47 protein-coding genes and 1 pseudogene (1 of these 48 only partly in view) are annotated in these 53,411 nt (G+C 43.4%); 27 read left to right on the forward strand and 21 right to left on the reverse strand.

Annotated features, from left to right (window positions below; translation table 11 throughout):
* Both GPLA_RS10515 and GPLA_RS10520 read right to left on the reverse strand, forming a co-directional pair.
* A protein-coding gene (locus GPLA_RS10515; protein WP_007104894.1) for an alpha/beta hydrolase crosses the window boundary here: on the reverse strand, positions 1–116 show its beginning. Its footprint begins 982 nt before the window's first position; 116 of the gene's 1,098 nt are visible here — the first part of the coding sequence; its start codon is at positions 114–116; its stop codon lies off the left edge, out of view.
* Between the two features lie 255 nt (positions 117–371).
* Entirely contained in the window at positions 372–2,690 is a 2,319-nt protein-coding gene (locus GPLA_RS10520) for a peptidase U32 family protein (protein WP_007104895.1), read from the reverse strand.
* 258 nt (positions 2,691–2,948) lie between these two features.
* Here GPLA_RS10520 and GPLA_RS10525 point away from each other — a divergent pair, with 258 nt between their 5' ends.
* Together GPLA_RS10525 and GPLA_RS10530 are read left to right on the forward strand one after the other, a co-directional pair.
* Entirely contained in the window at positions 2,949–3,644 is a 696-nt protein-coding gene (locus GPLA_RS10525; RefSeq protein ID WP_051997665.1) for a glutathione S-transferase, read from the forward strand.
* 404 nt (positions 3,645–4,048) lie between these two features.
* Positions 4,049–4,255 carry a cold-shock protein gene (locus GPLA_RS10530; RefSeq protein ID WP_007104897.1) on the forward strand — a complete coding sequence of 69 codons (207 nt, stop codon included), beginning with the start codon at positions 4,049–4,051 and terminating at the stop codon, positions 4,253–4,255.
* 263 nt (positions 4,256–4,518) lie between these two features.
* Here the strand turns inward: GPLA_RS10530 and GPLA_RS10535 are convergent, their stop codons facing one another.
* Complete coding sequence (locus GPLA_RS10535) at positions 4,519–5,409, reverse strand: pseudouridine synthase (RefSeq protein WP_007104898.1); 891 nt, start codon at positions 5,407–5,409, stop codon at positions 4,519–4,521.
* A gap of 164 nt (positions 5,410–5,573) precedes the next feature.
* Positions 5,574–6,479, reverse strand: a complete 906-nt coding sequence (locus GPLA_RS10540) for a LysR family transcriptional regulator (RefSeq protein WP_007104899.1) — start codon at positions 6,477–6,479, stop codon at positions 5,574–5,576.
* A gap of 101 nt (positions 6,480–6,580) precedes the next feature.
* Here GPLA_RS10540 and GPLA_RS10545 point away from each other — a divergent pair, with 101 nt between their 5' ends.
* The 3 genes from GPLA_RS10545 (at position 6,581) to GPLA_RS10555 (ending at position 10,936) form a co-directional block, all read left to right on the forward strand.
* Positions 6,581–7,441 (forward strand): pirin family protein, encoded by an 861-nt coding sequence (locus tag GPLA_RS10545; protein WP_007104900.1) that lies wholly within the window; start codon positions 6,581–6,583, stop codon positions 7,439–7,441.
* A 474-nt stretch (positions 7,442–7,915) separates the two neighbouring features.
* Entirely contained in the window at positions 7,916–10,039 is a 2,124-nt protein-coding gene (locus GPLA_RS10550; protein WP_007104901.1) for a response regulator, read from the forward strand.
* Positions 10,040–10,438: 399 nt separating this feature from the next.
* Positions 10,439–10,936, forward strand: a complete 498-nt coding sequence (locus GPLA_RS10555) for a DUF6491 family protein (protein WP_007104904.1) — start codon at positions 10,439–10,441, stop codon at positions 10,934–10,936.
* 97 nt (positions 10,937–11,033) lie between these two features.
* On the opposite strand, the gene GPLA_RS10560 is transcribed toward GPLA_RS10555, so the two are convergent.
* The 3 genes from GPLA_RS10560 to GPLA_RS10570 form a co-directional block, all read right to left on the reverse strand.
* Positions 11,034–11,279, reverse strand: coding sequence for a DUF6868 family protein (locus GPLA_RS10560; protein ID WP_007104905.1), 246 nt, complete (start codon positions 11,277–11,279; stop codon positions 11,034–11,036).
* A 45-nt stretch (positions 11,280–11,324) separates the two neighbouring features.
* Entirely contained in the window at positions 11,325–11,687 is a 363-nt protein-coding gene (locus GPLA_RS10565) for a SpoIIAA family protein (RefSeq protein ID WP_007104906.1), read from the reverse strand.
* 129 nt (positions 11,688–11,816) lie between these two features.
* The gene (locus GPLA_RS10570; protein ID WP_007104907.1) at positions 11,817–12,236 is read right to left on the reverse strand and encodes a hypothetical protein; all 420 of its coding nucleotides are present in this window, start codon (positions 12,234–12,236) and stop codon (positions 11,817–11,819) included.
* A gap of 668 nt (positions 12,237–12,904) precedes the next feature.
* On the opposite strand from GPLA_RS10570, the gene GPLA_RS10575 reads away from it, so the two are divergent.
* The 3 genes from GPLA_RS10575 to GPLA_RS10585 all read left to right on the forward strand — a co-directional run bounded on the left by GPLA_RS10575 (position 12,905) and on the right by GPLA_RS10585 (position 15,764).
* Positions 12,905–13,555, forward strand: a complete 651-nt coding sequence (locus tag GPLA_RS10575; protein WP_007104908.1) for a hypothetical protein — start codon at positions 12,905–12,907, stop codon at positions 13,553–13,555.
* 251 nt (positions 13,556–13,806) lie between these two features.
* A complete protein-coding gene (locus GPLA_RS10580; RefSeq protein WP_007104909.1) occupies positions 13,807–14,661 on the forward strand; it encodes an HprK-related kinase A in 855 nt (284 codons plus the stop codon).
* Positions 14,661–15,764 carry a nucleotidyltransferase family protein gene (locus GPLA_RS10585; RefSeq protein ID WP_007104910.1) on the forward strand — a complete coding sequence of 368 codons (1,104 nt, stop codon included), beginning with the start codon at positions 14,661–14,663 and terminating at the stop codon, positions 15,762–15,764. The genes GPLA_RS10580 and GPLA_RS10585 overlap by 1 nt, the downstream gene beginning before the upstream one ends.
* Before the next feature lie 103 nt (positions 15,765–15,867).
* Here the strand turns inward: GPLA_RS10585 and rluB are convergent, their stop codons facing one another.
* From rluB to GPLA_RS10610, 5 genes are read right to left on the reverse strand one after another with little or no spacing between them, the layout of a single operon-like run.
* On the reverse strand, positions 15,868–16,737 hold the full coding sequence (gene rluB / locus GPLA_RS10590; RefSeq protein WP_007104911.1) for a 23S rRNA pseudouridine(2605) synthase RluB: 870 nt from the start codon (positions 16,735–16,737) through the stop codon (positions 15,868–15,870).
* Positions 16,737–17,477, reverse strand: a complete 741-nt coding sequence (gene scpB, locus GPLA_RS10595; protein WP_007104912.1) for an SMC-Scp complex subunit ScpB — start codon at positions 17,475–17,477, stop codon at positions 16,737–16,739. Before scpB ends, rluB begins: the two co-directional genes overlap by 1 nt.
* Complete coding sequence (locus GPLA_RS10600; RefSeq protein ID WP_007104913.1) at positions 17,478–18,338, reverse strand: segregation and condensation protein A; 861 nt, start codon at positions 18,336–18,338, stop codon at positions 17,478–17,480.
* 18 nt (positions 18,339–18,356) lie between these two features.
* A complete protein-coding gene (locus tag GPLA_RS10605; protein WP_007104914.1) occupies positions 18,357–18,977 on the reverse strand; it encodes an L-threonylcarbamoyladenylate synthase in 621 nt (206 codons plus the stop codon).
* A 32-nt stretch (positions 18,978–19,009) separates the two neighbouring features.
* Positions 19,010–19,876 (reverse strand): PHP domain-containing protein, encoded by an 867-nt coding sequence (locus GPLA_RS10610; protein ID WP_007104915.1) that lies wholly within the window; start codon positions 19,874–19,876, stop codon positions 19,010–19,012.
* A 410-nt stretch (positions 19,877–20,286) separates the two neighbouring features.
* Between GPLA_RS10610 and GPLA_RS10615 the strand changes: the two genes are divergently transcribed.
* The 11 genes from GPLA_RS10615 to GPLA_RS10665 all read left to right on the forward strand — a co-directional run bounded on the left by GPLA_RS10615 (position 20,287) and on the right by GPLA_RS10665 (position 30,445).
* Positions 20,287–21,885 (forward strand): anthranilate synthase component 1, encoded by a 1,599-nt coding sequence (locus tag GPLA_RS10615; RefSeq protein ID WP_007104916.1) that lies wholly within the window; start codon positions 20,287–20,289, stop codon positions 21,883–21,885.
* Positions 21,885–22,511 (forward strand): aminodeoxychorismate/anthranilate synthase component II, encoded by a 627-nt coding sequence (locus GPLA_RS10620; RefSeq protein ID WP_007104917.1) that lies wholly within the window; start codon positions 21,885–21,887, stop codon positions 22,509–22,511. Before GPLA_RS10615 ends, GPLA_RS10620 begins: the two co-directional genes overlap by 1 nt.
* Positions 22,512–22,519: 8 nt before the next feature.
* Positions 22,520–23,542: an anthranilate phosphoribosyltransferase gene (gene trpD, locus GPLA_RS10625; protein WP_007104918.1), complete on the forward strand. Its 1,023-nt coding sequence runs from the start codon at positions 22,520–22,522 to the stop codon at positions 23,540–23,542.
* Between the two features lie 11 nt (positions 23,543–23,553).
* Positions 23,554–24,948, forward strand: a complete 1,395-nt coding sequence (gene trpCF / locus GPLA_RS10630; RefSeq protein ID WP_007104919.1) for a bifunctional indole-3-glycerol-phosphate synthase TrpC/phosphoribosylanthranilate isomerase TrpF — start codon at positions 23,554–23,556, stop codon at positions 24,946–24,948.
* 55 nt (positions 24,949–25,003) lie between these two features.
* The gene (trpB, locus tag GPLA_RS10635; RefSeq protein ID WP_007104920.1) at positions 25,004–26,191 is read left to right on the forward strand and encodes a tryptophan synthase subunit beta; all 1,188 of its coding nucleotides are present in this window, start codon (positions 25,004–25,006) and stop codon (positions 26,189–26,191) included.
* On the forward strand, positions 26,184–27,002 hold the full coding sequence (trpA, locus tag GPLA_RS10640) for a tryptophan synthase subunit alpha (RefSeq protein ID WP_007104921.1): 819 nt from the start codon (positions 26,184–26,186) through the stop codon (positions 27,000–27,002). The genes trpB and trpA overlap by 8 nt, the downstream gene beginning before the upstream one ends.
* A gap of 11 nt (positions 27,003–27,013) precedes the next feature.
* A complete protein-coding gene (locus GPLA_RS10645) occupies positions 27,014–27,313 on the forward strand; it encodes a YciI family protein (RefSeq protein WP_007104922.1) in 300 nt (99 codons plus the stop codon).
* A 162-nt stretch (positions 27,314–27,475) separates the two neighbouring features.
* Positions 27,476–27,889 carry an alternative ribosome rescue aminoacyl-tRNA hydrolase ArfB gene (arfB, locus tag GPLA_RS10650; protein ID WP_007104923.1) on the forward strand — a complete coding sequence of 138 codons (414 nt, stop codon included), beginning with the start codon at positions 27,476–27,478 and terminating at the stop codon, positions 27,887–27,889.
* 265 nt (positions 27,890–28,154) lie between these two features.
* Complete coding sequence (locus GPLA_RS10655) at positions 28,155–28,430, forward strand: PepSY domain-containing protein (RefSeq protein WP_040514404.1); 276 nt, start codon at positions 28,155–28,157, stop codon at positions 28,428–28,430.
* Complete coding sequence (locus GPLA_RS10660) at positions 28,430–29,110, forward strand: response regulator transcription factor (RefSeq protein ID WP_007104925.1); 681 nt, start codon at positions 28,430–28,432, stop codon at positions 29,108–29,110. The genes GPLA_RS10655 and GPLA_RS10660 overlap by 1 nt, the downstream gene beginning before the upstream one ends.
* Before the next feature lie 3 nt (positions 29,111–29,113).
* Positions 29,114–30,445 (forward strand): ATP-binding protein, encoded by a 1,332-nt coding sequence (locus tag GPLA_RS10665; protein ID WP_007104926.1) that lies wholly within the window; start codon positions 29,114–29,116, stop codon positions 30,443–30,445.
* 292 nt (positions 30,446–30,737) lie between these two features.
* On the opposite strand, the gene GPLA_RS22950 is transcribed toward GPLA_RS10665, so the two are convergent.
* The 4 genes from GPLA_RS22950 to GPLA_RS10685 all read right to left on the reverse strand — a co-directional run bounded on the left by GPLA_RS22950 (position 30,738) and on the right by GPLA_RS10685 (position 37,341).
* Positions 30,738–31,766 (reverse strand): MBL fold metallo-hydrolase, encoded by a 1,029-nt coding sequence (locus GPLA_RS22950; protein ID WP_007104927.1) that lies wholly within the window; start codon positions 31,764–31,766, stop codon positions 30,738–30,740.
* 149 nt (positions 31,767–31,915) lie between these two features.
* Entirely contained in the window at positions 31,916–33,604 is a 1,689-nt protein-coding gene (locus GPLA_RS10675) for an arylsulfatase (RefSeq protein ID WP_007104928.1), read from the reverse strand.
* Between the two features lie 3 nt (positions 33,605–33,607).
* Complete coding sequence (locus tag GPLA_RS10680; protein ID WP_007104929.1) at positions 33,608–34,834, reverse strand: alkyl/aryl-sulfatase; 1,227 nt, start codon at positions 34,832–34,834, stop codon at positions 33,608–33,610.
* Positions 34,835–34,929: 95 nt separating this feature from the next.
* Positions 34,930–37,341, reverse strand: a complete 2,412-nt coding sequence (locus GPLA_RS10685; RefSeq protein WP_007104930.1) for a TonB-dependent receptor — start codon at positions 37,339–37,341, stop codon at positions 34,930–34,932.
* Positions 37,342–37,673: 332 nt separating this feature from the next.
* Here GPLA_RS10685 and GPLA_RS10690 point away from each other — a divergent pair, with 332 nt between their 5' ends.
* Positions 37,674–37,892 (forward strand): transposase, encoded by a 219-nt coding sequence (locus GPLA_RS10690; RefSeq protein ID WP_007104931.1) that lies wholly within the window; start codon positions 37,674–37,676, stop codon positions 37,890–37,892.
* Between the two features lie 147 nt (positions 37,893–38,039).
* Here the strand turns inward: GPLA_RS10690 and GPLA_RS10695 are convergent, their stop codons facing one another.
* A complete protein-coding gene (locus GPLA_RS10695; protein WP_040514407.1) occupies positions 38,040–38,396 on the reverse strand; it encodes an antibiotic biosynthesis monooxygenase family protein in 357 nt (118 codons plus the stop codon).
* 50 nt (positions 38,397–38,446) lie between these two features.
* Positions 38,447–39,199, reverse strand: a complete 753-nt coding sequence (locus tag GPLA_RS10700) for an outer membrane protein (protein WP_007104933.1) — start codon at positions 39,197–39,199, stop codon at positions 38,447–38,449.
* 171 nt (positions 39,200–39,370) lie between these two features.
* Between GPLA_RS10700 and GPLA_RS10705 the strand changes: the two genes are divergently transcribed.
* On the forward strand, positions 39,371–40,234 hold the full coding sequence (locus GPLA_RS10705) for a LysR family transcriptional regulator (protein ID WP_007104934.1): 864 nt from the start codon (positions 39,371–39,373) through the stop codon (positions 40,232–40,234).
* Positions 40,235–40,359: 125 nt separating this feature from the next.
* On the opposite strand, the gene GPLA_RS10710 is transcribed toward GPLA_RS10705, so the two are convergent.
* Positions 40,360–41,457, reverse strand: a complete 1,098-nt coding sequence (locus GPLA_RS10710; RefSeq protein ID WP_007104935.1) for a mechanosensitive ion channel family protein — start codon at positions 41,455–41,457, stop codon at positions 40,360–40,362.
* 278 nt (positions 41,458–41,735) lie between these two features.
* On the opposite strand from GPLA_RS10710, the gene GPLA_RS10715 reads away from it, so the two are divergent.
* The 3 genes from GPLA_RS10715 to GPLA_RS10725 all read left to right on the forward strand — a co-directional run bounded on the left by GPLA_RS10715 (position 41,736) and on the right by GPLA_RS10725 (position 45,551).
* Entirely contained in the window at positions 41,736–43,664 is a 1,929-nt protein-coding gene (locus tag GPLA_RS10715; RefSeq protein WP_007104936.1) for a glutathionylspermidine synthase family protein, read from the forward strand.
* 276 nt (positions 43,665–43,940) lie between these two features.
* Positions 43,941–44,843, forward strand: a complete 903-nt coding sequence (locus tag GPLA_RS10720; RefSeq protein WP_007104938.1) for a sulfotransferase domain-containing protein — start codon at positions 43,941–43,943, stop codon at positions 44,841–44,843.
* A 123-nt stretch (positions 44,844–44,966) separates the two neighbouring features.
* Entirely contained in the window at positions 44,967–45,551 is a 585-nt protein-coding gene (locus GPLA_RS10725; RefSeq protein WP_007104939.1) for a class I SAM-dependent DNA methyltransferase, read from the forward strand.
* Between the two features lie 335 nt (positions 45,552–45,886).
* Here GPLA_RS10725 and GPLA_RS10730 read toward each other — a convergent pair.
* Positions 45,887–46,072: pseudogene (locus GPLA_RS10730) on the reverse strand (IS4 family transposase); the annotation flags it as partial.
* 415 nt (positions 46,073–46,487) lie between these two features.
* Entirely contained in the window at positions 46,488–46,712 is a 225-nt protein-coding gene (locus tag GPLA_RS10735; protein WP_007104941.1) for a hypothetical protein, read from the reverse strand.
* 420 nt (positions 46,713–47,132) lie between these two features.
* On the opposite strand from GPLA_RS10735, the gene GPLA_RS10745 reads away from it, so the two are divergent.
* The 3 genes from GPLA_RS10745 to GPLA_RS10755 are packed head-to-tail and all read left to right on the forward strand — an operon-like array spanning position 47,133 to position 52,973.
* Entirely contained in the window at positions 47,133–48,443 is a 1,311-nt protein-coding gene (locus GPLA_RS10745) for a TolC family protein (protein WP_007104942.1), read from the forward strand.
* A complete protein-coding gene (locus GPLA_RS10750) occupies positions 48,436–49,794 on the forward strand; it encodes an efflux RND transporter periplasmic adaptor subunit (protein WP_007104943.1) in 1,359 nt (452 codons plus the stop codon). The genes GPLA_RS10745 and GPLA_RS10750 overlap by 8 nt, the downstream gene beginning before the upstream one ends.
* Positions 49,795–49,796: 2 nt before the next feature.
* Complete coding sequence (locus GPLA_RS10755) at positions 49,797–52,973, forward strand: efflux RND transporter permease subunit (protein ID WP_007104944.1); 3,177 nt, start codon at positions 49,797–49,799, stop codon at positions 52,971–52,973.
* Positions 52,974–53,411 lie beyond the last annotated feature (438 nt).

A 53,411-nucleotide genomic window follows, 5' to 3' on the forward strand; every position in this document is an offset into this window, starting at 1 on the left:
TCTTCTTTATTGACCTCAACGACTCTGAGTTCGTTAGGTCCTTTGGGATTAGGTGTGTCGCCAAACACGTTAATTGTACTGCCATTTGAAACAACTCTATTGGTCACTAAATACATAAACAACTCCTTCTGCTTTACGCACACAAGCTGTGTGTTTTTTAAGCATATTAAGTTTTTCTGATTAAGCGAGGGATAACGATCAGAAAATTTAGCGAACAGCCTTATTGCTATTACCCTGTTGCAAACGAAAAACACAATGCGTTAAATTATTGCTGGATACGACGGCAAGGCGATAAACATGTTTTTATTAAGGGGAAATTGTCAGCAAGGGCGCTGGGGAGCGCCCTATCGTTAACGTGTGACAGGAAGATGTCAAAGGCCGTTATGGTACTGAATGTTGGTAGACGCAGGAACCATAGTATTCAGAGTATGCTTAACCACTGAGCCCAATTCATTTTCAGCGCTCGCATTGCTGCTCAGTAGTTGTTCAAATTGAGCAATGAGTTGGACTTTGTCTGGGCTTTCTTTATCCCCGGCACCAATATTGGTTAAATCAATCATGAAGTCATCAAACAAGTCTGCCAGATCATCGATAATCTCAGTGTTTAAGAATTGATCTTGATTATAGATACTTGGGTAGCCTGCTTTTTGTTTATCGATTGCGAATGAATCCCCTTTTAAATTAGTAATACTAGTGGATTTATCACACGAGAGCATACAGCCGTTGTCTATACGGGGCTTGTCACAGCCAACGCTTTGCTGGAAGAAACACTGTCTGCTCGCCATTAATAAAATAGGGTGATAAATGCTATACAGCATTTTAAAATTTTTCGGCCGAGCAATGCTTCTTATCTGCTGTTTGTTGATCTCATTGGAGATAAAAGCCCCACTGCAATTGAGCCCTTCTTGCATCGCAAGCAACGCATAGGTATTGGTGGTATTCAAAAACGGGCCAGCAATCCATTTTATACCTAATTCATAGGCGCGATGGGCAATTCCACTGTTGTTAGTGACAATCAGTTCAGGCTTAACTTGTTGTAAAATATTAAGTGCCACGTCGAAATCTTTACCAATTAATACCGACGGAAACCAGGGGATCAAGCGCGGGTTATCTTGCAAAAAAGTCACATATTTAGTACAACCGCGCTTATAAGCATCTGGTAACTTAAAGTAGATATCAGCATCGGTTACTTGGGCTAATTCAACATCAGCTTGCTCACAAATTAACAACGATAAGTTTGCGCGCATTTGCTTGTTTATTGGCGGTAATTTGGCATGTGATTCTAATTTGGGTAAAAGTACTTCAGGCAACACTTGCTGAATGTTGCTTAACAAGCAAAGCACTTCATTTTTTAGCACGGTCAGGACTTTAAATGAAATACTGACGTTATCAGCTAAGCACTCTGTGTCCAGCGACGTTAAATTAAATCCAGCGTTATGTAAGCTTTTGAAACGCTTATCGATATCGGCCTGTGCTAACGGAGCTTTGCTTGTTTGTGTGAGCATCTCATCTGATTGAACAACAAATGTATTCTCACCCGCGCCGGTAACAGACATTAATGACTCGGCTTCTACGGTCGAAACCGTGATTGTTAAAGGCTGCCCTGCTGAGCCGGAAAAAACTAATTTAAGTGACGGTTTAGCAATACTTAAATGTGTGATTTTTTCAAAGACTGACGTCGAAATTTGCTCTTTTTGTTGATGTAAGTTCTGTTCAACGCGATGAATCTGCACAACTGAAATAGCATTACTGGCTTCAATGGCGTGATTTTTAGAATTATCTCGCGGGTTTTCGATAAACATGGACTGATTTAAGTCACCGCGCAAAAAGGCGTTTGAAAAATCGCGATTGAACACTTTATATAAGCGTTCACCGTCTTGGGTTAACTCGCCTGTTGCAACAAAGCCGTCGATTTGCTTTCGAAAACTGTCAACCACAGTATGAACATAACTTGCACCTTTAATTCGCCCTTCAATCTTAAAGGAGTGCACACCCGCTTCTATCAGTGCTGGCAGGTCAAAAAAGGCCGAATTATCTTTTATGTTTAATGGGAAATTATTACCTGAAGGCGTGGTTTCGTACTCTTCACGACACGCTTGACTACAACGACCACGATTACCTGAGTTACCTACACTGGCAGAGGTTGAATAACATAAACCTGAAAATGCCACACACAGCGAGCCATGCACAAATACTTCCGTTAATACCTCATGTTTATGACCCGCACTAGCCATGACGGCTATTTCAGACAAGCTTAACTCTCGGGATAAATTAACCCGAGAAACGCCCAGTTGTTTGAGGAAAGGGATCTGCCCCACGTTGTGAGTGGTTAACTGAGTTGACGCGTGAATATCGAGTGTAGGAAAGTACTTTTTCAGAATGTACAACAAGCCAATATCTTGCACAATCACGCCATCTAGTGGCGTATTACTCAGTTTACTAAGTAGCTTGGCGAGTGATTTGAATTCGCGCTCTAATATTACAATATTCAGCGTTAAAAATATTTGGCATTGGTACTGATGCGCTAAACGAATGACGCCAACAAGCTCCTCATAGGAGATGTTTGACGCGCGGTTACGGGCATTGAAGGTATCTAAACCACAATATACCGCGTCAGCGCCTGCTATAATTGCCGCTTTAATTGCGTCAACATCACCGCCAGGTGCCAATAATTCAATTTTAGGATTCATTTATTCAACTTATTGCTAATGACATAATCTGTTAACGAGGGAGATTATTTGAGCGGGGGATTTTACCCGTATAATCGCTGAGTGAATACCGATAAAATAACTAACGACCAGATGATAGCCTCAAGTATGTCCTATTGTGTATTCACAGCACTTAATGGGACTTATAATCGAGGTATTATCGGCATTATGTGCCCGCACTCTGGTAACGATCAGCCATGTAATAAACCTAACCCGCAAATACAGCTCGAGGCAAACGTCATGACATTACCGGTTTTATACTCGCTACGAAATTGCCCTTACGCTATGAGAGCGCGACTCGCCATCTATAAATCCAAACAGCCGGTGGCATTAAGGGACATAGTACTCAAAAACAAACCCCCAGAGATGCTGGCGGCATCACCTAAGGCGACGGTGCCGGTCTTAGTATTAACTTCAGCAAACGTGCTTGATGAAAGTTTACACATCATGCTCTGGGCTCTAGGTGAAAGTGATCCCCATGGGTTACTTCGTCCTGAAATAGTGAGTTATACGGAACAATCGAACGGTAATAATGCAACGGGTACTTTAGCTGACGCTCTGGAATTAATTCATCAATTCGATCACGAATTTAAAACGTGCTTGGAGGCGTATAAGTGTGCCAAGCGTTATCATGAAAATAACCTGCAAGATTGTCGACAAGCCTGCGAGGTGCATATTCAAGACTTGGAACAGCGCCTTTGCAAGCATAAATATGTAATAGATGACACTGAGAGTATCGCGGATATTGCGCTTTTGCCGTTTATTAGGCAATTCGCCAAAATTGAGCGCCAGTGGTATTTGCAATCGCCTTATCCTCACATAAAGTTCTGGCTTGATAGCTATTTACAAAGCCCTATGTTTACCAAAGTGATGGCAAAATATCCTTTATGGTCACCGGACCAGCCAATTATCGAATTTGGTGACCATAAGATGTGATAGGTCTTCACCTTGGTCCCCTTTACCTTATATTCCGCCTATAGGACGTTTAACCATGCAATACATACACAACGTATTGGCTGTTCTTCGCGCGGTTAACCTTGATTTTTAGTATCCATAGGCTCTTTATTTAATTTAACTTTGCCAAGGAATATTCAAAATAGTCCCGAGCCCCAACATATTTAGGCATAAGAACACGTCCTTAAATCAGCGTTTAGCTTTAAAAAAGCCTTCCGACTGCCGAGTTTTAGTCTTTTGTACAACTAAATGATAGATAATGAGGTTAGTTGTATTGTTATTGCTCGAATGTGTGTAAGATACATCGCATAAGTTTTTGGGTATCCGGATTGGTGAGTTCGGGTATTAAATAAACAAAATTTCACCTAATAAAATGAGTAAATATAATGAGTAAAGGTACAGTTAAGTGGTTCAACGCAGATAAAGGTTTCGGCTTTATTACTCCTGAAGATGGCGGAAAGGATCTTTTCGTTCACCATTCAGAAATTCAAGCTGGCGGACAGTTTGCATCTTTAAATGACGGCCAAGCGGTTGAATTTGAAGTTGGCCAAGGCCAAAAAGGTCCTTGCGCAAATAAAGTTGTTGCAATCTAATCTGATTTTCAAACTGCTGTAATGGCAATTTGAATCAATAGCGTCTGTGAACTTGGTTTACACCGCTAACTAGATTAAATAGAAGGTGCTGGTTTGGTTATACCATTTACGTCATGTAAAGGTGTAGTTACCACAGCACCTTTTTTGTTACCTAAAATAAAGTCACTAAGTCCTTTGTGCCCCTTTTAATTTTTTCGATTATCCCTTGTATCAATAACTTCTTCACTAAAGTAAAGATATACAAATTTCCCTTGCGATAAACGTTAATCTAGTCTGAGCTCGGTATTGCTTGAGAAACGTCTTGCTTGCTCGGTGATGGGATCGGTAAACGCCAATTGCTGAGCCAATAACTGCAGAGGTTTAGTGAAATCATCTGGCTGACTTGGCTGCAAATTTGGATAATAACTATCGTTTAATAATGGCCAACCAAGGCTTTGCATATGCAGTCGCAGTTGATGTGTCTTACCCGTAACCGGATTGAGTTCGAATAACGCTTTATCACCAGCGCGCTTCACGCAACGAATACGAGAATGACTATTCGCCGCTCCTTCCACTATTCTCATCAAAAATCGGGGTTCGCTTTTCTCCAAACGATTTTTGATTTCCCATTGCTGATTTTCCGCCGGTTCCTTGTCATTCGTGCTGGCGATGGCTTGATAGGTTTTATCAATTTGATGCGCTTCAAATAGACGATGGTATTGCTGACGTGTTTTGGGGTTAACTGAAAATAACACTAAGCCAGCAGTGGCTTTATCAATACGGTGCACGGCTTGTAAGTGTTGATTGCCGCATTTATGCCGTAAACGGTTTTGCAGGCACTCTTCAACGTATCCACCGCCGGGCATGACAGGTAAAAAATGCGGCTTGTAAGCCACTAAAATCAGTTCATCCTGAAAAATTATATTTTCAGCAAAAGGAATAACAGGCTCGCGCTCTACCTCCCGGTAATAATAAACCCGTTGCTGGGCAGTAAATGCCGTTTGTGCATGAATTAACCCTCCATCGTGCCAATGCACTTTGCCATCGGCCATACGTTGTTGCCAAACTTGGGCTGAGATAGCGGGAAATTTGAGGATAAGAAACTCTAAAACCGTCGAAACACCGGGATTGTGCTGGGGCAAGCTGAGTTTGGACGGGGTGCGGGCAATGGCCATAATTACACTCTTTGTTGACCCCATAAGGATCGTTTGGGTCTACATTGACGCCGGGAGTATATAACGTTTTACCGAAGCCCGTGGGGGTAGAATATCATCAATATCATTTAGCATGCTTATGACCTTCGCCACAGAGCAAGCATAACGGGCAAAAGAGCAATTCGCTATTGCGCATCAAAACCGGCATAACCCTCGACCAAAAAATCGATAAGCGCCCTCACCCCAGGTAATAATCCTCTTCTAGACGGAAAGACTAAATGAATAATGTCTGGCGAAGCGTGCCAATCATCAAGAAGTTTCATTAAACTGCCATTTTCTATTTGCTCTGTCACCATCAAGGTCGGTAACTGCACCACCCCTACCCCAGCCAATGCAGAGTTACGTAATGCCACCATGTCGGTTGTCACTAAGCGTGGTTGGTAAGACACCTTAACAAGCTGCTGTTGCGGTGAGGACCAAGTCCACATAAAGTTATCTTGAGGTTGGCCGACGCCTAGGCTAGGCCAGTTGGCCAGTTCAGTTAAACTGGTGGGCGTTCCTTGCTTTGCAATTAACTCAGGGCTGGCAACAAGACACACACTTTGCTCAGATAACACCCGTAAAATAAGTTCACTATTTTCAATGGGCGGTGGGCGAACTCTAATGGCGACATCTATCCCTTCAGCAATCAGGTCTACCTTGCGGTTCGACGCTTCTAATTGAATATTTATCTGCGGAAATAGCGACATGAACTGAGCTAACATTGTACCAATGTGGGCGTGCAATAAGGCTGTTGGACAAGTTAAGCGGATGCTCCCTCGCGGTTCTGATTGCAATGAGTCAATTGCTTCTTGAGCAGATTCAGCTTCCACTAACATGGCTTTACAGTGCTCAAAATAAGTATGCCCCACTTCTGTTAAATGAAAGCTGCGCGTTGAGCGGTAAATCAACTTGGTATCGAGTCGTACTTCTAGCGCAGCTATGCGGCGACTCAATTTAGATTTTGCGAGCCCAAGCGCTCGACTGGCGGCTGAGAATCCGCCGTACTCTACCGCCTTTACAAAATAATACAGATCATTCAGGTTTTGCACAGCTATTGTTCCATATATGCAACAGTGATATTCATTTTAGCAGTCTAGCGGATGACTGTACTAGGAGTATGCTAAATAAAACACATTAAGCGGAGTTAATCATGAAATCAATTACAGCGCTAATTAACGCCCCATCGGCCCACTGGGTAGGCAATGGCTTTCCCGTTAAGTCACTGTTCTCCTATGACAATCAAGCAGCTCAAATGAGTCCATTTCTACTGCTTGATTATGCAGGTCCGATGCATTTCCCTGGTGATGGGGTTAAACGAGGCGTGGGAGTACACCCTCATCGCGGGTTCGAGACAGTGACAATTGTTTATAAAGGAGAAGTTGAGCACAAAGATTCCACTGGAAAAGGCGGCGTAATTGGACCAGGGGATGTTCAGTGGATGACCGCAGGAGCTGGAATTTTGCACGAGGAATTTCATTCTCAAAGGTTTAGTCAATCTGGTGGCGAGTTACAAATGGTTCAGTTATGGGTGAATCTTCCCAAGGTAGCCAAAATGGCTCCACCGGGTTACCAAGGGATCGTTAAAGACGCGATCCCAAACGTATCATTGCCCAAAAATGCCGGCAGTATTCGCATCATTGCGGGAGAATTCGATGAACACCTTGGACCAGCGACAACCCATAGTCCAATGAACGTTTGGGATATGCGTTTAAATGCTGGCAGTGAATCCAACTTTACCCTATCACAAGGCTGGGGCGCTGCCGTAGTCGTGCTGGAAGGGGCGGTATCGGTCAATGGTTCTGAGCCTGCTACAGAAACCAATATGGTCGTGCTTAGTCGGCAACAAACAGGCATCACATTGCGCACTGAACAGTCGAGCTTGGTGCTATTGCTTAGCGGCGACCCCATCAATGAACCTGTTGTTGGTCATGGGCCATTTGTAATGAATACCAAGGCGGAAATTGTACAAGCATTCAATGACCTAAAAGAAGGCCAGTTTGGTCGTCTGTAAATTAAGGTGACGCATGAGCGCCACTTTATAACGCGAGCAACATAAACAGCGTCGCTGACAATGTCCATCAAAGACATTATGAGAGCTTTCGCAACATAAATTATGCTTGTTTTGCTGCTGTGGCTAACTAAGCTAATGCCATCAATAGTCTACAAAACACACATTCTGCCCCGACGCACCTACCGTATAAGTCTTGTGGCGAAAATCCAGAAACGAACAAAATCACTATTTAAATGTTTAAAATCTGTTAGTTGCTGATATCAGGTGTCGGGTTTAGACTGGTGTCATAGCGTTTGACGACTTAATGCTCAATTAAGCTTGAGACGGGTTTCATATTCTTACTAAGAACCACTGTTCAGATACGTATAATAACGCTCGCCCACATTATTCCCCTTTCGATAATTGCGGCGCTATGGAGTATTTATTTTGTTTTCGAAGGTATTGAATAAAAGTCTCTCGATTCGAGCTCGTTACATGCTAGCGCTTGCTTTGATCGCGGCGACGGTTTCCGGATCAGCGTTAATCCTCAAATATACTATCAAGATGCAAGTCAATGATGCATACGTGATTAACGTCGCGGGTCAGCAGCGCATGTTATCTCAGCGTATTGCCCTATTTGTTGCCAGGCTGGCTGTTTGTACCTCAGATAACAATTCCGAAGCGCAACTACAAAGATCGCTTCGCGACGCGATGACACAATTTGACACAAACCGGATTTACCTAAAAAGTTTGCCGAACCTCCCCCAAAATGTAAGTAAACTTTATTTTGGCGATATTGCCCTTGATGTTAGGGGTGAAAGTTATATCGCCGCAGCGGCGCAATTTATCGGTAGTGATGATATTTGTTCTCAGGCCCAGAGCCGCTTTAATAAATCAAATAGCGATGATTTATTAATAGGGCTTGACCAAGTAGTTCAAGGGTTTGAGCAAGCGGCTCGGGAGCGTGTACAGCGGGTCGAAAACATCGAAATGTTCTTATGGCTTTTTACCTTAGCGCTTCTAGTCTTAGAAGCACTTTTTATTTTCCGTCCCATGAATATAAAAATAAAACAGACATTATCGTCTTTAAGCACTGCGGTAAAAAAAGCTAAAAACGCCGAACAACAAGCCATTGAAGCGAGTAAAGCGAAATCTGAATTTCTTGCTAGCATGAGTCATGAACTGCGCACGCCAATGAACGGTTTATTCGGCATGATGGAATTGGCAATCGATAATCCGCATAAAAGCGGTGAATATCTAAAAAAAGCTAAAAGCGCTGGCAAGCAATTATTGGTGCTAATAAATGATGTGTTAGATTTATCAAAAATAGAGGCAGGTAAATTACGTATTGAGCATACCTCATTAGATTTACTGCAACTGCTGGATGATGTTACCTCTGTGCAATCAGCTAATTGTCGCTTAAAAAACCTAGTATTCAATTATCAGAAAAGTACCACTTTACCTTCACACATATTTGGCGATCCCACACGCATTGCGCAAATCATGCATAATTTACTGAGCAACGCGATTAAGTTTACCCATGAAGGCTCGGTAAACTTAGAAGTAGCAGTGTACGTAAAAGACAAGCATTTCTGGCTAACCATAACCGTACGAGACACGGGAATTGGGATCCCTGTAGACAAAATTGATGCCATTTTTAACAAGTTTGAACAGGCGGATCAAAGCACAACCCGTCTGCACGGAGGCACAGGGCTTGGTTTGTCTATCGCTAAACAGTTGACAAATTTGATGCGCGGTACTTTAACGGTTCAAAGTACAATTAAGGAAGGCAGCTGTTTTGAGCTGACGCTGCCCATTGAGCTCGACCACAAACAAGTGGAAGATATTCATCCTCAGGTCGCGCTTCATTGTGCGATTGTTGATGACTTGCAAACCAGTAGAGAGTATTTACAGCATGTTGTGAAATCTCAAGGTTACGAGTCCACGGTTTTTAGTCATGCTGCCGATTTTTTAGCCAGTGATATTAACCAATTCAATGCTTTGTTACTCGATCTATCAATGCCTGATATCAACGGTATCGATGTACTTAAGGCGTTACGCACGCTAAATCCTAAAAAAACGCCATATATTATTTTGGTCTCAGCTGTGATCGAACACCTTGATTGCGAAGATGAGATACGCGACATGATATGGCGAACCCATGCAAAACCTGTTCTTCGTCAAGAGCTTGAGAGTGATTTAAGAGAATTACACAATATTCACTTACGCCGGCAACCCTCCACAATTGAGTCCGTAGGAAGTCATAAGATCCTGATTGTTGAGGACAACGAAATCAACGCTGAAGTGGTAAAAGTCATGCTGGAGAGTGCTGGATATCAGGTCGCTATTGCGACTGATGGCGAAAAAGCGCTAAAAGCCTGCATTTTTGAACAATACGATCTGATCTTGATGGATATGCATATGCCAGTCATGGACGGCATCACAGCAACAATCAAACTCAGAACAGAAATGCATTTCACTCAGCCGATCGTTGCCTTATCTGCCAACGCTTTTGTAGAAGACCGGGAGCATTGCCTTGCGGCTGGTATGAATGACTTTCTGGCTAAACCGGTAGATAAGCTTGCTTTACTTGCCACCATTAAACGACGCTTAATTTAACTAAATCCCATGGGCGGACACCCCGCCCATACTACTTTTGCGTTATGCGTTAAAAAGAATAATGCGCAAAACCACCCAAATCAGCTGAATAATATCCGCCTTCAGTTCGATGAGGCGACAAAGGCTGTATTTACTGAGAAAAGTGCGCTAGCAGATTAACAATATCTATAGTATCGAACGCAGACCAATTATTTGGTCTAACCATCATTTAAAATTAATAAATACATATTCAGAAAATAGCGCAACCGCCTAAGCGTAGTCACAACAACTAAAACTCGTTTTGATGATTTGGGTAGTAATAAATGTAACAACTTGTAATTTAAGTATATTTTAGGAAACCAATTGGCGGTTGAAGGTTCGAAACTGAGCAAATTAATTTTCGACATTCCTGGAGCTACCATGAAAAATATTTTATTGCTGGTGTTGGTGTTACTGACCCTGGGTGGATGCGCCACGCAACGACTCTCTGATCCTGAAAAATCAGCGGTTATCGAAAAATTTATCACAACTGAAAACTTAGAAGCACGAAATACCATCAGCGCATTTGACATGGACAGTTGGACCTCATTAAGCGACCAATATCTGATTTTACGCACGTCGCCCTTTCGTTCTTATTTGGTGAAATTAACCATGCGTTGTAACGATTTAAACTTTTCCCCTAGCTTGCTCGTGTATTCGCGTATCCCCAACACCTTGAGCGCTGGTTTTGACAGTGTTTTCACACCGGACAATCATATGTTCAGATGTAATATCAGTCGTATTTACCCCCTGAGTAAAACACAAAATAAGGCCTTGATTGCGGTGGTTAATCCAAAAGCCCAAGACAAGCCAATAGAGAAATCTAGCGATGACAATGAAGACAGTATCAGCAAGGATGCTACTGGAGAAGACGGGTGAGTACGGCAGGTAAATAAAAGATAGCGCTCACACATTATTGACAAAAAATGGTGTGTGAGCCTACACAAAGAAATAACCTAGATGGGATTGTCCACTTCTACGTTAGTACTTTCAGCACAATATAAGGCACAACATTAAACATAAAAATAAGCACCTTATAATGTGCCAAATAATTTATATACAGCACCTTTAATGCGGCGGGTTCAACGCCAAACAACCTGCCATGTATCGCACTTATTCTATCCTTCATCCATACGAGGGCTAAAGAAGCAATGCTCAACAAGCCTATGTTAATCAGTGACATCCAACCGAAAATCTCACTTAATTGGATAACATTGTTCATAGATTTACTCCATTTAATTAAATCGTCATGTCACTGGAAAATATGTTATTTAACCCAACTCCACGCGTCTTGAAGCTCTTGTGGGGTAAAATATTTTTCGTCAATCCCTACAAGCTTAGCGAAAGGGCTGTCAACTGCCACTAGCCATTTAAGGACCCGACTAGATGACACGAAAGCCAGTTTGTTCATATTACTCAGGTGATGCAGTGTCCACGATAAGTCCTCATAGGCCACTTCTACGCCAACATCAATGTCGCCAACGAGTGAGATCAAAACATTGATCTGTTGGTGCTTAGCAATCAATTTATTAAAGGTATCTATCCATTTTTGCTCTTCGGCTTTATCAATTTTACCGCTGACTTGAATACCGATTACCCGGCCTTCACTTTGTGGCAGGAGCGTTATCATTAGTTGGTTCTCACTTCGCTGTTGGTTATAAAATAAACATGCGGCCTAATTCAGGTTTACCAAGGCGCACAGCAAACTAGTCACCTGTGCAGATAGTGAGCAATATCATTGCGCCCCGCGTATGAAACCTTAAAGCACGTCCCATTGTTGCTTGAGGCCAATGAAGTGGACCAGTGCAATCATCAAACACAATACTGAGCTATAATACCAAAACTCTGTGCTGCGTCCCATTGGCCATGCCATAAAGAAAAAACCGCCAACGCCACGCACTGCGTATACGCAGGTAATAGAAACTAATACCGCTCGTAACATAGGCAGCTGGCCAATCAACCCAGCTGCTGAAAAGGCATAGACAGACCAAGTCATCAACACACAGAAAATGCCCAACGTTATCAAGGTGGGTTGGTAGCTACCGCGCTCTGCCATCAGTGCCATTTGTTCACCTGCACCAAAAACGCGATACCAAGGTGCTCCGAAATAGATACAACCTAAATGCATTAAAGCAGCCAAAGCACTCAGTCCCCCTGCTACGCTCAGATAATGGTTCATCACTGTCTCTACTTTCTAGTGTATTGGGAGCCATCGGCGCTTTTAGATTACGCTCTGATCGGCGAATAACATCGTAATTGCAGTGTTAATTCGTCAACACCTTGCTTAACCCTACAATGACAATAAAAATAATCAATCAGTATTAGCCAGAGATGCTCCTACCCTAGCGTATTTCAAAAACACAAGGCATACCTATAAACATAGATTTAGCTGCTGATAACTTGATTGAGGATGAATATTAGCTAACAAAATGGAAACAAAAAAAATGAAGATACAACAAGAGGTAAGACTAAAGTACAGGGCACCTGGCCATCAGCAGCCGGTACAATGTTTTTCGGGTGATTGGCTACATTCTATTCAGAAGCAATGAATGAAATAGCATCGCTGTTTTGACATAAATTTCAATAAATGGTGCTATGATTAATTCTTGAGCTTGTATAAAGGTTCTCCACCATAAATCGTCAATTTAATAGGTACATATCACTATGATATGACTGATGAAAGCGCTTAATATAGAATGAAATATAAACGGGCAATAAATGAGTGTCAGTTTACTTTACACGTGATAAAGTTTCTTTATACTTAGTCTATAAAATCAACAACTTAAATATAGGCTCAAATATTGCTTGTAGCACTTATATTTGTTCAAATTCAAGGTAGATAACTCGATGAATGCACCAGACAATGAAAAAGTAACTGAGTTACAAAATTCAAATAGCCCGAGTAGACGTAAATTTTTACTTAAAACCTCTGCTGGCGTCGTAATTACTACCCTTCCAGTCCAATCTGTTTGGGGCGCATGTAATGCTTCCGGTTTATCTGGTGGTTCTCGTAGTGCAGATTCTGTTTGTGTGATGCCAATCGTAACCGGTGGCCGCTCGCCTGGTAGTTGGCGGAAATTTGCAAAATCTGGGGAGCCCGATAAAGTAGGCCTAAATAAAGTTAAATCGATGTTTAGCATGAGTAAAAATGATGACTTAACAGCTGCTTATTGTAGCGTTCGCAGTCATATTAAAAATATGCCTGATGTGGTTTTATCCGATGGTAGCGGTACAATTCCACGAAACTCACTGAACATTTATGAGGCGTTGCAAAGTCAAGGAGGTATATGGAACTTAGCGGCTTATTACCTCAACGCATATTTTGGTTTTTATGGTGATATCAGTCCTTTTACAAGCGCAGAAGAACTTGTACAGCATGTTTGGGGCGTAATGTATATCAATAATGACGGTCAACTACCGAGCAATTATGATGACCTCACTGCAAGCTTTACAGATGGTTTCGTCGCCGAATCAAACCTTCCTCATGGTAGCTGTTAGTCATTCAATCAACATTAAATTAGCGGCGGACATGCTATGCCATGTCCCTGCTGATTACAGTGGATTAGTTTTTTTTCTACAAAGGATTTTTCTACTTCTTGTGTTCAGTTTGATTTATCGTCTTTGATAGATTGCCGGGCCGCTGATGGCAAATTCATAATTGACCAATTTGACCTAGCGAGTGCCGGTGATCCATCGCTTAATGAATTGAGAAAGCAATTACTCGAACATTGTTTCGTAACTGAGAGTGCGTGAATACGATATTAGACCTCGGCATCTACCGCTTTGCTATTGAACATTGCCCTTCTTTTATCTCCCCTAGTTTGGCCGCGTTATACGACAATAGTCTTGGTTTATTCCCAGAAAAGCCGATTGATTATCATCTAACCATTAAAAATACATCTTTGATACGCAGATTTATTAAGCCTCAGGTATGTATCTACATAGATAATCAGCGACCTTTTCATCCAGTTAAAAAGAGCCTATTGCTCCCATCACTGGAGTGGGCGTTAAACTGGTGTATCGCATCCTTTGATTTCAATCATCTACTAATTCATTCATCCGTTATTGTTAAAAATGGTAAGGCGATAATATGTCCAGCCCAACCAGGTTCTGGCAAAAGCACCTTAGCTACTTATTTCGGTCTACGCGGCTGGCGAGTATATTCGGATGAAATGGCAATCATTAATTTGCATAGCCATTTAGTCCGACCGATGCACAGACCTTCGTCGTTAAAAAACAAGTCAATCGATGTCATTAAACACTTAGTACCAGAGGCAGTAATATCACCAGTAGCAAAGGGTACACACAAAGGAGATATTGCTCACGTTAAATTAATGTCTCGCTTGCAGTATGATGAACTCGTCGACGCGGAAGTGGTAGCCGTTGTTTTTCCCAAATATCGAAGCAATCAAAAGCTCAACATAAATACGTTATCACAGACAGCCGGTTTCTCGCGTCTTGTGCATCACGCGTTTAATTATAATGTATTAGGAATTGAAGGTTTTCAGACGCTAAAATCGGTTGTCGATAATAGTCAATTTTTTGATATCAGTTACTCATCATATGACGGCTTAAGTGACTTTCTCGACGGATTAATAGATTAATGAAAGACACGTTAACCCAATCGTTATTTGTCGATATTTTTTCCACCCCTCACTTACTTGAACAATTTAATTTGAAACAGTGGGAGCAACTGCTCAGGATATTAAGGGGAGCCGATATGCTTGGCTCGTTCTATTATTTTTTAGATAAAAATGCCCAACTCAGTAACGTGCCAGATTTTGCCATTGCCCACTTGCGCTCAGCCAAACGTTATTCCGATAGGCAAGTTCAGCAAATTAGCGCGGAAACTGATATATTGCAGCAAACGTTGCAGACAGTAGATTGTCGTCCCATATTTTTAAAAGGTGCAGCCTACGTACTCAATAAATCGAGTAATCACTTGGGACGAGTGATGACTGACATTGATATATTGGTGCCGAAAGCGGATTTAGAAAGCGTCGAAAATGCCTTAAAACTTGATGGTTGGATCGAGAAAGTACTCGATGATTACGACCAACAATATTATCGTAAATGGGCACACGAGCTAGCCCCTTTCACGCACCCAGAGCGAGGGGCAACATTAGATGTGCATCACACTATTATTCCGCCAATTTCAGGTATTACCGTTCCAGAATCTTTTTTATTTAATGAGAATATCGTCTTAGAAGATGGCAAAGAAACGCTCAGCGAATCAATGGTAATCCTGCACTGCCTTGTTCATTTGTTTTACAACGAAGATTATGAGAAAAGCTTTAGAGACATTCTAGACATCCATTTATTGTTACTCGATTATGAGCGCAATGAAGATATATCTCAAATTTGTGTTTTGGCCCGAAATTTAGGATTCAATAAAGAGTTTTATTATGCTTGTTCTATAACGGACCAATTATTCAGAACACAACGCGTCGCTGCAGTTAATAGTTGCATTACGCCATTCATTGATACACGTTTAACAAATTTTTTTATTCGCAACATTATATTAGCTGCGCTAATACCAAGTCATGATTTACTCGACAAGCGCTGGAACAAATTGGCACGGTATATCATGTTTTTACGTGGCCATTTTTTAAAAATGCCATTAGGGGTGTTAGTACCGCATTTCTGGGTTAAATCACGTAGAGCATTGGTTATGCTAGTGATGGGTCCCCATCATTATGAAAAATAATAGCAGCAAACCTATATGTTTGGCACAGATGTTTATTAAAAGTATATTTACTAAAAAAGAGATACAGAACTTAAATTATCTATATCTCTTTTTTGAGTAGTAATTACTTTTTCTTCGGTCTTGCCTTCGCACGACCTTGATTTACCTTGTGCTTTTGCACTGAGCGACGCATGCGGCTTAAGCGCACATGATCAAGCTTTGTTTGTTTGTCTTCGATCAGAGATTCTTGTTCTAGATCTAATTGTACGCTTTTACGCAAGGTATTGAGATCCGTCAGTGGTAGTTCGATCCAACCTCCTTGCGGTAAACGATTTTGCAAATCTAAGGTACCGTAGCGAACACGGATCAAACGGCTAACTTGCAAGCCTTGAGATTCCCACAATCGGCGAACTTCGCGGTTTTTACCTTCAGATAGGGTCACATTATACCAACTGTTTAAACTTTCATCGTCCCCTGGGCGTTTACGGATTTCAGTAAATTTAGATACCCCATCTTCTAGCTCAACCCCTTTTTTAAGACGTTTAATGATGTCTTGATCCACTTCGCCAAAAACACGCACTGCGTACTCACGCTCTATTTCATGTTTAGGGTGCATCAATCGATTCGCTAGTTCACCGTCATTGGTAAACAATAACAAACCACTGGTGTTGATATCTAAACGGCCTACTGCAATCCAGCGACCATTTTGAATTTTAGGCAGACGGTCAAAAACCGTAGGGCGACCTTGGGGATCTTTACGGCTACACAGTTCTCCCTCAGGTTTGTTGTACATCAGTACCCGGCAGATAGTTTCTTTCGCGGCGGCGGCGATCAAATTACCATCAACCCGTAATTGATCTAACGGTTCAACACGGTCGCCCAATGTAGCGACTTTACCGTTAACCGAAATACGCCCTTGGGCTATCCATTTTTCCATCTCACGACGGGAGCCCACGCCAGCATTAGCTAGGACTTTCTGTAATTTTTCACTCATTAGTGTAACTGCTCTCTTTGATTAGGGTTGTCAGTATCATCAAGCTTAGTCTCTGTAGCTTGTTCTGACGGGGTTTGTTCGGTCAATGTTTGCTCGTCTGGTGTTAGTGGCTCTGTTACCTCTGACGCTGAAGCAGTGCGCTTAACAGCAACAGGCTCAGTGCTTTCAACCAGCGGCGTTAATATTTTACGTTCGTCCTGACTATTACTCGTATCAAAAGCATCTTGACTGGGTAAGTCTTTCAAGCTCTTCAACGAAAAATAATTTAAAAATCCTTTAGTTGTTGCATATAAGGCTGGGCGTCCTGGTACTTCTTTGTGCCCAACGACTTTTACCCAATCCCGTTCTATTAGGGTTTTCATGATGTTACTACTGACCACAACACCACGTACATCTTCAATTTCACCTCGGGTAATCGGCTGACGATAAGCCACCATAGACAAGGTTTCTAACAAGGCTCTGGAGTATTTTGGCGCTTGCTCTTGCCATAATTTACTCAACCAAGGTCCTAAACTATCCAGCGATTGAAAGCGATAACCGCTCGCCACTTCAATCAATTGCACACCGCGAGATTGATACTCGATCTGCAATTCATCAATCGCCTGATTAAGTGCTTTTTTGCTCACTTTCAGGGCGCTTAATACCGTGTCTTGTAAGTGCTCTTGGCTCACCGGCGCATCAGATACAAATATCGCGGCTTCGACCAATTGTTTTAACTGCACTAATGATAGCTTCGCCATTTACTGGGACTCTCCTACATGCAGTTTAACGTGAATATTGGCCGTTGGTTGACTCTGTACCAACTCGATCAGTTGTTCTTTACACAATTCAAGTATGGCTAAAAACGTCACCACTACGCCTGCTCGGCCTTCGTTCGCGTAAAACAAACAGTCAAACCCAGTAAAGTGCTCACTGTTTAGCTTCTCTAAAATCAGCGCCATACGCTCCCGAGTTGATAGTGCCTCAGGTGCAATATGGTGGTGCTCAAACGCACTCGCCCGCTGCATCACCTTTTGAAAACTCACCACCAAGTCTTGTAAGTTAATTTTGGGAAGAATTTTAATTGGTGTAACTGAGTCACTGGTTTGCGCTTGTGCGCTGAACACATCTCGCTCCATGCGCACAATACCGTCTAATTCATGAGCAGCCGTTTTTATCAGCTCGTATTCCTGCAAGCGTCTTATAAGCTCTGCTCTGGGATCATCTTCGTCTTCTTCCACGTCCGGTCGTTTAGGCAGCAACAATCTTGATTTAATCTCAGCCAATATTGCCGCCATTAATAAATACTCTGCGGCAAGTTCAAGTTTTAAATCTTTCATCATGTCGACGTACAACATGTATTGTTTAGTCACTTCATAAACTGGCAAATTAACTAAATCGAACTTTTGTCGCCGGATCAAATACAGCAACAAATCCAATGGGCCTTCAAATGCATCTAAGATTAACTCTAATGCGTCAGGTGGAATGTATAAGTCTTCCGGCTGATCGGTAAATGCCTGCCCGTTTATAAACGCCAGCGGCAAAGGCTGCTGCACAGGTTGCCCTTGGCGCATTACCTCTTGCTCAATCGCTAATTCTTGAGGCGTTTTATCCGCAGTCATAACTGACTAATATCGATTTTAATTAAATGGGCTAACGTCGCCGCTGCCCTCTCGAATGACCACTGGCTCGCCGTCCGATAAATCGACCACTGTGGTCGGTTGCTCACCTAAAAAGCCACCGTGAATAATCAAGCCGACTTGTTTTTCAAGCTTGTCACGTATCTCATCAGGGTCTGACTCTGCCACTACGGCGTTAGGCAAAATAAGTGTCGTGGACATCATGGGCTCGCCCAGCTCTTCAAGTAAAGCCAATGCGATGGGATTGTTTGGTACGCGAATACCAATAGTGCGACGCTTAGGATTTTGCAAACGCTTGGGAACTTCTTTAGTCGCCTTTAAAATAAAGGTGTAAGGCCCAGGAGTGTTGTTTTTAATCATGCGAAACGCGGCGTTATCCACTTGCGCATATTCAGACAACTCCGACATATCGCGGCACATCAAGGTGAAATTGTGATCTTTACCGATTTGGCGGATACGACAAATTTGCTCTAAGGCATTTTTGTCATCCATATGACAACCAATGGAATAACCAGAGTCGGTGGGGTAAACCACCACTTCGCCGTTGTGAATGAGCTCGCAAGCTTGTTTAATCAAGCGGGCTTGAGGATTATCAGGATGAATATAAAAAAATTGGCTCATAGTCGTTACTTCCCAGTAAGTTATACGCGATGTTATGCGTTAGATGATATATCAACTGGCTGGTCGATAAACGGCCAGTCATGCCAAATTGGGGTAAGGTGCTCAGGTAACCCTAAATTCTTACCCAGTTCAGTCCAGCGGCTAACAAAATGAAAGTCAGAACCCGCTGACGCTTGTAAATTATGCTCCATGGCTAACTCAACAATCAGCTTGCGTTTCTCGGGATTTATACGTGCATGAGTGGTTTCAATGCCATCGCCCCCTACTTGCTTGAATTCAGTTACCAATCTGCGCAGCCATTTAGTGGTCATGTCATAATGCCCAGGGTGCGCGAGTACTGCTTTGCCGCCAGCGTCGTGGATCCATTCAATGGCTTCTTCAATGGAAATCCACTGGGGTTTAACATGGGCGCGTTTACCCTTGCCTAAATATTTTTTAAAGGCGCCTTCAAAATCGCGCACCTCTTTGCGTGCCACTAAGACTCGGGCGAAGTGTGCGCGTGTAAGCTGCCCTTCCCCTGCTAATAACTTGGCATCTTGCAGGACATTTTCAACCCCAGCCTTGGCCAGTTTATCGGACATTTTTTGCGCTCGGGCGTCTCGTTCGTTTTTTTGCTCAACTAAACGCTGACAGAACACAGCATCGTCTTTATTGACATTCAAACCCAAAATATGAATATCAAAATTATGCCATGAGGTAGAAAGTTCAATGCCATTTACAATGTGCATGGCACGTTTTTGTTTTGCTTGATGGGCCAATGCTTCGTCTAATCCTTGCACCGTGTCATGGTCAGTTATAGCCAATACATCCACTTGCATATTGTGCGCGCGATCCACCAGCTCGACAGGGGAGAGTTGGCCGTCAGAATAATAAGTGTGGCAGTGCAAATCGATTTTCATAAAGCCTTCAATATGACCTTTTAGTTGCGACTCAATGAGTACGCTCGTGAAATTGGGTGTTGACAGAGAAGCAAAATTGTTTTCTTCTATACGCCTGAAGTGTGTATTATACGCATTTGGTCATGAATAGCAGACAAAACCTGAAAAAAGGCAATGTTTGTTGTCAGACGATAGATTTATCGTCCACAAACTAACGAGATTTTATACCCATGAATACTGTTTTACGCGTTTCAACTAACTTAATTTGGTGGTGGCACATCCCTAACTAGCGGGCTGTGAGCGTATGTATTTGTGCGATTGATCAAGAAAAGCCCGTATAATACGGGCTTTTTTTATGCCCGATTAAAAGTTACGACCCTTTTAACACCCTTGCCTAAGACAGGTTACCAACAAGGTTATTGAGAAAAATCATGAGTTTAGCGCAGTTAACAGAACAAGCAGGCAAAGTAGAGACATTATTACTATCAGCCGATTATGTGGCAGATCCTCTTCAAGCTTATCAATACCTCTGCCAAGGTAGGTCACATAATCTACTACTTGAATCAGCAGAAATTGACAGTAAAGACAATCTGAAAAGTTTATTGCTAGTCGATGCAGCAATAAAACTGCAATGCGATGGTTTAGTCGTTACTTGTCAAGCGCTAACCGATAATGGCGCAGCAGTATTACCCTTGTTCATTGAATATTGCCCTGCGGGCGTGGAACACGCATTCAATCAACAAACCCGCACGGTTACCCTAACGTTTACCTTTAATGACAGCCAACTAGATGAAGACAGTCGCTTAAAAGCACCGGCGGTATTCGATGCGCTACGGCTATTAATCAATCGCGTAGTAGCGATTAGACCGCATCCAGAAGCACTTTTTTTAGGCGGGGCATTTGCTTATGATTTACTGGCTACTTTCGAACAACTGCCCCAGGTCAATGACAGCGAAAATACCTGCCCAGATTTTGTTTTTTATCTCGCCGAAACGTTATTGTTAATTGATCATCAAGCGAAAAAAACCGAATTAATTGGCAGTGTCTTCAGTGGTAAAAATGTCGGTAACAACTACTTCGCTATCAGTCAGCGTTTAGAGCAAATTAAACACAAATTAAGTAACGTAAAACCCGTTCCAGAAATTGAATCACCCAGCGTGGCAAGCAACGAGCTAAAAATAAGCAAGTCAGATCAGGAATTTATCCAAGATGTGGAAAATCTGAAACAACATATTTTAGCTGGCGATATTTTTCAGGTTGTACCTTCACGTACATTTAGCTTGCCCTGTCCAGACCCCCACAAGGCATATAAGGCTCTGAAAATACAAAACCCCAGCCCCTATATGTTTTTCATGCAGGACATAGATTTTTGCATGTTTGGCGCTTCTCCCGAATCCGCCCTTAAGTACCTAAAAGATACAAACCAGGTTGAGATTTACCCCATAGCCGGCACTCGCCCAAGAGGCAAGCACGCTGATGGATCAATTAATTTAGATTTAGACAGTCGCATTGAACTGAATTTACGTGAAGATGAGAAAGAAAAATCGGAGCATTTGATGTTGGTTGATTTAGCGCGTAACGACGTAGCGAAAGTATCTAAACCCGGTACTCGACATTTAAAAGAATTATTAAAGGTCGACCGCTATTCACACGTGATGCACTTAGTCTCCAAAGTGGTGGGTCAACTACGCGACGATTTAGATGCCCTGCATGCCTACCAAGCATGTATGAACATGGGAACATTAGTAGGTGCGCCAAAGGTCAGCGCCGCGGGCCTTATTCGCGAAGTTGAAAAACAACGTAGAGGCAGTTACGGCGGTGCCGTGGGCTACATTAATGGCCACGGTGATATGGACACCTGCATTGTTATTCGCTCCGCGTTTATCAAAAATAAAATTGCCCATATTCAAGCTGGAGCGGGTGTGGTTTTTGATTCAGATCCCCAATCAGAAGCTGACGAAACCCGGGGCAAAGCCCAAGCGGTTATCCGGGCAATTCTTACATCCCATCAAGCTCCGGAGGCAAAATAATGCGCTTAGCGAATACGGCAAACGATCAACATCCTCATGTGTTTTTGGTGGATAACTTCGACTCCTTTACCTACAACTTGGTAGATGAACTGCGCACCATGGGTTTAGCGCTTACGGTCTATCGTAACTCAGTTTCACCACAAGCTATTTTTGAAAAAATGCAAGAACAGGCTAAGCATAGCCAAGTTATTTTATTGCTCTCTCCTGGGCCTGGAACACCTGCCGATGCGGGTTGTATGCCCGTGCTTATTAACCTAGTAAAAGGCGTCTTTCCTGTACTGGGTATTTGCCTGGGCCATCAAGCCATTGTGGCGTCCTACGGCGGCGATATCATTCGCGCTAATGTGGTCATGCACGGTAAATCATCGTTAATTACCCACCAAGGCGATAAAATGTTTGTGAACTTGCCTCAGCCGTTACCCGTGGCACGTTACCATTCATTAATGGCCAGCAATATGCCTGACGAATTAACCGTTTTAGCCCATTTTGATGACGTTCCTATGGCAGTTTGTCACGAGAAAGATAGAATGCTGGGCTTCCAGTTTCATCCAGAATCCATTTTAACTGCTTTTGGTAGTCAATTATTGATGCAAAGCATCAATTATTTAACCCAAGACAACGATTGAGGACAGTCATGCTATTTCCATTACTTGAAAAGCTTTATCAAGGTCAATCTCTTAGCCAAAACGAAGCCACTGACGTGTTCAATCAAATTGTGACTGGGCAAGTCGATAATATTCTGTTGTCTTCGCTGCTAAGCGCCTTGAAAATAAAAGGTGAGACGCCCGAGGAAATCGCTGGTGCCGCGCAAGCTATGATCCAAAATGCCAGCCCGATTGCGCGCCCTGATTATGATTTCGCTGATATCGTTGGCACAGGCGGTGACGGTCACAACACCATCAACATTTCGTCCGCCGCGGCGATTGTTGCCGCCAGTTGTGGTGTGAAAGTAGCCAAACATGGTAATCGCAGCGTTTCGAGTAAATCTGGCTCTGCGGATTTATTCAATGCTTTCGGTATGAAACTCGATATGTCGCCAGCAACAGCACGTGATTGCTTAGACCAATCAAACCTATGTTTTTTGTTTGCCCCTGTTTATCACGCTGGGATAAAACACGCGATGCCTGTGCGCACCACGCTCAAAACACGAACTATTTTTAACTTACTCGGACCCCTGGTTAATCCTGCCCAGCCGAGTCATATGATGATAGGGGTATATGCCCCTGAACTGGTGATGCCGTTTGCCCGTACTTTACAATTGCTCGGTTACAAGAAAGCTTTAGTCGTGCACGGAAGTGGTTTAGACGAACTAGCCGTTCACGGCCCGTCAATGGTGGTAGAAATAAACGGGGAAACGTTAACTGAATATACCTTATCCCCGAGTGACTTTGGCCTTGAAGAATACCCATTGAGCGCCATAGAAGGTGGGGTACCCGATGAAAACAAGCAGTTGATCCAAGACGTGTTGAGTGGCTGTGGGCAAGCAGCTCATCAAGCAGCGGTAGCCATGAATGCGGGTGCGCTGATCAAGTTATGCGGCAAAGCTGATACCTATCAGCAAGGTACGCAGATGGCGCTTGACGCCATGCAAGCGAAGCGCCCATTGCACGTGATTGAAGATTCGTCAGCAATCAGTCGCCGCCACGATATAATTTAAAGGAAGCAGTAATGGCAAATGTATTAGAGAAAATCGTCGCAGATAAACGCCAAGAAATTGCCCAGCGTAAGCTTGACTTACCACTGACACAGTTCATCGATGACTTAACACCGTCGACTCGCAGCTTCTATGAGGCCCTGCGTCAGCCAAATGCTGGTTATATATTAGAATGCAAAAAAGCTTCACCTTCTAAGGGTTTAATTAGACAAGATTTTAATTTAGACGAAATCATTGCCGCTTATTTACCCTACGCAGCATGCATTTCAGTATTGACCGACGAAAAGTATTTTCAGGGGAAATTCGAATACCTAGAATATGTTCGTGAACGTGTTACCCAGCCGGTGATAAACAAAGATTTTTTTGTTGAGCCCTATCAAGTTTACCTCGCTCGTCACCACAATGCAGATGCCATTTTATTGATGTTATCTGTGTTAACTGACGAGGAATACCGCGAACTGGCGGCCGTAGCAAAAACGTTAAGCCTTGATGTACTCACAGAAGTGAGCAATGAAGAAGAAGCACATCGCGCAGTTGCTCTTCAGGCCAATATAATTGGCATTAATAACCGTAACTTACGCGATTTAACGACCGACTTAGCTACCACAGAGCAACTGGTACCTTTGCTCAATGCCGCCACTCACCAACATGTAATCATTTCTGAGTCAGGAATTTATACCCATCAAGATGTACGTCGACTCTCCCCTATCGTAGATGGTTTTTTAGTTGGCAGTGCTCTTATGTCACAAGATGATGTAACACAAGCGATTAAGCAACTGGTATATGGAACTGTCAAAGTCTGCGGTACCACCCGGGCTCAAGATGCCACTAACATTGCAGCCAGCGGTGCGAGTTACGCGGGGTTAATATTTGCCGAAAAATCAAAACGCTACCTGACGCTACAACAAGCAGAAGACATAGTTAAAGACGTGCCTTTTAACTATGTTGGCGTATTCGTCGATGCCCCTATATCAATGGTTGCCGAATACGCGAATGTTTTGCACTTAACCGCTGTACAACTGCATGGTAACGAGTCTCAAAGCTATGTTGACGAATTACGTGTCGCACTGACAGATAGCAGCCAAATTTGGTTAGCCAAGGGGATCACTGATACCCTCCCTGCCCTTGACGAAAAAAACGTTGATCGGTTTGTGCTGGACTGCAAAGTGGGCGAGCAAAGTGGTGGAACCGGCCAAGCGTTTGATTGGCAATTGTTCGCTCGCTCGTCATTAAGCCCGCAACTGCGCTGCAAAATTATTTTGGCTGGTGGTATTAACCCAGATAACGTGCAGCACGCTGCCAGCTTGGGGCTCGGTGGCATTGACTTAAACTCAGGCGTTGAAGACGCTCCTGGCGTGAAGTCACAGGAAAAACTGCAACTCGCATTTGAGAAATTGCGTGCGTATTAATGCCTAAGCGAACCCAGTAGCCCAAATTTTAACGTGTTAAAAACGAGAAACCATTATGAATCATTTAGAAAGTAAATTCGGACAGTATGGCGGCATGTACGTGCCTGAATTACTGATCCCTGCGCTCGACCAATTAGAGCAAGCATTTATCGATGCCCAGAACGATCCTGAGTTTCAAAAAGAATTCATGGAATTATTGACCGATTACGCGGGACGCCCTACGGCGATGACCCTCACCCGTAATTTAGTCTCTAATCCGACAGTGAAATTGTACTTAAAACGTGAAGATTTATTGCACGGCGGTGCCCACAAGACCAATCAAGTGCTTGGCCAAGCGTTATTAACCAAGCGCATGGGTAAAACCGAAGTGATCGCTGAAACAGGCGCTGGCCAACACGGCGTTGCCACCGCATTAGCTTGTGCCCTACTGGGCTTAAAAGCACGTATATACATGGGAGCCAAAGACGTTGAGCGTCAAGAACCGAATGTGTTCAGAATGCGCCTAATGGGTGCAGAAGTTATCCCGGTAAGTGCAGGTTCTGGCACCCTAAAAGATGCCGTGAATGAGGCGATGCGCGATTGGTCAGCAACCTATGACAAAGCCCATTATTTATTAGGAACAGCCGCAGGCCCACACCCATTCCCCACCATAGTACGTGAATTTCATCGTATGATTGGCGAAGAGACCCGAGCGCAAATCATGGCCAAAGAAGGGCGCTTACCTGATGCAGTGGTTGCCTGTGTAGGCGGCGGCTCTAACGCTATCGGTATGTTTGCTGATTTTATTGACGAACCTAGCGTAAAGTTAATTGGTGTTGAACCTGCAGGTAAAGGCTTGCATACCACAGAACACGGTGCCGCCATAGGCAAAGGCACCAAGGGTATATTGCATGGTGCTTATAGTTACATTATGCAAGACGAAGACGGTCAGATTGAAGAGTCATATTCAGTTTCAGCAGGTCTTGATTACCCAGCCGTTGGCCCACAGCACGCCCATTTACATGATATTGGCCGCGCAACTTATGCTGCGGTGACCGACGATGAAGCGCTTTATGCGTTTCAGTTATTATCCCGCAAAGAAGGCATAATTCCGGCGCTTGAGTCATCACACGCACTCGCCCACGCCCTAAATATGGCCGATGAAGCAGAAGACGGCAGCATAATCGTGGTGAATTTATCCGGTCGTGGCGACAAAGATTTAGCCCACGTACACAGTATTTTGGGAGGCCAAACCAATGAGTAATCAACAGGATCGTTATGCTGAAATGTTCACGCGCTTGGATGCAAAAAATGAAGGGGCATTCGTTCCATTCGTGATGCTAGGCGACCCAGATATAAAAACGTCGTTAGATATATTAAAAGCATTAGCGGAAGGTGGAGCTGATGCTCTTGAGCTAGGTATTCCTTATTCTGATCCAATTGCAGATGGCCCAACTATTCAGCAAGCCAGTATACGTGCGCTGAGCCATCATATTCATCCAAGTGATTGTTTGGAAGTGATACGCCAGTTTCGTGACATTTACCCTGACACGCCAATCGGCTTATTGCTGTACAGCAACCTCGTTATCAAACCTGGTCTAGATAAATTCTACACTGATGCTGCTAACGTAGGCGTCGACTCAATTTTAATTGCTGATGTGCCCCTGCGCGAAGCAGACCGCTTTATCGATGCGGCCAATCAAACAGGCATTAAGCAAATATTGATTGCCCCGCCCAATGCCAGCGACGAAACATTAGCTGAAATTGGTAAAAAATCCCAAGGCTACACCTACTTGCTTGGTCGAGCGGGTGTAACAGGTGCTGAAACTGCGGCGACTATTCCTGCCAGTGAGTTAATCGCAAAGCTAACCCAGTATAAAGTGGCGCCGCCACTACTTGGCTTTGGTATTTCTAAGCCCGAGCAGGTCAAAGAGGCGATTTCTGCTGGCGCTGCCGGCGCGATTTCTGGCTCAGCTACGGTGAATATCATTGCCCAGAACCTATCACAGCCAAAAGTGATGCTCACTAAATTGCGCGAGTTTGTTAGCGTAATGAAACAAGCGACTAAAAAATAAGGAACGAAAACATGTGGTATGTCGTCTATTCACAAGATGTCGAAAACAGCTTACCTTTGCGTAAAAAAGCGCGCAGTGCGCACTTAGCTCGCCTACAGCAGCTCAATGATGAAGGCCGCTTATTAGTAGCTGGACCTTGCCCAGCGATAGATAGCGCAGATCCAGGTGAAGCGGGCTTTACTGGCTCAGTGGTTATTGCTGACTTCCCCAGCTTAGTAGATGCGCAAGCTTGGGCCGATACCGATCCGTACATCGATGGGGGCGTATATCAACAGGTAACGGTTAAACCCTATATTAAAGTGTTGCCATGATCGTCGGAACGGCTAAATAAGCGTCGTCGAAACGGCTAAATAAACAATGAGCAGCCATTGATGTTAACACGGGCGAACTTATTACAGTTTGCTCGCGTTAACGCTCAACGTGCGAGCTCGAAGAAACCCAAAAAATGAGAACAACAGCCAAAGGACAACTAAATGATTTTTATTAAGAGCTATATTTCGCTTCAAGATCACGAGGTTGAACTCACTGCTATTCGCGCCCAAGGTGCTGGCGGTCAAAACGTCAATAAAGTATCCAGTGCGATCCATCTGCGCTTTGATATTAAAGCGTCTTCTTTACCTGAATTTTATAAAGAACAATTACTAAAGAGTAACGATAATCGCATCACCCAAGATGGCGTATTAGTACTTAAAGCGCAGGCACATCGCACCCAAGAAATGAATCGCCAAGATGCACTAGAACGTTTGGCAGCCATAGTATGTGAAGCATCCGTGGTACAAAAACCCCGTAAAGCGACCAAACCCACCAAAGGCTCCCAGCTCAGAAGAATCGATACTAAAAAGAAGTCTGGACAAAGAAAACAACTTAGAAAGAAAGTCGACTTTTAATCTTCTTGCGCTAAATTATCTTATTTCATGCAAATTTACGGTGCCCATACAATATTGAATACTTAACAAAGACGTATACTGAACTTAAGTACAGATTTTGTTTAGCGGTGAAAGTACAGTTCAGCAAAAATTCAGTTAAGCCCGAGTAAACTAATCATCGACGCAAACATTGTCACTGATGCATATATCCCGACTTGGAATTATTTCCACCCAGGGATCGATTGCGCTAAACTAATTCGTAACCGTTTGTGAATGGGGTCAACCGTTGAAACATATCGCCAAAAATACATTCTTTGTGCTACTTATCAGCTTGTCGATGGGCTTGTTTGGGCTTGTTTATGCCCAAGATGACAATGCTAAAATTGATAAGAGCCAAGCTGCGCAAAAAGCTCAGCAGCAGGTCCAAGGTCGTGTGTTGAAAGTTGATCAAAGTAAAAACAAATATCGCGTAAAGGTACTGCAAAAATCAGGACGAGTCGTCAATGTTGACGTAGACAAACGCTCTGGAAGAGTACTAAAAAGTGGTAAAAAGGACGACTAATGCGTATTTTAATTGTCGAGGACGACAGCCGTTTATTAACTCAGTTGGACACACTTTTACAAACCAATGGTTACAGCGTTGACTTAGCCGATGACGGTGCAAAAGCGCTATTCTTGCTCAGTGAACACCCCTACGATTTAGCCATTATCGATATTGGTTTGCCGGTAATGGATGGTTTTGAAGTGATACAAAAAGCGCGTAAAAACAACGTTACCTGTCCCATATTGATTCTTACTGCTCGGGATCGCTGGCAAGAAAAGGTCGAGGGTTTAGATGCAGGTGCAGACGATTACCTTACCAAACCCTTCCAGAGCGAAGAGTTATTAGCCCGAGTAAAAGCCCTTATCCGACGCTCTGCTGGCCAAGCAAATCCCACCATAGAACTGGGTCCCGTGAGCCTTAATACCTTGAGTGAGCAGGTCAGCGTGAATGGCCTTGATATTGAGCTAACGGCCTATGAATATAAAGTGCTCGAATACCTGCTGCTCAACCCTAAAAAAGTCGTGTCGAAAACGGAATTAACGGAACACATTTACGATCAAGATTTTGATCTAGACAGTAACGTCATTGAAGTATTTGTTGGGCGACTGCGCAAAAAGCTCGACCCTGAGGGTACCATCAATCCCATTGAAACCATGCGTGGTCGTGGCTATCGCATTAGCCGAGAATTCCAAGTCTAACTGGTGCGTAACTTATCCTTACGCCTGCGCAGCTTTGCCGCTGCGCTGCTCGTGTTGGTGGTGTTTATTCCACTCGCTGCGCTGACTCTTGAGAGCGCATTCACGAGCAGCTTAAGCCAATCTATGTTGCAGCAACTGCGGGTACAGAACCTGACGCTCATATCCGAATTTGAAATGTCGGAAGATCAGCCCTCAATGCCAGAGCAACTGTTTAATGATCAGTTAAATATACCCGGCTCAGGTTTGTATGCGTTTATCAAAATAAATGATCGCTTAGTGTGGCGCTCATTATCATCATTGAACTGGCACGTGATGCCAGAATTTACCCCACCCCAAATAGGCAAAGAGCGCTTTGATGAAAACTATCTGCTGCTGGAGCCATATTTCTTATTTGCCTATACAGCCGAGTTTGACTCAGGCGGAAAATTTGTTCCGGTAAGCTTTTATATTCTGCAAGACAAAAGCGCTTACAACACAGAAGAACAAGGCTTTATTAATACCTTATGGCGCTGGTTAAGCTTAATTGCATTGGTGTTACTGGCGCTAATGATTGTGAGCTTAAATGCCGCCTTGTGGCCAATAAACCGCTTGATCAAGCAAATCAAACAAGCTGAAAGCGGACATATTCAACATATTAGCCAAACGTACCCTCCTGAACTTGAAAAGCTCAAGCGCAGCATTAATCACCTGTTAGCGGCAGAGCAGCAGCAGCGTAGTCGTTATAAAAATAGTTTGAGCGATCTCGCCCATAGTTTAAAAACACCTTTGGCGGTACTTTCTGGTAACAGCGCCCTACCGGAAGATGCCAAAGAACCAATCAATCAAATTGATGTGCAAATTCAGCGTCAGCTTAAACGTGCGGTTGCTGGCACTGCCACTGCTTGGGAACAAGCGGTGGAAATCACGCCCGTACTGACAAAACTGATTAATGCTATGCATAAAGTCCATGCACAAAAGCAGTTACAGATAGAGCTGCAAACTAACGAAAATAAAGGCTATTTTTACGGAGACAGCACCGACTTGATGGAGCTACTGGGCAACGTATTAGACAACGCCTGCAAAGCCGCTAAAGATAATGTGCGGGCCAGTGTGCAAACTCAGCAAAATTTTGTACAAATAGACATTGAAGATGATGGCCCTGGTATCCCTAAAGAGAAACGTCAGTTACTTCTCACCCGAGGTATTCGCCTTGACAGTTATCAAGAAGGACAAGGCATTGGTATGGCAGTGGTAGCTGATTTAGTCGATGCTTACCAAGGCACACTGATTGTTGAAGACAGTGAATTAGGCGGCGCCAGAATTAGCCTACGCTTCTCAATCAAGCGGCCAGATTGAGCGCATAATTTAATTCCTTGGAATGTTAAAAACGTACAATGACCTAATATAAATATGCAAATCAACCTAAACACGGCTTTCTCGTTAATATTGATTGGACATTATTTTCACGCATATTAGGTGTCTGTATTCGGTATATAGACACTCAATGCTGCTGGGTCCCCCCACCTCCGTTTGTTGCGCATAAAATATAAACACTTCTTTCATTCTCATTTAGGGTAAAAGAATGGTTGGGATAGACGGCACTAGCCTTCTATCCCCTTGATATCAATAAACAATTAACGCACTAATCTCAATTTGCACCTGCTTTGCGCTTATCAATGGCATTAAAGGTTTTAATGTCATCACCAATGACTATCTGAAATAGATCATAGCTTACGGCTAAGTCGCCTTTATAAATACTATGCGTCGTTTTGAGAAGCGATTTTGTGGCTTCTTCACTGTTATTAGTATGATAGAACACCCCTAAACTTGGATTGGTTTCTTTTAATATATCTGCCGTCTGGTCCGCCGTCATATGGTAACCAAGGACAGTTTTGATCTGTTTAGGGCTAAATATCGACTTTAAATAATCAACGGTCGAAGGTGACATCACTTCAAGCATCAATACATCCACATCTTTTCCTTGCTGATAAAGAGACGCTGTTGTCGTTGTATCACCAGAAATAACCACTGAGTGCCCTTTATATTCAATCTTATAGCCATATGCAGGGACGATAGTCGCGTGATCTACTAAAAAAGCGGTGACTTTTACGCCATCTTTATCAAGTGCGACTCCACCTTTGAAAGGCAAATCGGTAAAAGCATTATCAAGGGCCGCACTAGGGGCTGGGACTTTATCGTTTCGACGATAGCTAATGTCTCGCTTGAATGCGCTACGTAAGCCTTCCATCATATCGTTAGTGCCTTCAGGTCCCCATGTTTGAAGTGGCACTTTTCTGCCTTGTGTCCAACCATTTAGCCAAAGATCATCAATTCCCATTAAGTGGTCTGAATGAAGATGAGTGACAAACAAATGATCGACTTTATTGATCAACTTTTTGTCTAGTTGCGCCAGACGTGTCGTACAGCCTCGACCACAATCAAACATCATATTTTTGCCACCAGCTTGCACCAAGATTGCAGCGCCAAATTGTGTAGGGCTTGGGTCCGGCGTACCTGAGCCTAAAACTGTTACAACGATATGGTCGCTCGACTCAGCAGCATGACTCGCGGCAATATTGTCCTGATTTGCTAGCGCAAAGGTGCAAACATTGACCAATAAAAACAAGCCGCTTACAGACTTTAAAATAATTGGTCCCACTATGGGCACGTTAAACATGGGTATTTCCTTCTAAAAACAGGGCCAAATGATAAATTTTGTCGATCCACTATTTCACGCTTGATACAAACTCATTGTGAACCCGTGTATGGAGTTTGTAGCGCCTGAAAGTTAGTTGTCAAACCGGGGCTAACCCTCCACTTTACAAATTAAGGCCATCGAAGCGGCGCATTACTGATGATCACATTGTTATTTTCAGCATACGATTTCCAAGCGACTTTCATTTCATTCAGCTTTTCTTTTTCTTGTTGAGCCAAGTCGTGAGTTTCTCCAGGATCGACACTCAGATCATACAACTGCCAATTACCCGTTCCGAATGGTGTCTCTTGCAAAACCGCCTTCCAATCGCCCTTGCGCACTGCACGGCGCTTGAACAGCTCCCATCCGAAAACCTCAGTCGTTTGATGAATATGGGTATGATCTTCGGGGTACTGCAATTTTCTCACGAAGGATAATCCAGTTTGAGGTAATACCTTTCGCCCTTCGAACTCAGCGGCTGGATAACGCACGCCAGCCACGTCAAGCAGAGTTGGCGCAACATCTCTGATCGTTAACATTTCGCGACTAACCGTGGCGTGATGCTCTACACCTGGACCGCTAATAATAAAAGGGACCCGAATGCCTCCTTCTGACATGTGACGTTTAAACAGATAGAAAGGTGTACTGCTTGCTGAAGCCCAACCTGGTCCGTAAAACATCATTGAGCCGTCCCGCCCTAAATTCTCAAGGCTATTGTCAGCGTTATTGTAACGTTGAACGAGCACTTTACTCTGCCAGCCAGTAAAGCCCGCAGCACCGTTATCGGACATAAACAGTATTAAGGTGTTATCCAGTTGGTTAGATGCGCGTAAGTAGTCAAGCAACCGACCTACGTTGTCGTCCAAGTTATCGATTGCCCCAGCGTAAATCTCCATGCGTCGACTTTGAATACCTTGATCCTCAATCGTTAAGTTTTCCCACGGCTCAACATCCGGAGCACGCGCGCTAAGACTCACGTTTTTATCAATCAAACCAAGCTCTTGCATCTTATTAAATCGACGTTGGCGGAGCACATCATACCCCTTATCGTACCGCCCTTTGTACAGGTCAATATGCGACTCTGGCGCTTGTACCGGAATATGCGGTGCAGAGAATGCTAAGTAAGCAAAAAAAGGCGAAGCATTCTGCTGTCCAGCATCGATATACTCAATCAATTTCGAGGTGTAAAAGTTACTTGAGAAAAAATCATCGGGAACTGGCATACCTGTGCGATCAACCCCGTCTTCTAAATAGGCTCTCGTTGCGCCTTTTCGTCCACCGTTTACGTTAAAATGCCCACTTGGTGGACTCCCTTTCATTTGCGCAAAATAGCGGTCAAAACCTTGCGCTTTAGGGGAGGAGCCAGGTGTATCACCTAGGTGCCACTTGCCTGTCATATAAGTTTGATAGCCTGAATTTTGCAGTAACTTAGCAAATGAAACGGTTTGCTGATTTAGGTGCCCCTCATAACCCGGTATTCCTCTTTGATTGTCCCCTTCGTAACCATGCATTGCGCCTAACCCTGCAAGGTGACTGTCAATACCAGTAAATAACATCGTTCGACTCGGTGAACAATTAGCATGAGCATAAAAGTTGCTGAATAGAGCGCCGTTACTGGCCAGGCTATCAATAGAAGGTGTATCAATTTCGCTCCCATATGCACCTAAATCCGAATAACCGAGATCGTCTGCCACAATGAGCAAAATATTAGGGGGAGATTGCAACGATCCATTGCTATTTTTTTGAACGGGCGTTGCCTCGTCTTTAGCCATGCAAGAAAGAATAGATGCTGCCAGCAGCACAATAATTAATGCTCTCATGGTTTATTTTCTCGCTAATTTACGCAGTGCTAACGCGCTGCTTAAATAATAATTTCTCGCCGTCGCGGTAAGTATGTTGTCAGAGAGAGCCGTTAATACATCAGCTTTATTTTCCATAGCCTGTTTATTGTTTGGCTCCAGCACAAGTACATAGTCACAAAGCTCGGCAGCCCATTGAAAGTCGGCGTCTTCTATTGCTTGATTAATTAACGTCTGTAACCCGTCTACCCCGCCTGCAACCTTAGCAAAACGCTCGGCTTTGTCGTTATCACTTAGGGGGAACAAATTTGTGGCATTTCCATCGAACCATCCTAAATAGCCATCAAATATCGCTCGAACGGCCCATTCAGGATTACCGTAATAAGGGCGAAGGTAATCTAAATTTTGGTATTTTTCGGGTAGCGTGACGTAATCTACCAGCTGGTTTGGCGTCAACCCCTTATTGATACCCTCTACGGTTTTGTTAAATAGAAAACGGATGGCATCTCTGAAGTTTGTAAGGGTTTCATTCACTTTATCTTCACCAATAATCGGGCGGGTGTGACCTCCAACTACAGCAACAGGGTGTTCTTGTAAAATTTGATCTAAGACATTTGCCCACTTTCGTACGTCTCGATACTGAGTACCACGAATTGCATATAAGTTAGGCCAAGATTTGTAGAAGTTATCCCCGGCAGAAAAGACGTCCGCCTTGCGGTCCGGCCAATAAGCTTTCGCCACGCCGTTATTTACACGTTGCTCTTTTGAAAGTTGAAATCCAGCTTGCATAGCGCCCCGGCGCTTCTGAATTTGTATACCGGCTTCTCCTAATGCATTTTGCTCACTGCCAAAGCCTTCACGAGCCCAGACTTGTGCATCAGGAGAATCGATAAATGCCGAGGCACCTAGTGTGTGGTCACCATGCCCATGGGTATAGATTACAGCCGCCACTGGCTTATCAACAATACGACGAAAATCTTCTCGTATTTGCTGTCCACTTTCCACGCTAATACCGGTATCAACAATCACAATACCTGTTTTACCTATGATCATGCTCACCGGTGAAACACCGTAACCAACGGCGGTATAAACGTTTTCTGACACCTTGATAATGTTTTTATCAAATTCTGCGGTGCGACTATTTAACAATCGAGTGGCTTCAGATTCTGCGGCACTCGCTTGACTTGTGAGCACACTGATATTGAAGCAAATGGGTAGCAAGAATAAAAAATGTTTAACCTTGATTGCCATACTGAGGGTGTCCCTTACTGAATTTGAAGGATCAGATCCACTTTGCCCGAAAGTACAAAGTGGTATCCAAGGGTATAAAAATGACGACTGGCTACTTAGAATTCAACACCGAACGAAATCCCGTATGTACGAGTAGACGCGTTAGTCACCCGGCACAATACATTCATGTGAATATCTGTTTGAGCGTTTGTCGTTTCGCGCAATATTGCGTTACCGTCGTTAATTAATAATCCGCTGCAGAAGCGTTCATTCGTCAGGTTTTTACCGTACACCGAAAACTTGTATTGTAAGTCCTCGCCAAAGTTGTAACTGATGTTGGCGTTCAACAAGGTGTAGGCATCGGTGGATAACTGATCAATAACCATGTTATTACCATTAGTTGGCGTGCCTTTAACCTGCTCTCCGGTATGAGATATATTGCTGGTTAAGGTTAGCAAGCTACCATTTTCTAGTTCATATTCTTGCGACGCAAGCAGCATCAATGAAACACTTGGCGCGTTGCCCAACTCCGCCCCTACAAAGAAGTTTTCACTGTCGCCCACATCTGTTATTTCAGAATCAAGTAACGAAATTCCCGCCTGAATAAACAAACCGTTATCCCCTGCGTATTTCACATTGGCATCTATCCCTTTAATTTCCGATTCAAGGGCGTTATCAAGTGTTGGAACACCTCTAGCAGTCACGAACTGCTGTAGATTTGTATAAGAATAGAAAAATGCAGCTGCATCCATTTGAATACGGTTGTTCCAGAAATCTCTTTTGTAACCGATTTCCCACGCATCTAATGATTCTGGTTCAAGCTTTGTTTCTGCAAGGCCAGAAAGGACATTAGCAACCGGGACGAGTGCATATACGGGTCGCGTATCTAAGGCTGAGCCCTTGAACCCTTTCGACATGCTGGCATAAATTAACGAATCTTCGGTTGCTTTGTAATCTAACTTGACAGTGTAACCAACATCTTTGTTCTCGAGGATTTGCGTAACCTGTCTGGCTATTTCATAGCCATTTTCATCGTACTCAGGCGTTCCTGGATTTTGTGCGGCAACTAATGCCGCTATCTCATTGGTAAAATACATAGTTGTTGTGGGATCACCCGCCACATTTGGTGAAGAAGGCAAATAGTGCCCTTCAATTTTCTCGTCGGACCAACGAACCCCAGCGGTAAGCGTTAACGTATCTGTGAAGTCATATTCACCTTGAAAATACACACTGAAGTTTTCTTTAGTGTGATCTAACTGAACATTTGGTACTTGCAAACCATTTTGAAACGACCCTCTGGCTCCCCTTAAAGCTGTATAGGATGTGGCGTCGTCGTCAAGGTAATATAATCCAGCTATCCAGCGAAAATCATCTTCCCCGGTAGAAACTAAACGCAGCTCTTGTTGTATCGTATCTCGATCATCTTGATGAAAGGTGCTCAGACCGAGTGTGTCGCCACCATCATTGTCATTGGCGTTTTTAAATTTAAGGTTATCCCAAGAAGTCACTGATGTGAGAACGGCCCATGGTAGCTCGTAATCAATATTTAAATACGCACCTCGGGTATCAAGTTCTTCATACCCAATGTCCTGCGTCGTGGTATTCCAATCGCCTGTTGACGGATCAGATGCCAGTTCCCCCGACCCACCGCCATCTCGACTGAGGCAATTAGTGTCCTTCTCAAAATCAACTATTCCCGTCGGCGCATCGGCACATAAACCGCCCGAGCCATCTGCCGAACGCGTACCTACCGCTTTGATCGCCGTGCTGTTGTTAACTGAACTTAAGCCATGCATGTTAAGCGTTACACTTAATGCGTCTGATGGCTCCCATAGAAAGGCAATGCGCGCTGCTTGGCTATCATCATCACCGTACCTTTGCCCATTACTGACGGATTTGAAAGCGCCGTCATCGTCAATGCTTTGAATGGCAACACGTGCAGCTAACTCATCAGTCAAGTCAAACCCGACGGCTAAATCTGCTTCGGTATGACCATAGTTCCCCAGTTTCAAGCTCGCTTTGCCCGTTGTACCATAACCAATTTGCGGCTTGTTACTAATGTAGTTAACAGCACCACCGGTTGTATTTAAACCAAACAAGGTGTTTTGCGGTCCTTTTAGGATCTCTACTCGCTCCATATCAAATAAGGCCGCTTTTGCATGAAAGCCACTGGTAAGTGTTACACCATCAAAATACTGACCCACGGCAGATGCAGCGGTGATATGCACATCGCTGGTCCCAACACCACGTAGAAAATAATTTCTATTTGAACCTTGCTGAGTAGCAGACGAAAAACCCGGTGTCACATTTACCAAATCACTCGCGTTTGCAACGCCTAATGTTTCCATGGACTTCCCAGTGAAAGCGGTCACTGCGATAGGCACTTCTTTTAGCGGTTCAGAACGCTTTTGTGCAGTGACTTCGATCACCTCGACTTGGCCGTAGGCCGCGGTGTGAAAAACTGAAAGTAAAATACCTATTGCTGGTAACTTTGGGCACCGGTGAAAGTTAATCGTACGTTTTGGCATAATGGTCTCCTGTTAGATCAATTTGTAATGAATCCAAATTGATCATTCGCCACTTAGCCAAAGAACATTCGGAAACTTGCATAGAATATAAACTGTCCAAGGGCAAAACATTCATTCCAAAGAATGTATTCCACATGACATTTTATTAACATTACATTAACGCCCAGAACGTTTGGGGTTGCCCCGGATAAGTCCAATGACTACTGGCTAATAGATGACTTCGTTGAATATTATCGGCGGACGACATACTGGGAACATACGTTAAAAAATAACAATATTGCGTAAATACAAAGATTTATGAACACCCAAGGTCGGGTAGTTTAAGAGATTAATTGAATGAATGTTCAGACGCCTTAATCAAGAAGCGCTGTGGATTGAAGCTAAATGACGTCAAGGCTGCATTGACCTTGAACCGAGCAGAAAACGAAAGCACTAGCGTCTGGTTATCAGTACTGGTCGATATTAACAATCGTGATATGCAGGATACGCCAATTGTTTCGGTAGATGGACTTACACACTTTCCGGACGCTTTTTACCGCATTTATCCGTAAACATAAATACACCTATGCTATCCAGCAGTATGTCGGGTATTAAATTTAAGCTGCATATGGAAAACTAAATATTCAACTTAACGCAGAATCATCCTGAATATCACATGCCGGTATTCAGGATGAATAAGCGCGAATAGCGGATAAGCTCTACTCTTTTGTATAGTTTTTCATATTCATTGTTGAGGCATCTATGTGCGACATAAAATCGCCGGCCGCCTTAACATTCATAAAGCTTTTCATCGAGGCCTCTGCCGCTTCTTCAGATTCCCAATGCACAACGACTAACCACTCTCCATTTTGACCTTTCGCGGCCTCTCTGGAAATAAACCCAGGTTGTTTCACAACGTGTTCCGTTTCCACTGCTTTATCAAGTGGTGCAAATTGCTGGTAACTCACCCCGTCTTTTAATTTGAAAGTAGCAATTTCAATCACTTCTGCGTAGGTCATTGCCGGCATTACGGCCAGTACAGATAAACCGAATATCATTTTCGATAATTTTTTCATCATTTTCTCCGTGAAATGAATAACTAATAAGGAATAAATAAAATAACTATTTACAGTTTAACGCGAATACCGAGCACAACTTCATGACTCGCTATGTCGTCAATTTTAAAGCCGTCCGTAAATGAATCTTGCCCTGTATTAACATCACCAAACGAGGCATATTGGTACTCGCCATACATACTCACGGTTTCAGTTATTTGATAATTACCACCGAATCCAATATTCCAACTAAAGTCAGTAGAGTCGCCATCAGAGTAGGCATCATAGTAGCCATCTGCGGCACCATCAAAGGCATCAAAAGCAGCGACCCCCTGTCCGCCTAGTTTGGCTGAATAACGGTTATCCGATACTCCTAGACCAACTTTAATATAAGGTGTAAAGGCCGTTTTATTGGCGAAATCATAGAAGCCTTCCACCGTAAAAGTGGTACTTTCAATATTGCCATTCAAAATATACTCTTGCCCATCTCGGGTACCGGTACCAAATTTCGTTTCCGAGAAGCTACCTTCACGGTGATTGATACGGCCTTCAACGCGGAACCTATCGTCAAATACATAACCTATACCTATCCCGCCAACGGCGCCATCACCAGCGTCAAACTGACTAGGGAAATCAGTATCTACAGCGATATTATTACCAAACGCCTCAGAATCGCGTGCTTGTTGGCTATAGCCTAAATGCGCGGTGGCATAAAACCCTTCTAGCGCGCTTGCCTCCCCTAGCACATCTTGCGCATATGCCAATGAAGGCAAAGCAGTTGCCAGTGTGATGGCCAAAGCCAACTTTGTATTACCCAGTTTCATAGTAACTCCAATAAATGTGGTTCTGCTCTGACTCAACTAACAGCGCAGCGAATAAATGTGCTTAGTGCGAATGACGACGCTAATATAGCGTTTACAAATTGGTATGAATATGCACAATAAACGCATTTAACTATTCCGAAATACAGAACAATGATTAATTACCTACGGCATATGGCAGTTTTCGTAAAAGTGGTCGACGAAGGGGCATTTCGAGCCGCAGCTCGAGAGCTAGGCATCGCCCCATCTCGTGTTAGTCAAACTGTGTCAGATCTTGAGAAGTACTTAGGGGTCACACTTTTTTATCGCACCACAAGAAAGCTCTTCCTCACGGATGAAGGGCAGAAGTTCTATGCCCATGTTGCCAATATTACAAAGAGCGCAGAATTAGGGCTGAACGAATTAAACACACGTTCACAGGAATTGATCGGTGAACTCAAAATTTCACTTCCGGCATTTTTAGCATCATCTGCCGTTTCATCTGCCATTGCTGAATTCGCGCGGCAATATCCCAAAGTGGCACTTTCGCTAAATTACACAGACCAAAAAGTCGATATACTCAAAGAAGGGTTAGACCTGTGTATACGCGCGGGGTGGTTAGAAGACAGTTCGATGATGTCTCGACGGCTCGGTGAAAGCAGGCGCTTTCTCGTGGCGGGCAAAGCATACTGTGACGCTCGCCCGTCACCAAAACACCCGTCGGATCTGAAAAACTGGGATTGGGTACACTTCGATATGCGTTCACGCAGCACAGAGTTTTATTCCAAAGAAGGCGATACGGTTACCATTAGCGGAAATTCACGCGTTAGCATGAACAGTGCCGGAGCACTGAGACACTTTGTCGACCAAAATCTTGGGCTAACCATACTGCCTGAGCATTTGGTGGCACAAGAAATAAAGTCAGGGAATTTAGTGCATGTTTTACCTAATTGGGAAATCAAGCCCCTTGGGCTTTACGCCCTTTGGCCGGATACCTCTCGTCGAGAAAATTTAACCTTACAACTGGTTCGTTTTCTGGCTGAGCGAGACTTATCTTAACGTACGTTTTTATCAAAAAAACCTATCACGCATTGTAAACCAGCACACCAAGTGCCTGTGGTATGCCGTGTTGAAAGACACATTTAAATGCGCGTAAGCCCCTCGAATATTCAGGCTGAGGTGTCCTATTCGTTAGTTTCAATGTGTCTTGAAGGCATCTCTTTAATATACAGATCGTGTTTTGAATAGGGTATTTCAATGCTGTGGGTGTTAAATTGTTTGAATATTTCACTGTTTAAAATATCGATTACCCGCCCTTTTAGAGCCGGTTTGTTGATCCAAACCAGCAATTCAAACTCCAGCGCTGACGCTCCGTAACGGCGAAAGCGCACTCTTGGTTCCGGCTCTTCACAAACATATTCTTTTTCCGCTAGGGCAATTTGCATCAGTACTTCGCGCACTTCATCGATATCGGCGTTGTAAGCAACGCCAATTGGTACTCTGCACCGTGACTTTTCATGGGGCCCTCCTGACTCGTTAATGATCTTGGAGTTTCCCATCACCGAATTGGGAATAGTCACTTCAACGTCTTCTCGGGTTAGCATGCGTGTACTGCGCATTCCAATATGCGTCACTTCACCGCGCTCTCCTGAATCAAGCACGATGTAATCACCTATTTTGTATGGTGCGTCAGCCATAATAAACACCCCAGAAAACAAATTAGCGAGCGTGTCTTTTGCGGCAAAACCCACAGCAATACCGACGATCCCGGCAGACGCTAGCCAAGCGGTCATGTCTACTCCCCAAACAGAGAACACAAAGTAAACTGCCAGTACCAAAATGATGATATTCACTAAGTTTAAGAATAAGGGTAATGTTTTGTTATTGACCGCATGAAAGCGCCTTGGGTTACCGGCTATCTTGCTCAATAACGCATGATTCGCGCGCAGAAAAAACGCTGACCAAATAAGGATAGCGACAGATTGTAATGCAGAAAAAATAATATGGGCGTAGAGATCCCCTGGTGACAATATCAGTGCCGCACTTGAAAACCCCATGAGTAATAAACTGAAATAAATCGGCGTGTGCAATAACGTTAAGAAACTGCTGTCTACACCGACATTAATACGCGCAATCAGCGCCTTTAAACCTGCTATCAACACATATTTAAAAATCGAAGCAATAACAAACGACAGCACGATAACAAGCCCAGCTTGGGTATAAGGGTTGTCACCAAAAAACGTTAAAAACGGCGCTATCGCCGTGTGGAATTGCTCTAACATATTTGTATTCCAAAAGTGGTTCGAAGTAAAAAGTATAACCGAAGGGGCTATTTATAGCAGTTTGTGGGGGCACGCAAGCAATTATTTGCTGCACGTGATGCCCGTCGCTATCCCACTGTAGAAATGTGACGATCTAAACGTAAATGTTTACCTGTGACTTTTTACCTAGGTGATACGTCTACTGAATATTATTTTTAAGTACCTTATTTCAATCATCTTCACGGGCGTAAGCAAGCAATTTGCTCTTGCCCATAATCGACATTTTGAGGACTATTTTCATGTTACAGCCACACACCAAATCTCTGTCGATAAATGACAAAGCCCATTCATTACCTTTTGGTGCAATACAGGGCACAACCGCAGAAGGCGTAGTGAGCTATTCATCAGATTACGATAGCGTCGATGGATCCCAATATCCAAATCGCAAGGCATTTCGTAGTTACTATGACGGTATTTATATGGGCTACAAATGGCAGTGCGTCGAATTTGCAAGGCGTTGGCTATATATCAATTTAGGGCTCGTTTTTAATGATGTGTCCATGGCCTATGAAATATTCAAGTTGCGCGCTATCCGTGACGTGGTAAACAGCACTGAGCTACCACTGAATGCCTTTGCCAACGGCTCGCTTCGCCGTCCTGAAGTCGGTTGTATGCTCATCTGGGATGAAGGCGGTGAGTTCGAGCACACTGGCCATATTGCCATCGTGACAGAAGTCTTTGATGACAAGATCCGTGTGGCTGAGCAGAACATGAATTTTACCCCCTGGCCGGCAGGACAATCTTATTCTCGGGAAATTGAAGCCAAAATAGGCGCCAAAGGTGACTACTGGTTAAAGTGCGCTTATACCGGCTCAAGCATTTTGGGTTGGGTCATTCAGACGCCTGACACCCGTCATAGTGTACAACTGCCTGAAGAAAATCCCGCTCTTTTTAAAATTAAATTGACCGAACACAATGCCTCAGATTGCATTGACCGGCCGTGGCTGAACATAGCCAATGAAGATGAAGCAGCCTACGTGGATATGATGAAAGGCCATTGGTTGACCTCAGTAGAAGAAGATTATTTCAAATATTTTGCAGTATCACAAAGCGCCGTAGACTCACTGGAATCTGCAACCGACGAACTACACGGTTTGTTTATGCACGCCACAGACTATGTATTGCAACACCCAGAACTGCTGCATTCTTTTGCATTACCCAGCGCAATATTAGCAAAAGTAATGCGCTCTTGGGATAACCGTAACAACCAGCTGATCACCAGTCGATTTGACTTTGCCATGACGGACCAAGGATTAAAAGTCTATGAATACAACTGTGACTCAGCTTCTTGTTATATGGAAGCAGGCAAAGTACAAGGTAAGTGGGCGTGGCATTTAGGCATAAAAAGCGGTGACGATAATGGCGCTGATCTATTTAAAGCGTTAGTCAAGGCATGGCAAGAATGTGATGTGGTTGATGTGCAAAACGGCACTATCCATGTGTTACAAGATATCGACCCTGAAGAAGACTATCACGCGCTATTTATGAAAAAAGCGATAGAAGCTGCGGGGTTTAATTGTGTCAGAGTCATCGGATTAAGCACGCTAACCTTTGGCGAACAAGGAGAAATCCTTGATCAGCATGGCAACCCTATTCGTTGGGTATGGAAAACCTGGGCTTGGGAAACCGCATTAAATCAATTACGCAAAGAGGAAGAACAAGAGGCGCTTGAATCACACCAAGCTCGTGTAACCCAACCCCAGATTGTGGAACTTTCAGATGTATTGCTCAATGATGACATTATGGTGTACGAACCACTGTGGACACTTATACCCAGTAACAAAGCGATACTGCCAGTGCTGTGGTCTTTGTTTCCCAATCATCCCCTATTGCTTAACACCAGTTTCGAGCTAAGCGACGAGCTCAAAGCAACAGGTTATGTAAGCAAACCCATAGTCGGTCGTTGCGGTGAAAATATTCAGCTTATCGATGCAGACAATCAGGTATTAGCAAACAAAGGCGGGGCATTTGCAGAGCGCCAGCAAATCTATCAACAGTTGTTTGCCTTGCCTAAAATCGATAACTATTACGTGCAAATATGCACCTTCACTGCAGCAGGCCATTATGCAGGCAGTAACGTACGCGTAGATAAATCGATGATCATTGGCAAAGACAGCGACTGTATGGCACTTCGCACCCTAGACGATCAGGCATTTTTAACCCTGTGATCATGACGCTAAAATTAGCAATGATTGCGTTGCAACCATAAGAGAGACAAGGCGCCTTGCATGTAGATTTGGGCATTGTTTTTTGAGTAAATCGTGTAAGATACGAATATCGTGCATGGTGATGTTATCTGATTGTTTTTTGGCGAAATGTCCATTCTTGATAAACAACATCAAATAGCGCCATGCGTGTCTATATTATTGTTTCCGCTTAAGTTTATGAGGGGATTCGTTAGCCCTAGGCTTTATGCGCTACTTGTAGACTAAGGAGATGACCTAATGAATAAAGTTGATCACCCAGTGAAGACAAGAGAGCTTCACAGCCACCATTTCGATTCGACAATCTGGAATGATTTTGTTTTTCGTGACGACGACATTGTCATTTCCACCTATGCAAAATCAGGGACGACCTGGATACAGCAAATCGTGTCCCAGCTTCTGTTTTCAGCTGAGGAGGGCTTGGAAGTCGCTGCAATGTCGCCCTGGATGGACTTGCGCGTTCCACCAAAAGAAGTCAAGTTGCCGGCAATCGAGGCACAGACACATCGTCGATTCATAAAATCGCACTTACCTGTGGATGCCCTGGTCTTTTCAGAAAGGGCTAAGTATATCTACATCGGTCGAGATGGACGCGATGTGGTCTGGAGTCTATACAACCACCATCTAAATGCGAACACGGCTTGGTACGACGCCCTTAACAAGACCCAAGGCAGAGTTGGCCCGGAAATCGAACCACCATGCTCGTCGATCTCCCAGTATTTTGATGACTGGCTGGATCAAGATGGCTTTCCATTTTGGTCGCTCTGGGACAATGCTCGCACTTGGTGGGCGATCCGTGATTTACCGAATGTACACATGGTGCATTTTGCAAATTTGAAGTCAGACATGCCTGGAGAAATTCGCCGCATTGCAGAATTCATTGGCACGTCCATCGAAGAGTCGAAGTGGGACAAGATATTAAAGCATTGCAGTTTTGACTATATGAAGGCTAATGCCACCAAGAGTGTCCCTCTTGGTGGGGCGTTTTGGGAAGGAGGTGCGGAAACCTTTATTCACAAAGGCACGAATGGCCGGTGGCGTGATGTGCTTTCTGCGGAGCAGACAATGAATTATGAACAGCGTGCCGAGTCGGAGCTCGGCCCCGACTGCGCACATTGGTTTGCCACTGGTGAGCTCAAATAATGTGTTTACGTGAGTTATTATCCATACAAGCAATTAGTCAGAGCAAATTACAGTTTGTTCTTGGGGAGTCATTATGCCTAGGCATTCATCTGATTTGGTCGCTTACCCATAGGAGAAACAGCATTGAGCAATGAATGGGACGAATATGCCGAGGGCTGGGATGTTGATCCCTCGGTACAAGAATATGCCAATAATGCTTTTGACGAACTTTCTAGTGTCATTGAACTTGATGGTCTATCTGTACTGGACTTTGGTTGTGGTACTGGCACCCTTGCCCAGCTTCTTAGCCCTAGGGTAAAAAACATAGTAGCCCTTGATAGCTCATCAGAAATGATAAAGATCTTAGCTAAGAAAAACCTAAGTAATGTTTCGGCTATTTCAGACTTCCTAACTCAGGATTTGGTTGATAGCAATCCGTATTTGTCCAATAAGTTTGACTTAATCGTAGCATCATCAGTTTGTGGCTTTTTACCTGATTATGAAATGACACTTGTGCTATTAAAGTCTCTTCTGAAAAAGGGCGGTATGTTTGTGCAGTGGGACTGGCTTTCAGACGAAGATTCATCCGAAACAGGGTTGTCTCAAAATAGAGTGTTACGTACCCTCAAAGAAAATGAATTCATTGATATTCAAGTGAAAAACTCATTTGAAATGAATAGTTCAAAAGGCACCATGAGGGTATTAATGGCTGTTGGAAAAAATGCCTAACAAGGTCGTCATCTATCGCCCACTACGTGGGCTGGACCTCCAAACCGCTTCGCAGTTTTCCGACCGGTTACGGCGGCGCTGGGGAGTCCCCCCATAAGATATGGTCTCCCTTATTTGTGAAAATAAGCAAATATATTGATGCTCTTAAGGTAAAAGGCAGCCCAGCTGATTTGAACTGCATTTATCTTGTAATCCGAAGCTCTTTTTCTGACCTCTCTACCTAACCTTATAATGGATAATACGCGCCGATGACGAGTAGTATTGGCCCTGACCTTGAGAGATAGTCACAATACTCGCGCCCAATTTTGCTGCTGAGCGATGAGGCAGGGCAATCAGTCTATACGTTTTATGTTGTGTTTTGGGGCGACCGAGCCTGCAATGTTACGGCCTAATTCGGTTAACGACAGTTGTTGTCCATCAAGCAAAGATTGTGTGGCAACCATGAGGGACGAAAGGCCTTTCGCATGTAAATTGGGGCATTGCTTTGCAAGCAAAGCCTGTAAGATATCAATATCACGCATGGGGTTGTTATCTGGTTAGTTTTTGGCGAAATGCCCATCCTTGATAAACAACATCAAATAGCGCCATGCGTGTCTATATTATTGTTTCCGCTCAAGTTTAACGGGAAATTCGTCAGAGTGACGCGTTAAAAAGTCAATTACTGCTTGAACAAATCTGCCGTTAAATTCTTACTCAAGTTGTCAAATAACTGATAAACCATGAACGTCTATTACTGCTATTTAGGATCGCTCTTTGAAAGAGCACCGAATAACCGCTAGATCCTGCCGTGGGCGATACTCTATCGACTGAATGAGTTAATCACCAATTATCAGGGTTCGCACTGCATTCTAGTTTTGTTGTATTAAGGTGAGTCGATTATGGTGAATTTGATGTTTTAATGCGGTTTTACAGAGTGAACAAAGGTTAAATTCGCCTTTATTTTCTGATGGATCCCACCAATCCAGTTGTTCCCATTATGGTCATCAGTCGTTTCAGGTTGTAAGACAATACATTTAAGCTCATTTCGATGCTCACATTCTTTTTATGCCCCATTGAGAAGTGTGTCGAATCCATCCACATTTTAATCGTTCTAAACGGATGCTCTACGGTTAGTTTTTTCAGAACGGGTATATCTCGATTATCATCGCGCCGTTGCTGCATCAGATGTTCGTGGATTTAATGTTTCATTTTCCTTGGTTCGTTTAATGGTGTAGTGCATTTAGCTTTGATAGTGCAATCTCGGCAAATAATATGTGGTTAACGTACACCTTTACGCAAGACCACTTTCCGTCGCGTTGCGTTGCGTCCATCGATTGAACTCACAGCGATTCTCAGACATTGCTAAGTCTAAATGATTTCTCAACGACTGCCGTTCAAACACAAACCATAAAACAAATCGACATATGCTGACTTCAATAAACACAGTATGAATAGCCACTGATAGTAGCGCAATTGTCTCAAGTCAATGTCTCCAAGCCGATTGACTGTAAACTCTTCTCGGTTAGTTCCTGTTTTAAATACCCATAAAAATCCTAACAAAACAATTTTTGAAAGCTCAAAAACATCTAATAGGATGAACATATGAAAGTGATAGATTTTGTGTTGGTAATATCAGTCTTATTATTATCCCCTCATTTAGCTGCCAAACAGTTAAATAAAAGTAGTTACTCTGGATACGGTGTATTAACTGAGCAAAATGCAATTATTCTAGCGCTAGAAAATAACCCTAATCTCGCGCAAATGCAGGCACGATATGAGGCCATGAAAAGTTTGCCATCACAAGTTGGGACCTTACCAGATCCAATATTAAGTTTGGGAGCCGTCAATTTTCCAACCGACAGTTTTGAGCGCAGTCAAGAAGGTATGACACAACTACAAATTGGTTTTTCGCAAGCATTCCCATTTCCAGGGAAGTTGGATTTAAAAGAAGAAGCCGCCAAGTTTAACGCCAAAGCCGCATATTTTGATTTAACAGAAATGCGCATGTTGTTAGCCAGCAACGTGAGTATTAAATGGTGGCAAATTTTTTATTTGGATCGGGCAATAGAAACAGTAAATAGAAACCAAAATTTACTGAGACAATTTGTTGAAATAGCAAATACCAAATACACCACAGGAGACGGACTACAACAAGATGTATTGTTATCTCAACTAGAGTTATCAAAATTAATTGATAAAAATATTCAAATAGTAGCCTTAAGAGAGAATCAAATCATTAGATTGAATGTTCTCATGAATATTGCGCCTCGAAATACCATTCGTTTACCCAATAAAATTGATTTGGTGGAAAAAAATATATTATCCGAACAACAATTGTATCAATTGGCTAGCCAATTTCGACCGCTTTTGCAAAAACATAAGGCGCTTATTTCAGCTGCTAAATCAAACCTTAAATTGGCTGAGCAAGAATACTACCCCGATTTCAATGTTGGTGTGACATACGGCAATAGAACTGGAGAGAATCCACCATATATGGGGGGAGATAGAGCTGACTTATTTTCGATAAAATTGGGAATTAAGATCCCTTTATATGCAAGTACAAAGCAGTCCTACAAAGTTAAGCAACGCATTAAAGAAAAATTTAAATCGAAATACGCCTACTACGATGAGATGAATCAGGTGAAAGCAGATATCGCGACTAACGCCACCAATTATAGTCGCTCACGACAACAACTATCATTATTTGAAAGCGGAATATTGCCCCAGGCCAGACAAACGGTGCAATCAATGTTGGCCGGTTATCAAGTCAGCGAAGTTGATTTTCTAAATTTAGTACGTAGCCAAGTGACGTTATTCAACTATGAATTGCAGTACTGGCAATCTGTTTCACAAAGCAATCAAGCGTTAGCAAGTTTACAAGCTTCGGTTGGAAGGGAAAGTATTTATGAATAAATCTACATTAGTCAGTGCAATTATTATGTTAAGTGTTGGGATCGGTGTTGGCTATGTACTTTTTGGAAACGAAATGGATAGCACTGAAAATTCAGCAAATACACAGCAAAGCCAGGTTGTTACCACAGGTAAAGAACAGCCGTTATTCTATCGAAATGCAATGAATCCATCGGTTACTTCACCCGTACCAAGCAAAGATTCAATGGGTATGGATTATGTGCCAGTTTATGCGGGTGAATCAGACAGTGAAGCCGTGTTAGGTACAGTGCAAATAGACCCTGTTGTGGTGCAAAATATTGGCGTGCGGACCTCTTTTGCGAAGCGAGAGTCGATGAGTAGAACAATTCGCGCTTCAGCAAGAGTAGATTTTGACGAGCAAAATATGGCGCGTTTACACCCTAAAATTGAAGGTTGGATTGAAGCGGTGAAAGTCGATAAAACCGGTGAAAAAGTGGAAAAAAACGATGTATTGGTCAGCATATATTCACCTAAATTAGTGTCAACTCAACAGGAGTATTTACTCGCATTAAATAGCCTTAAATCCCTTCAAAATAGCCCCTTTGAAGATGTTAGGCACGGTGCTAAAGAAATGGTTGAAAGTGCCAGAGAGCGTTTGGTGTTACTTGGCGTGGCAGAACATCAAATTGACGAGTTAGAAAAAACCAGAAAAATTAAAAAACAATTGCACATTCATACTCCCGTGGAAGGCACTGTAATCCGCATTGGCTCAAGACAAGGTCAATATGTAACCCCTAAAACTGAATTATATATGGTGGTTGATTTGAGCCAAGTATGGGTTTATGCAGATGTGTATGAATATGAATTACCTTGGATAAAAGTGGGAGATGAGGTGGAAATGACGTTAGCCAGTGTTCCCGGTAAAACATTCGCTGGGCGGTTAGCTTACATCTACCCTTATGCACAATCAAAAACACGTACTACACAAGTTAGAATTATTTTTGATAACCCAAAGCAATTATTACGCCCTGATATGTTTGCAGAAGTGATCATTCATTCTGATGTTATTGAAAACGCTGTCGTTATTCCCGCACAAGCAGTCATCCGATCAGGCGAAAGATCTCAAGTTTTTGTTGTATCAGCGCCCGGCAAGTTTGAGCCGCGGTTAGTGACATTAGGCATAGAGTCTAACGGCACTGTTGCGGTGATCTCTGGTTTAGCAGCGGGCGAAGAAGTCGTCACCTCTGCACAATTTATGGTGGACTCTGAATCATCACTGCGTGAAGCAACCGAAAAAATGCTTGAACAATTGCAGAAACAAAATAGCGATGAAACTAAAATGCCAGCCATGGATATGCCGAGTGTCAATGATGTGAAGCCTAAGGAGCAATAATTATGATTGAAGCCATCATTTCAGCCTCACTAAAAGACCGGTTTATGGTGATATTAGCGGCCATCATTATTACGTTAGTAGGGTTATTTGCTTATAAAACCACGCCTTTAGACGCAATCCCTGATCTTTCTGATGTACAAGTTATAGTTTTTACCGAATTTCCAGGACAGTCACCACAAGTGGTTGAAGATCAAGTGACCTATCCGTTAACCACTTCAATGTTAGCGGTTCCCAACACTAAGGTGGTACGGGGTTATTCCTTTTTCGGTATGTCTTTCGTCTACATCATTTTTGAAGATAATACTGACATGTATTGGGCACGCTCACGGGTACTTGAGTCGTTAAATTATGTGAGCGGTAGATTGCCTCAAGGTATTACGCCGACACTTGGTCCTGATGCAACAGGGGTCGGTTGGGTTTACGAATATGCTTTAGTCGATAAAACCGGCCAGCACGATTTAGCTCAGTTACGTTCACTGCAAGATTGGTATTTACGCTATCCCTTACAAACAGTGGATGGCGTTGCTGAAGTCGCTTCAATGGGAGGCTTTGTTAAACAATATCAAGTGGATGTGGACCCCAACGCTTTGGCGCGCTACAACATCCCGCTTGATAAAGTAAAAATGGCCATAAAAACGTCAAATAAAGACGTCGGTGGTCGTTTAATTGAAATGGCTGAAACTGAATACATGGTGCGCAGCAAAGGCTACATAAAATCAATTGAAGATCTCAACATGATCCCTGTTGCCGTGACGGCTGATGGCATACCTGTTCGTTTAAAAGATATCGCCCATGTTCATATTGGGCCTGAATTGCGTCGTGGTGTGGTAGATCTAAATGGCGAGGGTGAAGTCGCGGGTGGCGTTGTCATTATGCGGTTTGGTGAAAACGCCTTGGCAACCATTCAAGCAGTGCGTGCAAAACTAGATGAACTTAAGGCTGGTTTGCCCGAAGGCGTTGAGATAATCAGCGTCTATGATAGAGGAAACCTTATTGAACGAGCGGTAGAAAGTTTAAACACGTCTTTGCTGCAAGAGCTGGTCATTGTCAGTTTAGTGGTCATTATGTTTTTATTACACGCACGCTCCGCCTTCGTCGCTATCATCACCCTACCCTTAGGCATTCTGATGGCATTTGTTGTCATGCGGTTACAAGGTTTAAATGCCAATATCATGTCCCTTGGTGGCATTGCTATTACGATAGGCACTATGGTTGATGGTGCCATTGTAATGGTAGAAAATGCCCATACCTGTTTAGCAAAAGTCCGTGAAGAAAAAGGCCGCGAACTCACTAATGACGAAAGGTGGAAAGTGATTGGTGATAGCAGCAGAGAAGTGGGCCCGGCACTATTTTTTTCGTTATTGGTCATTACCGTTTCATTTTTACCTATTTTTACCATGCAAGCCCAGGAAGGACGGTTATTTAGTCCCTTAGCGTTTACCGCAACTTATGCCATGGCAGCCTCTGCAATATTGGCCGTAACACTAGTGCCAGTCATGATGGGCTACTTTTTACGGGGAAAAATAATGCTAGAACATAAAAACCCCGTTAACCGTGTATTACACAAATTGCACAAGCCTGCACTGACTCTCTTGATGAAATACCGAGGTATTACCCTAGCGTTAGCTGTCGCTTTGCTTGCGGTGACTTATTATCCGTATTCCAAACTAGGCAGTGAGTTTATGCCGCCACTAGATGAGGGCGATATACTCTACATGCCCACGTTATTTCCGGGCATATCGATCACCAAAGCGAAAGAGTTTTTACAACAAAGTGATAAAATTTTGAAAACCTTTCCTGAAGTTCATCACGTGTTTGGTAAAGTGGGTCGAGCACAATCCGCTACTGACGCCGCACCTTTGTCTATGGTAGAGACGACTATTAGTTTAAAACCTAAAGAACAGTGGCCAGATCCCAGTAAAACAACCACTCAAGTGATGGCTGAAATGGACAAAGCCATAAACTTTCCCGGCGTGGCCAATGCTTGGACCATGCCGATAAAAACGCGAATAGATATGTTATCAACAGGCATAAAAACGCCGGTAGGCATCAAGGTTTCTGGCCCTGACTTAACTGTATTGCAAAAAGTATCAAAAGATATTGAACAGGCAATGAAAGGCATACCTGAAACTACCTCAGCTTTTGGTGATCGTACTGTGGGTGGTTATTATCTTGATTTTGATGTGAAACGTGAAGAAGCGGCACGTTACGGTTTAACAGTAGGCGCAGTACAAGATGTGATTCAAAGTGCAATTGGAGGCATGAATATTACGCAGACTGTTGAAGGTCTGGAACGTTACCCAGTCAATTTACGCTACCCAAGGGAATTGCGCGATGACTTAGAGACCCTTAAAAGGGTATTAATTTCAACGCCAACAGGGACACAAATTCCTATGGCTATGGTGGCAGATCTTGTTTATCGACGTGGCGCCCCCGTTATAAAAAGTGAAGATGCCCGTCCGAACGCATGGATTTATGTGGATATAGCCAGCTCAGATATTGGGGGGTTTGTTCGTGAAGCTAAAAAAGTATTAGCTGAAAAGGTTAACATTCCTGCTGGTTATACGGTTACTTGGTCTGGACAATTTGAATATATGGAGCGAGCCGCACAGCGTTTGAGTATTGTTGCGCCTGCGACATTATTTTTAATTTTTTTACTACTTTACCTTAATTTCCGCAATGTAATCGAACCTGTTGTCGTCATGATGTCTATGCCATTTGCACTGGTTGGTGGTATTTGGCTGGTTTATATCAATAACTACAATATGTCGGTCGGTGTTGCTGTCGGTTTTATAGCTCTGGCCGGAATGGCTGCTGAGATTGGTGTATTGGTATTGAGTTTTATTGATAATGAAATAGCACAGCGCCGCGCCGCTAGCGAACAACCGCTCTCGGTAGACGAAATTAAAAATGCAGTACTATCAGCAACCTCAAAACGAGTGCGGCCGGTTGCTATGACGGCAATTTCAACTATGGCGGGCTTAATCCCTATCATGCTCAGTACATCAACGGGCTCTGACGTCACTCACAGAATTGCTGCGCCTATGCTGGGTGGCATGTTAACCGTTTTAATTTTAAACTTACTGGTATTGCCCGTCATGTATAGCTTTATTTTACAGTTCCAAGAGGCGTCAAAAGAAAGAAAACTCTATCTGCTTAATAACAGTACAGCCAGCTAGCCCTCTAAAAAGTAGAAAGTACCTTAGTGACTTTTGATGTCGGTAAGGTACTTTTCTTGATCTGCTTAGGGCTTAAACGAAAATGGCTTTACTTAGCAAATCACTGCCCGTCTGTTGTGCCAGTTATAGATGACTATCAATAGGTAGATAGCCACGCACTTCATGACAGCTCCCCTAACCCTTTATGGTTAAACGGATCAATATCTGTCAATTGGCCAGAATCAACAAGCACACTCGGAGCGTTTTCACTAAGCAAATAAGTGTCAATATGTTCCTCGCTTTTATTTTGCTAAGGTGAGTTGGAGGTTATATAATTTGTTTCTGAAGATCTGATAAGTAAATACTACGATTTGTCGTGTTTTGGTTCAGGTAAGCGAACATGAATAGTCCGCCCACTGCATTAAATAATACCAATCGGATTAAAGTTTAAGTCAACTT

Source organism: Paraglaciecola polaris LMG 21857 (assembly GCF_000315055.1).
GTDB lineage: Bacteria > Pseudomonadota > Gammaproteobacteria > Enterobacterales > Alteromonadaceae > Paraglaciecola > Paraglaciecola polaris.

Excerpts from the sequence above, each read along its gene's own strand:
- GPLA_RS10715 (WP_007104936.1), top strand. The coding sequence starts at position 41,736 with ATGTTACAGCCACACACCAAATCTCTGTCGATAAATGACAAAGCCCAT.
- GPLA_RS10605 (WP_007104914.1), bottom strand. The coding sequence starts at position 18,977 with ATGAGCCAATTTTTTTATATTCATCCTGATAATCCTCAAGCCCGCTTG.
- GPLA_RS10745 (WP_007104942.1), top strand. The coding sequence starts at position 47,133 with ATGAAAGTGATAGATTTTGTGTTGGTAATATCAGTCTTATTATTATCC.
- GPLA_RS10550 (WP_007104901.1), top strand. The coding sequence starts at position 7,916 with ATGCTAGCGCTTGCTTTGATCGCGGCGACGGTTTCCGGATCAGCGTTA.
- rluB (WP_007104911.1), bottom strand. The coding sequence starts at position 16,737 with ATGAGTGAAAAATTACAGAAAGTCCTAGCTAATGCTGGCGTGGGCTCC.
- scpB (WP_007104912.1), bottom strand. The coding sequence starts at position 17,477 with ATGGCGAAGCTATCATTAGTGCAGTTAAAACAATTGGTCGAAGCCGCG.
- trpB (WP_007104920.1), top strand. The coding sequence starts at position 25,004 with ATGAATCATTTAGAAAGTAAATTCGGACAGTATGGCGGCATGTACGTG.
- GPLA_RS10565 (WP_007104906.1), bottom strand. The coding sequence starts at position 11,687 with ATGATAACGCTCCTGCCACAAAGTGAAGGCCGGGTAATCGGTATTCAA.
- GPLA_RS10620 (WP_007104917.1), top strand. The coding sequence starts at position 21,885 with ATGCGCTTAGCGAATACGGCAAACGATCAACATCCTCATGTGTTTTTG.
- GPLA_RS10700 (WP_007104933.1), bottom strand. The coding sequence starts at position 39,199 with ATGAAACTGGGTAATACAAAGTTGGCTTTGGCCATCACACTGGCAACT.
- GPLA_RS10575 (WP_007104908.1), top strand. The coding sequence starts at position 12,905 with ATGAATGCACCAGACAATGAAAAAGTAACTGAGTTACAAAATTCAAAT.
- GPLA_RS10535 (WP_007104898.1), bottom strand. The coding sequence starts at position 5,409 with ATGGCCATTGCCCGCACCCCGTCCAAACTCAGCTTGCCCCAGCACAAT.
- GPLA_RS10525 (WP_051997665.1), top strand. The coding sequence starts at position 2,949 with ATGACATTACCGGTTTTATACTCGCTACGAAATTGCCCTTACGCTATG.
- GPLA_RS10720 (WP_007104938.1), top strand. The coding sequence starts at position 43,941 with ATGAATAAAGTTGATCACCCAGTGAAGACAAGAGAGCTTCACAGCCAC.
- GPLA_RS10530 (WP_007104897.1), top strand. The coding sequence starts at position 4,049 with ATGAGTAAAGGTACAGTTAAGTGGTTCAACGCAGATAAAGGTTTCGGC.
- GPLA_RS10755 (WP_007104944.1), top strand. The coding sequence starts at position 49,797 with ATGATTGAAGCCATCATTTCAGCCTCACTAAAAGACCGGTTTATGGTG.
- GPLA_RS10585 (WP_007104910.1), top strand. The coding sequence starts at position 14,661 with ATGAAAGACACGTTAACCCAATCGTTATTTGTCGATATTTTTTCCACC.
- GPLA_RS10735 (WP_007104941.1), bottom strand. The coding sequence starts at position 46,712 with ATGCAGCAACGGCGCGATGATAATCGAGATATACCCGTTCTGAAAAAA.
- trpCF (WP_007104919.1), top strand. The coding sequence starts at position 23,554 with ATGGCAAATGTATTAGAGAAAATCGTCGCAGATAAACGCCAAGAAATT.
- GPLA_RS10615 (WP_007104916.1), top strand. The coding sequence starts at position 20,287 with ATGAGTTTAGCGCAGTTAACAGAACAAGCAGGCAAAGTAGAGACATTA.
- GPLA_RS10705 (WP_007104934.1), top strand. The coding sequence starts at position 39,371 with ATGGCAGTTTTCGTAAAAGTGGTCGACGAAGGGGCATTTCGAGCCGCA.
- GPLA_RS10660 (WP_007104925.1), top strand. The coding sequence starts at position 28,430 with ATGCGTATTTTAATTGTCGAGGACGACAGCCGTTTATTAACTCAGTTG.
- GPLA_RS10545 (WP_007104900.1), top strand. The coding sequence starts at position 6,581 with ATGAAATCAATTACAGCGCTAATTAACGCCCCATCGGCCCACTGGGTA.
- GPLA_RS10695 (WP_040514407.1), bottom strand. The coding sequence starts at position 38,396 with ATGAAAAAATTATCGAAAATGATATTCGGTTTATCTGTACTGGCCGTA.
- GPLA_RS22950 (WP_007104927.1), bottom strand. The coding sequence starts at position 31,766 with ATGTTTAACGTGCCCATAGTGGGACCAATTATTTTAAAGTCTGTAAGC.
- GPLA_RS10645 (WP_007104922.1), top strand. The coding sequence starts at position 27,014 with ATGTGGTATGTCGTCTATTCACAAGATGTCGAAAACAGCTTACCTTTG.
- GPLA_RS10555 (WP_007104904.1), top strand. The coding sequence starts at position 10,439 with ATGAAAAATATTTTATTGCTGGTGTTGGTGTTACTGACCCTGGGTGGA.
- GPLA_RS10600 (WP_007104913.1), bottom strand. The coding sequence starts at position 18,338 with ATGACTGCGGATAAAACGCCTCAAGAATTAGCGATTGAGCAAGAGGTA.
- GPLA_RS10610 (WP_007104915.1), bottom strand. The coding sequence starts at position 19,876 with ATGAAAATCGATTTGCACTGCCACACTTATTATTCTGACGGCCAACTC.
- trpA (WP_007104921.1), top strand. The coding sequence starts at position 26,184 with ATGAGTAATCAACAGGATCGTTATGCTGAAATGTTCACGCGCTTGGAT.
- trpD (WP_007104918.1), top strand. The coding sequence starts at position 22,520 with ATGCTATTTCCATTACTTGAAAAGCTTTATCAAGGTCAATCTCTTAGC.
- arfB (WP_007104923.1), top strand. The coding sequence starts at position 27,476 with ATGATTTTTATTAAGAGCTATATTTCGCTTCAAGATCACGAGGTTGAA.
- GPLA_RS10560 (WP_007104905.1), bottom strand. The coding sequence starts at position 11,279 with ATGAACAATGTTATCCAATTAAGTGAGATTTTCGGTTGGATGTCACTG.
- GPLA_RS10675 (WP_007104928.1), bottom strand. The coding sequence starts at position 33,604 with ATGAGAGCATTAATTATTGTGCTGCTGGCAGCATCTATTCTTTCTTGC.
- GPLA_RS10750 (WP_007104943.1), top strand. The coding sequence starts at position 48,436 with ATGAATAAATCTACATTAGTCAGTGCAATTATTATGTTAAGTGTTGGG.
- GPLA_RS10520 (WP_007104895.1), bottom strand. The coding sequence starts at position 2,690 with ATGAATCCTAAAATTGAATTATTGGCACCTGGCGGTGATGTTGACGCA.
- GPLA_RS10685 (WP_007104930.1), bottom strand. The coding sequence starts at position 37,341 with ATGCCAAAACGTACGATTAACTTTCACCGGTGCCCAAAGTTACCAGCA.
- GPLA_RS10710 (WP_007104935.1), bottom strand. The coding sequence starts at position 41,457 with ATGTTAGAGCAATTCCACACGGCGATAGCGCCGTTTTTAACGTTTTTT.
- GPLA_RS10570 (WP_007104907.1), bottom strand. The coding sequence starts at position 12,236 with ATGAACCATTATCTGAGCGTAGCAGGGGGACTGAGTGCTTTGGCTGCT.
- GPLA_RS10680 (WP_007104929.1), bottom strand. The coding sequence starts at position 34,834 with ATGGCAATCAAGGTTAAACATTTTTTATTCTTGCTACCCATTTGCTTC.